Raw genomic sequence first — 57,671 nt, 5'->3', positions numbered from 1 at the left:
CGGCGTGGCCGAGAAACTCTCAGGCTGGACTAACGCCGAAGCCCAAGGTCTGCCGGTAATGCAGGTGCTCAATATCGTTTATCAAGAATCAGGATTGCCGATTGAAGACCCGATTGCGAAATGTGTTTCGCGCAATGAAAGCGTTAAACATCGCTATCCGCATGTGCTGGTATCGCGTAACGGCAGCCGCCACGGGATTGAAGATTCGGCCGCACCGATTCGTAACGACATCGGCAAAGTTCTCGGTGTGTTGATCGTGTTACGTGATGTCACCGAGATTCGATTAAGCGCGCAGAAACTGAAGTTTAGCGAAGAGCGATTTAACCTGGCCGTGCTGGGCGCTAACGATGGTTTGTGGGATAGAGATGTGCTCAATGGCACGGTGTACTACTCGCCGCGTTGGAAATCCATGCTGGGCTACGAAGAATACGAGTTAGAAAATTCCGTCACCGTGTGGGACGAGCATGTGCATCCGCAGGATCGAATTTGGGTGGTGCGTAATGTCGATCACTGCATTGCCACCAATGGCGATCGGTTTAGTAATGAATACCGTATGCGACACAAAGACGGGCATTACGTTTGGATCTTAGATCGCGGCTTAATCCTGCGCGATAACCAAGGCGTGCCGGTGCGCTTTATTGGATTTCACACCGACATTAGCCAACAAAAACAAGTCGAAAAATTAAAGAGTGAATTCATCTCAACCGTCAGCCATGAACTTCGCACTCCGCTGACATCGATTTCCGCCTCGCTCGGATTATTAGAGGCGGGCGTGTTCGGCGAACTGGTTCCGAAAGCCCTCGGCCTAATCAGCATCGCGAGCAAAAACGCCAAGCGCTTAACCACCTTGGTCAACGATATTTTGGATATGGAGAAGCTGCTCTCGGGCACTGTGGTATTCCACACCGATGAAATCGATATGGTCGAATTAATCCAGCAGGCCGTTGGCATGAACGAAGAATACGCCGCTTCGTATGGCGCGCATTACCACTTTGCGTCAACCTTAGAGCATCTCGCTGTGATCGGCGACAAGGATCGCTTGATGCAAGTGATGGCGAATTTAATGTCGAACGCGGCCAAATTTACGCCATCGGGCGAACGCGTAGAAATTCGTTTGCTGGTACTCGATAAAATGGCCAAGATCGAAATTCAAGATTTTGGCGCGGGCGTGCCGATTGAGTTTCGGTCGCGCATTTTTAGTGAATTCGCACAAGCCGATGGCAGCGATACGCGCCAACAAGGTGGAACCGGCTTGGGGCTCAATATCAGTAAAAAATTAGTCGCGCGCATGGGCGGCGAGATTGGTTTCGAATCCGAAGTTGGGGCTGGTTCAACCTTTTGGTTTACGGTGCCTTTATCCGTTCCTGCGGGTAGTTTTTTGAGCTAAAAATGGTGCTGTTTCACACCATGTCGCGGTGCTCAAGCTTAGACCTTGATGCTCAGTTTGTAACAAATTTGTTACGATGGGGCGGGCAAATTTTGTTTCAATCGCACCCCTTTTAAAGTTGTATCCGCTGTGGCTTTCTCGCTCAAAGTGTCTCTTTTTATCCAATAAAATCAACCACTTAACATTGTTGTGCGAACCGGCACTAATAATGATTGTTAGATTTTCTGTTGCTGGCACTTCGATAATTTGCATGAGGTTTCGCGGATAGTGAATTGATTTAACTTGGTTTTTACGTTTTGACTTATTTGCTCCTCAGCATGTGTTTTGACCGCCCCAATTAGCCGCTTGCCGTTATTTGTAACAGCAAACGTAAATTTTTCTTTCAAGTCTTACTTGCCGACATAGTTATTTCCCTTCAGCGCCGCACTATAATTGCCGTAAAGTAATAAAGCGCCAAGCAGAGGTCGTGCTCGGCTATGGCTGTTGGATAGTCAAGGAACAGAATAAAAGGGTGGTCAATTATGGCGATGTATTCATTGAATAAAGCGGCGGCGCAAATCATCGGCGAATTAGGCTTAAAGTCTTATTCGGTGACGCCTGCTGTATTGTGCGAATGGAGCCGCAAATCCGACGGCCAAATGCTGGAAATTCATGTGCCTTTCAAAGGCACGTTGACGGCGAGTTCGGGGCAAGAACTCACGCTAAGCCAACCACGTTATTTTCAACTGACTGCTGAAGCGCTATTTGAATTCGAGACCCGCACGGAAGTCCGCATCAGCAATTTGGTCAGCGGCAAAGACAGCTTTGTGCTCGATCCACCGGTGTTGGTGAAGATCGAGACTTTGCGTATCGATCGACAACAAGTCGCTGACCTAATTACCTCGATTCAATCGATTGAGAAACGCCACGAATTTTCGCTCTCCGAGGAAATGGAAGAGAGGGAAATCGATCATTTCAACAGTACCCAACATCAAGTCGAATCGTTCGTGCGCGAACACACGCTGCAATTCCCAGTGCTGACACAAATCATCGAACAAGGCCAGCAAGTCGAGGTGGGCAACGACCATTCGCACGCCTTAGTCGAAGCCATGCAAGAAGACGATGCCCCGTTTTGGCAACTGGTCGCACCCAAGGATGACGATGTGTTGAACAAATTGATTTATTCGATTCTGCAAGAAAAGCACGATCAACAAGAACCGATTCCACAAGTGCGTGAAGTGATGAATCTGTGCAAAGTCAAAAATAAATACGGTGTTTTGATTATCGCTAACGAGATTAAATATTTAGACCAGTCCGGCAAAATGCAGCGCGCTAACGCGGCTAATATTTTGAAAAGGATAGAGCAGATGACTGCCAGGCAACTAGTGCTCGGTAATACTCCAATCGCTGCTTAAGTTGCTGATAAGCCGCTCAGCGGCGCTACGCCATTAGACCGCAAGCCTTCAGCGCCTATTCTTTGTGACCCTTAACACCCAATTTCCAATAACCAGCGGATTGAATCGCCGATTTGGGAACCAAGCGCTCATTACACAAATGAGCCACAACATTTTTCACCATCGTCGATTCTCCCGCGACCCAAAACTGGCAATCAGCAATATCGATTGATGCTTGTTGGAGTTGGGTTTCCAGTTGTCCTGTGGTGCCGGGCGTTTTTTGTCCGGCGTGTGTCCAACGCAGATTCAACTGCGCCGCAGTGACTAATTCTTGCTCATCGCGCTCGTCGGGCACTTCGGCAAACATATCGATCTGGACCCGTTCAGGTAAGGCAGCCACGATGGCTGACATGGCGGGCAGTGCGGTGTGATCGCCAACTAGCACAAAGCGTTTAGTCGCCGCGTTAATGTCAGCACCCGCACGTGGCATGGAAAGTTGCAACGTGCTGCCAACTTGAGCACGCGCTGCCCAATATCCTGCCGGACCAGTGTCGCCATGCAAGACCAAATCAATCTCCATCCGTGCGTCGCTAGGACAAAACTGTCGGATGGTGTAGGCGCGGGTTGACGGTGGACGATTATCCGGCGAAGGGAAAAACACCTTCATCCATTGCGCTGGCTTTTGCACCGGAAACTCGCGCAAGCCCTCTCCCGTTACCGTAATGCGGCGCATCGTTGGCGTGATATCGTAAATCTCGCTCACGCGCACTGGCGTTAAGGTGCGTGAGTGTAAGTTAGGTTTCATCGCAATTTTCCTTATCAATTATTTTGTTTGCACAGCTTGCGCCGCATCGCGCAGTAACTGAGCTAGGTGTTGTTGCTGCTCGGGCGACGATGCTGCCGAGCGCCGCACAGCCGACTTCAGTTCGCGCATCGCGTCGATTAATTCTGGTGCTGAATTAAATTCAACTCGGCTCAGAGCGCGACCATATCCAGCCCGACTGAACGCAGCCCGACTGAACGCAGCCCGACTGAACGCAGTCCGACCAAGCGCGGCGCGGCAATCGCCCAGCTTATAAACACGCTGCTTCGACGCAAAGCGGCTCGTTTCAATTTCACGCCAACCGCCGCGGTCTGCCACGCTGAGATAACCGCAACCGAACGATGCAGTCCGCACATAGCTGGCGGCGCGCTCCAGCATTTGTTGCAGAACACCAGACCTGCGAGAGGCGCGACGAGGCAAGTTGGTGGAGTAGTGATTACGCATAAATTTCTCCTTCTGTGATTCATCAATATCTTAAAATATATCGTAAGATATGTTTTAAGATATATTAAGTTATTTTTTAAGTCAAGAGAATTTTTATGGGTGGGGGTTTTGGCGCGGGAGAAATGGAAACGGCTTGGAACGTTTGCATGGCTGCGCTGGTGTCCGAGCTGTGCTCAGAGCAACTGTACTCTAGCGTGTGAGGACAGCATCCCACAACCTTGCCGATTTTTACGTTTTAAATTGCTGTTTCCAGCTATTGCTTGCGTTCAAGCGCTGGGCGACTGGTTGCAAGCTTGTAGGGGATTGCCGTTTTGCGGCACAAACCGGACGAATTGCACCAAAGCCTAAATGGGGAATCGATAGCCCGTAAATAGTGATGTCGCGTCGCTTAAATTGACGTATCACTTACCACCAACGAAGTTGTTCATTGGTGGTCGGAAGCTGGGTGCTGATTTTTCGTACTTTAACGATATTGAGACGCGACGAAGTCAGCGCCGTAAGGAATGAATCAATCGTTGGGGTGGTTGGTTACGGCAAGAAATTGCGACGAATTGCTAGCACTCATTACGTTTATCGCGCGTTGAGGAAGTTTGCTCGTGACATTCTCGGCGTTGCCGACTTTAAAGACCGCCACAGCACCGACGAGCTCTTGTGCTTGAGATTTCATGCTTCCGGCAGCGGCGGCCATTTCCTCCACCAACGCGGCATTTTGCTGAATTGCTTGATCCATTTGCGTGACGGCTTCTTCCACTTGGGATACACCTTGTGCTTGCTCATGACTGGCGGAGGTAATTTCACCCATTAAATCGGTAACTCGATTAATCGAAGCAACCACTTCGGACATCGTTGTTCCTGCTTCGTCCACCAAGGCCGTGCCTTGTCCTACCCGTTCTACGCTGGCATTAATTAAAATTTTGATTTCTTTCGCCGCTTCGGCGCTTCTTCCCGCGAGTGACCGCACCTCAGAAGCCACCACCGCAAAGCCACGACCTTGTTCGCCAGCGCGGGCTGCTTCGACCGCCGCATTCAATGCCAAAATATTGGTTTGGAACGCGATCCCGTCGATCACGCTGATGATGTCGGAAATCTTTTTAGAAGCGTCGTTAATCTCTTTCATCGTCTCGACCACGCGGCCAACCACATCGCCACCCTGACTGGCGACGCGCGACGCGCTGGTAGCCATTTGATTTGCTTGCCGCGCATTCTCAGCGTTATGTTTTACCTGTGAGCTCAGTTCTTCCATCGAGGCAGCCGTTTCCTCCAGCGAGCTAGCTTGGTGCTCGGTTCTTCCACTCAGGTCCATATTGCCCTGAGCAATTTGCGCGCTGGCAGTGGCCACGCTATCCGAGCTTTGCCGCACACTGTTTACCACTTGAATTAAGCCTGCGCGCATCCCATCGAGGGCTTGCAGCAATTGCGCTGTTTCATCCTTACCCGTCACCTTGATCGTCACTGTTAAGTCTCCCAAAGCAATCGCATCGGCGATTTGAATCGCGTCAATGATGGGGCGTGAGATGGCGCGCGAAATAAGTAACGCGAGAGCGATTGCTAAACCCGCTGCAATGACGATGGTTGTCATAACAAGCATGCGTGCATGCGATATCGTTTTTTGTCCAGCATTCCACGCCAAGCTGGCTTCTTTTTTGTTGTAATCATTCAAGTCTTGCATGTCTTTGAGCGCAAGTATGAACTTATCTTGCGAGGCCGAATTAAACTCTTTGGCCGCGAGTTCTTGTGCTTCTGGCCCTTCGCCGGTCTTACGGGAAAGAATCCGCAACTTATCCCACTCCGCATACCATTCGTCGCGGTGCGCCTTGAAGCTGGTCCAGGCTTTGGTTTCGTATTCCGAGTTGAATAACGGGGTAGCTTCTGGTTCTAAATTCAACAGTTCTTTGCGCGCGGCAGCAATATCTGCCTCACGGGCATCCATTTCGGCATCGGTGCTCGCAAGAACATGGCGGGCCTCAAGTCGACGAATCGTGTTCACAATACTTTGAATCTTGGCGCCGATTTCAATGCTAGGCAGATTGTTGGTTGCAATTTGCTCTTCACCAACCGAAACTTCGTTCAATTGAACCAAGGCCACAGCACCTAAAGCGACAATCATTGCCAAAATGATGAGGAAGCCAGTACCAATTTTGGTCGCAATTTTAAAATTTGATAAATTCACGGCGCAATCCTATCAGTGTTATTTGTACATCATGGGACGGTGCGAACATGTTCATAGCAGGTAGACGGGCGGAAGGCTGATCAAAGCAAAAACAAGGGGATGCCTGCCATGCCAATGCAGGTTAGCAAAGATAAAAAAATATTCAACGGGTGATTTTCGAAGCGCGATGTGTGGCAAGCTTTACCCTATTTTTTACAGTGAATGAAAGTCAACCATGGCTAGACGCCACATTGTGCCAATTTTGTGTACTTCGCTATTTTTCTCGCTAGCGCACGCCGAGGCGGACGACGGCATTGTGCCTTACCGGCCAACCGTATCCAATCCGGCGCAGTTGTCGCCTGCGGGGCAGTTGGAGTTCGAATTTGGTGGACTCAGCGCTAAGACTGGTGACGTGAGTCGCGGCAGCTTACCTTATTTGCTCAAACTCGCTTTTAATGAAAATTGGGGTGTACTTTTAGGCGGCGAAGCCTGGGTTCGCAATGCCAACAACGGTGCCGTGGATCGCGGATTTGGTGATACAACCGCCACACTAAAGCGGGCATTTTTGCTTAGCGAATCCACCGCGTTGGGCCTTGAATTCAACGTAAAGGCGCCCACCGCGAACACGGCCATAGGTAGCGGAAAGGTGGATTACGGCATCAACGGCATTGTTAGTCATGATTTTGGCCAAATTGAAATTGATCTCAACCTAAATGCGACGCACCTAGGCGGAACCGATGCTGTAGAGGGCGCAGTCCAAACCGGTTGGGCCGGATCGCTTGCCTATACCGTTAGCGACAAATGGGAGGTGGACTTGGAGCTCTCAGGCACCAAACGACGCCTTGTGCCAAATACGGCACAATTTCTGGCTGCGATAAGTTACAGCCCCTCCAACCGCATGACCGTGGATATTGGTATCGTGAAAGGCTTAAATTCGTCATCCCCAGATTGGGCGATTTTCACTGGAATCGTGGTACCCGTTACAAAATTTTGGTAGCCGCTCCGCAGTAGATTCTTACTCACCAGCTCATTGATTAAATCATTCAAACGCCAAATTCTTCCGCGGGATTTAATGCTGATAAGGATTGATCGGTGATATGCCATTCCTTACTCCCGCCCGATTTTAGAAACCGATATTCCCAAACCTCACCGTTGAACCCGCACGCCATAGGAATGCCTTAAATAGGGTATTTACAATCACCTAATAAACCTCTAGCCTAGGTAAACATGCTAATTTGTAACATTTATGCGATTTTAAACTAAGGAATAATTGTGACTATCCCGATCGAGAGAAGGGTTAGGTTTGTTTGGGATTGCTTCGGAATTGAGGCGTTGGTTGGCAGATGACGGCACAAAGTTGACAGTCGCCGAACCGACTCGGCGTCCCCAACTCGACGCCCCCGTCATTCCCGCGCAGGCGGGAATCCAGTGGCGCGCCAGCGCCTTCAACGTTTGCAAGAAAAATCCTTACCTAGCGATCCTCTTGAAATGAAACAACCAGCTGTATATCTGCTCGCAAGTAAACGAAATGGAACGCTGTATGTCGGCGTAACGTCAAATCTCATTCAACGTATTTGGCAACATCGGGAAGGTAGTGTTGGAGGATTTTCCAGTGACTACTCAGTGAAAGCGCTGGTCTGGTATGAAATGCACTCCACCATGGAATCAGCGATCAGGCGTGAAAAAGCATTGAAGAAATGGAATAGAGCCTGGAAGTTGAAATTGATTGAAGAAAGAAATCCGGAATGGATTGATTTGTGGCCCGAAATTAATGGAGTGGTAACGTACCTGAAACCATTATTCAGTCCACCGCCTCGTGAAAATTAGCGTTGAAGGCGCTCACGCGCCACTGGATTCCCGCCTGCGCGGGAATGACGGGGACGCCGAGTCGATTTACCCGACCTAGATTGAATGACAGCTATGTAGAACCCCGATCGTCTCCAAAGGGCACCAACCCGCCACCCGCAGAACTGATCAACCAATCACAATCCGCCCATCCCCAGCAACCCATCACCGCACTCAAGAAAAACATGCTTACAGTTTGCTGCCGCCAATCCAGCCAATGCCCTGAATTCAAATCTCCAACCCGCGACGCCGATATTGCGCTATCTGCGTCGGCAATCGTTCAGCGTATTCACTCATAAAGCACCGACTAAGTTGAGACGAATTAGCTGGGCTAATGCGCTTGTGGCTCTATTCCTGACCCTTAGCCGGCTTTGGATAGTCCTTGTTCATGTCAATGCTTTGCGCATAGTCGGAATCCCAGGTTTGCTGGTGCAGCTGTGCGATGCGTTGGGCCATGGTGGTGTTGCGTAGTACGACTTCTAAATTGCGCGAGTTATCTAGGTAGCCGCCGCTCCAGTTGCTGGTGCCTATCCACGCTATTTGCCCGTCGATGGACATGGTTTTGCTGTGGATGACTCGGGCGAAGGGGATGAAGCCGGTGGATGCTTTGGGGAGCGTCACAATTTTGATTTCTATGCCGGGTAGCATTGCCAAACTTTTTAAATAATTGATTGCAGGTTTCTCGGTATTCCAATTCGATACCATTAATTTTACTTTGACACCGCGCGCTAGCGCGCTGCGAATCGCGTTATCGATCACCGCGTAATACGGGCGGGTGCGGTTGGGGCCGTAACTGAGTGGCGCGTAGTCGAGCAATTGGATGCGTATTTCGGTTTTGGCTTGCGCTAACAAGGCAGGTAGTTCGGTTTCAGAATTGCCTACACCGGCAGGGTTGTAGGCGTTGGGGCTGGCGACTAAATAGTGCTCGCTTTGGTGGTTGGCATCGACATTGTGCTGATTTAAGGGCGGCACTTTTTTGCCCTGCGCGATTAATTCTTGCGCCTGCCAATCTTGCTCAAAAATCGCTTGCACCTGCGCCACTACGATGGCGTCCGTAATACGTAAGCCGGTTTCGTGAATATGCTCAAACGAACGCCAGTCAAAATTTTGGCTACCGACGTAGGCGGTCTTTGCGTCCACCACTAGGTACTTGGCGTGAATGATGCCGTTGCCTGTTATTTTGGAATAGTCGAGCGTGCGAAATTCTAAATTCGGGATTTGTTTTAATCGTTCGATCGTGCTTGGTTCAGAAGCTGTTTTGCCTTTTTCTTCCATTAAAAATCGAATTTTGACGCCGCGTTGTCCCGCAGCGGCCAAGCGTTCAATGACTTTATCGAAGGCGCTGCCGGGTTTGCTCGCGGCATAAAACTGACCAATCACAATTTGCTCTGTCGCGCTATCAAACATCTGGCTCCAGACCGTAATCGGATCGCTTAAATCGGGCGTGGCTAAGTTGGTTTCCACAGGAACGGTGTGCACTAGCTCATAGCCGGGGATGCTCACCTCTGCATGAGATGAATTGAGCAAGGCTGCTTGCGCTAAAACGCAGAGGGCGACGCTGATGATTTTTCGCATGAATGACTACCTGATGAGATGTTGGTCAACGATGATGAAATTTGCTTGGGCGATACAGATCGATGCATCGCCACCGAGTGTGTAGGTCGTGCTTGGTGGACGACTTAGTTCAATTTATCGGAAGTCGTTTTGGCAAACAGGGCAAGCGCTGGGCTTGCCCCTACGGATAATTTTGCCGACTTAGTACTTATCAAGCTACGTGCAATTTATTTGCTTCGATTGTGTTATTTTTTGTTGCTACACCAGTTGCTGTTTGACGTCCAACGCAGGCGCGCAGCATCAATACTTTTAAATGATCGTTGATGCGTTCGATACGTTCTTGGAACATATTAAAAAAGAACATCCCGACTACCGCGATACCAATACCTAAGGCGGTTGCATACAACGCGGTACCGATGCCTTGCGAAACTTGGCTAGGATCAGATACGCCGGAAACGGCTAGCGCTTTAAAGGTATCGATAATCCCCAAGATCGTTCCTAGTAAGCCCAATAGCGGGGCAGCGGTGACGATGGTGTCTAAAATCCAGATGCGATGTTGGGTTTCGCCGCGATTGGCGATGTAGACCGATTCGCTGAAATCTTCTAAATCTTTTTCGTTGGACAGATTATGTTTTTCCGCCAAGATGTCGCTCACGAGCGTTAATGGCAGGCTGGTTTTTTTAGTTAATTCTGCTGGCAATTCGGTGATGTTTTGCACGGCATGAGTCATGGCTTTTTCCAACTTAATGGCTTGGCTCAGGGTGTAATTAAAATACAGTCCACGTTCGACAATGACGAATAACGCCAAGGCGGCACAGGCGTACATCAGATAAAAAGCGAGTTCGTGGAATAGTTGCATGTTCATGTTAAGTTCTCCGCACTAGAGGCAGTTTTTGATGGCGACGAGCCAAACACTCGTCGCCACGATTTACTAAGGATGACTACGTTAAAACGGTTACGACTGGATTAAAAATCAGCAACTAAGGTCAAGCTAAAGGTACGCGGTGGGCTGATGTAAAACGACGGTGCATTCGCTGCAATGCCATTGACAGCAACAGCGTTAGTCGTGAACTGGCTACCACTACCTGAGCTTAAGCTTAAATATTTGCGGTCAAACATATTGTTGACGTTAAATTTCAATGTTGGGTTTTTAATCCAAGTAGATGATTCAAACTTGTAGCCGCCACCAGCGTTGGCTGACACATAGCCGCCGATGCTGTCGTCATTCACCAAGGTGGTGTAACGCTTGCCAGTGTATTTACCTTGACCGAATACGAACCAATTGCCTTCGGTGTATTGCAGGCTTAAGCCGCTTAACCAATTTGGCGTATCAGGCATTTCTTTTCCGGCGGTTGGCAAAATTGCTGTGGCGCTGAAAGGCAGATCTTTATCCATATGCGTTTTGATGTAGGACAAGGACGCATAAGCACTTAGATTTTTGGTAATTGAATAACCGGATTCCAATTCAAAACCTTTGGAATTGACGCTGCCAACGTTGTAATCGGTGTTGGTTTGTGTATCTTGGTTATAGGCTGAAGCGATACGGTTTTTGTAATCCACATAAAACACGGTGCTTGAGAATGTCAGCGCATCGGAGGTGTAACGATAGCCGAGGTCATAGTTTACGGACGTTTCTTTATTGACTGGTACATCGCGCATGGTGCCGCCGGTGTACACGCCGTTGACAAATTTACCGCCAGAGACCAAGTTAAAATACGAGAAGTTGCCCGGTGCTTTGAAGTTTTTTGCGACGTTGAAAAACATTGAATCAGCCTGATCCAATTGGTAACGCAAACCTAAACTTGGCAGCAAATCCGAGTAACTTTTATCGAGCGTGTAAGTCGCTGGTGAGCTTTGGCTTGGAAGATTGGTGATGTTGCGGTCAATTCCTGAGTAACGCGCGCCGACTTGCACATTCAATTTATCTTGCAGCAGATTCAGGTTGTCTTGTGCGAACAACGATTTGCCAGTGCTAATTGTCATGGCATTGCGGTATTGCAAAGCCGTGCCATCTTGATTGAGCAAATAGTCAGCTGGATTGCTTAACCATGTATCGACTGGCACGCCGTTGGTAATCGCTGAATACGGGCCGGTTTGTTGGTGACGCGCACGCTCAGTCCACGCGCCGAATACCACGCGTTGATCATCGAGTTGCTGTGTGTATTTAACCGTAATACCCGGACGATAAGTCTTGGTCAAACTGCCTTCGTAGGCGTACACCACGTCTTTGGTATCGCCATCTTTGTTCACATCTTGTGCGCCACCGCCGAGTAATGTGCCGGCATTTCCTTCTGTGACGGTTTGCAATTCATTGCCGCCTGTACCGTAGCCAAACCACATGTAAGGGCTCACGTCGATCGCGGATTTTGGTGTCAACTGGAAATGACCAGTCATTGTCGCCAAGGTGTTTTTAAACGGATTCAGGTTGTAGTTGTAGTAGTAATTTTTTGGGCCAGTGGTAATGCCAGCGTTTGGCGCAAAGGTGCTGTCATTTTGTGCTGTGCCGTTGACGCCCGGTTGATGCACTGGGATGACGGTGCCGAAATCATAGCTCGTGCCGTATTGCGCGATTTGTGCTTTGGTCAGTGTGCGGTAGTTATTGTTAAGCGCTTTGTTGTACATCACAGCAGTGTCGAGATAGCTGCCGCTGTTATCTAAGGTGACACGGCTGTTAAAATCGACGTGTTCTTTATCGGCGTGACCTTCGCCTTTAAATTTATCCACTTGCGCTTTGGAGTACGACAAGAAGAATTTAAATTTGTCGTCGAAAATCTTACCGGAGTCAACGCGCGCATAGTATTTACGCAAGGAGTTTGAGCCGCCGATGGTTTCCAAACGGAAGCGACGAACATCTTCAGGCAGACAAATCGTCAAACCAATATTGCCACCCGTTGCGCCCACGTGCGGTGCTTCGGTGTCGGTTGAACCTTGGGTTACGTTGACTTCGCACAGATTTTCCGCATCAATGTATTCCTGCGGATAGACTGCAAAGTTACCGGAATCATTGACCGGCGCGCCGTTGATCGTGAAGCCTAATTGATCGCTGTTAAAGCCGCGCACACGGATATTGCCGCCGAATAAACCAGTACCATCTTGGTCATAAGAATTCACGCCTGGCAGCAGATTAATCATTTGATAGGCGTTGCTGGTGGCGCTTTGCTTTTCGATGTAGTCACGGTTGACCGAGCTACGTGCTTTTGGTGATTCTTCGGCTTGGATTAAGCCGGTATTTTGTCCACCGTCTTGACCTTGTACTGTGACCTTACCGACTTCGGTAGTTTGTTGGTCAGCCGCATGTGCGAATGGGCTAGCGACGATGAATAATCCAGATATCAGGATAGATAGTCTGGTGAATTTATGTTTGTGTGTCATTTCAATATTTCCTGTTAGTTTTCGTGGTGAAAAAATGTCGTGGCAAACTACGGCTTACTGATTTCCTACAGATCAAACTTCAACAAATGGCAATGATTGTGTACAGCGGTGTGAACGTCGTGCGTGCAGCTTTTGATGGTCATAATTGGGTGGCTTAGCCAGCGGGAATAAATTCCAATTCAGCACTAAATTTATGGCTTGCTTCGCCGGCCCAACCGGATTCAGGTAATTCGCTAAAGCTGGCGCGATTAATCGTTTTACGCGCGGCATCGTCGAGCAATATATTGTTGGATGATTCTTCGATTCCTTGCTCTAACACGACGCCTTTGCGATTCAAAACAAACCACACCTTGACCTTGCCGCGTGGCTTTTGCTGACTGGCTTCCCGACCGGTTGGATAACGTTTGATCGCGTTTAAATGTGCGCGTAATTGCGCGACATAATTGGCTTCCACGCTTAGGTTGTTGGGTTTAGGCGGCTCGGCGGGTGCGGGCGTTGCGATCGGTGGCGCCGTCGTTGTGACGGGCGCAGCATGCACCACCGGCGTTGGCACAGCGGCTGCCACTTCGGCGGAAGGGGTTGCGGTTACGGCTTTTTGCTCAACGGTTGGCGTGCTGATCGGTTTGCTCACCGGCTGCGGCGCAGGTGTTGGCGGCGTCGGTGTAATCGGATTCGGAATGGGCGCAGGCGGCGTTGGTTCTGGCTCGGCCAAACTGATTTGAACTACCGGGTCTTCAGCGGCCTGTTTAATTTGTTGGGCTTTTTGTATACCGGCCACAATCAAGATTGCCAGAATCAGCAACGAGGGAAGCGTGGCGATTTGGTCGCGGAATCGGTATAGAAATGGGGTGTTAGTCATGGCGGGTTTACTGCTTGCGGGTCGCGATGGAAATAGATTCAAAGCCGTTTTGCTTTAAGTTATCCATTACATCAACCAAGCGCTGAACTTCCACGCCGCTATCGCTGTTGATGACCACGGTGAGCTTATCGCTGCCTTTTTTTGCCGCATTTAATCGAGTCGGCAATTCTTCTAGCGACGTATTGACGCCATCAACTTGCAGCGCGTTGTTTAAACCTATCGTGATGACGGCTTTGTTTTGCGGTTTGAGTTCTTGCGCGCTGGATGCGGTTGGCAGATGAGTTTTAAGTCCAAGGGCGGGAATGACGTTGAGGCTGATTAGTACAAAAAATACTAACAAGAACATCATCACGTCGATCATCGGAATAATCTCAACCCGAGCTTTCCGTTTTTTTGGTTCATCCCAACTGCGCATTGCCGCACTCCTGTTAAATACATGCTTAAAGAATCGAACTTAATCGCTATAAATTACATAGCGATCGCATGATAATTAGGAAATGTTACGCGCTGGTTACAGTGGGAAACATTGTGCGAAATGTTGTTTTATTTTGAGCAAAGACGCTCAGCGCGCGGGAAGCTTGACGAACGAGAGGAGGAATTTGATGGCGTACACCACGATGAGCGAGCCAGTTAAATCGCCGATCGACATGACGATCATGCTAGGCAAAAAATCGGTCGATACGCGCCGAACCACAAACCACAGCAGTTGCAGCACTGGGTTGCATAGACCGTAGAGCAAAATGCAGATTAATAAATTGGTGGTCGTGAGATTGGTGAGGTTGCGTTCTAAGCGCAATTCTTGCAGGGTGAAGCGATACGCAAAGTAGGGCGCGAGCGCAGAAATTAAACTGTAGCCGACGGTGGTGATTAAATCGTTGGGAAATAATTTAAATAAAGTCGAGGTAATGAGCGAGCCTAACAAGATGCCGATCACACCAATTTCACCTAACAGCAGCGTGCAAATTAAACGGATCCCAGCGGGCAGATAAACCCAAGCCACACCCTGAGTGAATTCGACCTCTTTAAACAACCAATCATTGAGTGCGTAGGTAGCTGTGTAGGCAGCGGCAACAATACCAATGAAGATGAAGTTACGGCTTATTGGTGGCATCCTGCGTTGCCTGCATCAGACATTTGGATAGTTTATCGAAGTGCAGCCACGCAGCTTGGCTCAGTTCGACTTGTTTGCGGCGCGTATCGTCGGTGTCGCTTAAGATGATCCAGCCTTTTTCGCGCATGGATTTTAGCCGCGCGTGCAGCATGGCGGGGGAGCCGAGTTCGCTTTGCGCCATCATGTCGCGCACCGATAAACGTTCTTTATTTTTGCTCGCCAACGCGACAAAAGCCAAAATGCGATCTTCTAAAGGATCAAGCGTAGGCAATCCGCGCAAAGCATGCGCTAATTGCAAGAACCGCACGTAGATATCAGCCGAAGAAGTATTTTTTTGCATGATGGTTGGGTGAGTTTTGCCACTGAATTCAGCAATAAAACTGCGCCGATCATAACCGCCAGCGCAGAAAGTGTCAAACGGCAAGATTGCTGGCTGAAAATATAATTTCTATAACGATGCCGCAAGAAGCTATCGGTTTAACGGATTAATAGTAGTTAGACTTTAGTAAAATCCGGTCTAAATTTGTGTTAAGTTTGCGAACGCTCAAGAGAGTAAAAAGTATTTAATCATGACGTTGAGCAATAATGTAAGCTTCGCTTTGTTTGAAAAACCTCCTTATTTCAGCATATCCCTTTATTGAAAGGTATTACGATGGACAGCAAATCTACTCCAACACGTCGTCAGTTCATGAAAATCGGCGGAATGGCCGTAGCCATGATTCCACTCATGTTGATCGCCAATCAATCTGGCGCGGCAACCAATGCAGCGATGCGCGCCGCAATGAAATACCAAGATAAGCCAAACGGCGAAAAAGATTGCATCGCTTGCGTGCAGTTCGTACCGGGCAAAACTGCCAAAGATTTGGGCGGATGCAAATTGTTCGCTGGCGATACCGAAGTATCTCCAACCGGCTATTGCGCTGCTTGGGTTGCCAAGCCTAAATAAGCACGCTGCGCTGAAACGATGACTAAGGCCGCCTGTTTGGTGGCCTTATTTTTTGGGCGTTGAATGTTTACTTGCTTAAGTCAATTCGATATTTAGCAAAGCCATCGGAATCAAGCGCACCTTCGGCCAGCACACGCTGCAAACCTAGCGCTTGCGCCAGCGCGAATTTATCGGGAGCGGAGCGCAAAATAATCGGCCCTTTCGTTACTGTGGCGACGAAGCTCCAGCTTTGCCCGATTCCGTTCTTGGCGGCGGTCAGTTGGTCGTGGCGGCGTAAATAATTGCTCAGCACAGTTTGATTGGCGTCCGGCGCTTTGAATATGGTTTTACTGCCGTCAATGCCGGGAAAGTTACCGCCACCAGCAGCGCGATAATCGTTCGTCGCCACAATAAAAGTATCGCGCTCGCTAATTGGATGAGCGGCGTAACTAAGCTCGACGATGCGACTGCCAATCGGGCGCGTCACATCAATCTGGTAGCGCAGCGCATTGTCGCTGGCGTAACAGACATCCAAGTTATAAATCGTGGAGTAGCTCGGCACCAAGTCCTGGTCGGTCGAGAGCGCAGGATTAATTTGGGCAAATTGTTGGGCTGATTTTTCTAACCAGTTTTTTAAATCTGCGCCGCTAATCTTAACGGCGTGCAGATCGTTATTGCTGTACAAATAAAGGTCGCCCGGATTGCGTACTTGTAAGTGATACGGATGTGCTGGTGAAGCGCCTTTGGCGGTGTCGGTAAAGTCGGTCGGCCCATTACGACCAGCGCGAAACGGTGCGCTGCATGAAATAACGGGGATTGATTTATAACTCGCTATCACCGAATCCGATGAAGTTGCGATGACATTGTTGACGTAATCGATTTGCGCCTGATTGACGATTTGAATGGCGCTCACATCGCCAACCAGCGCGAAGTAGGTGGACATTTCAAAATCAGTGCTACTGCCCAAGGCCTGATTGGCATAGGCGCTGGCGGCGCGGTGTTCGGCTTCGATTAGCGCTGCCATAGTCGGATCGGCGGCAACAGTGGTAATGCCATCGTGGTATTTAAAACCGCGTGCTTCGACCTTGGTCAGCTCTTTTTGCACTACCCATTTCCCTCCTTGATACTTGAGCACCAGTTGGATAATGCCTAAACGGCGCCCCCAACTTTGCGGCATGACCGCCGGGACACCGTTGACCAAGCCATTAACGAAATCAACACCCGGTAAATTGGCTAGCGATGGATCGATCGTCGCTAGCTTGGTGGTATTGCTCGGCGTTTCTTTTGGGAGTGGAAAAATCAAATGTGAATGCCCCAGTAGCAGCGCGTCGATTCCTGTTTTACTGAGATACAGGCTGGCGTTTTCCATCGTTGGACTATACGGCGCGGCATCCAAACCACCGTGCGACAACGCGACGATTATATCTGCGCCGCCAGCGCGCATCTGCGGAAGGTAGCGCTGTGCGCTTTCAACGACGCCATTAACCGCCACCCGTCCGGCTAAATTTTTCTGATCCCATTCCATAATTTGTGGTGGAACAAAGCCGATGATGCCGATATTTAGTTGAACCTTGAAGCTAGTTCCATCTGGTTTGCTGGCAGTGAAGGATTTGGGAATAAAGGTGAAAGGCTTGAAGATCGGCTTTTGCGTTGTAGCATTGACGACATTGGATAACACCAGAGGAAAATTCGGTGCGCCGCAATGCTCAGGCGTGGCAATCCCTGCAATTTGGAAATCGGTATTGGTGATTTGACTCTGAAAGCCCAAGCCATAGTTGAACTCATGATTACCCAAACCTGCGCCGTCGTAGTGCAGCGCGTTCATGACTTTGTAGATGGCTAAGGTGTCTTGGCATTTGATCGGTGCTGCCAAGGCTTGGTAGTCGCCCAATAACGTGCCTTGAATCGCATCGCCATCGTCGAGCAACACGTTATTGGGATTCTCCGCGCGCGCGGCGTTGATCAATGTCGCCGTTCTTTCTAAACCCAAACTGGGGTCTGGTTTTTCCCCGTAATAGTCAAAACTCAGCACGTTTTGGTGCAAGTCGCTGGTCTCAAGCAGCGCCAGTTTTACGATGCTGCCTTCGGGAATAGTCGGGCTTTTTGGGTGGGTGGCGCAGGCGGCCAACATTGCAGCGCACAGGGCGGTTAGGACTAGGGTTTTTGGCATTGTTTTACTCTAAAGATTGCGGCGTGCGTGGGTGGCTAGTTGGTGTTTGAAAAATATTAAGCCGTCATTTTAGTTGCGCAATTATCGTTATGAAATGTGTCACGATAGTTACAGGTCTGCGTCGATGTAGTCTTGATTTTCGCCCTAACTTGCATGGAATTTGGCGCCCCTGCGACGCGCAGATATGCCGCCAAAAGCTGCTGAATAAATCGTTATATATTTTGCAGTTTGTGCTGTTTTTAGTGCAATGCTGCACCGCTGATGTGTTAAATGTGTTCAAAAATTGCTTAAATCTTCTGCTATATTGAAACCTTCGTTGTCACTAGTCGCGTTAGTAAATCCAATGAGTACTGTGCCCATTTATACAGAGGGAATGAGTTCAAGCGAGTCGGCTTGCGGAAAATGCAAGCAAGAGGTTGAGCTTGATTTTGAGTTCACTTTTGCTTATCAACCGATAGTCGATGTCAGCACCAAATCCATCTATGCGCACGAAGCGCTAGTGCGTGGCGTAAAGGGCGAATCGGCCTATTCAATCCTGTCGCAAGTAAATGACACCAATCGCTATTGGTTTGACCAAGCCTGCCGAGTGGAAGCAATACGGGGCGCTGCGGCTTTGGGCATGCAGGGATTTTTGTCGATTAATTTTTTGCCCAACGCGGTCTATAAACCGGAAGCCTGTATTCAAACCACTTTTAAAGCCGCCAAACAATATGGCTTTCCGATTCAGCGCATTATTTTTGAAGTGACGGAATCGGAACAAGTCATTGATCGCCCGCATTTGGTTAATATTTTCGACGAATATCAGCGCTTCGGATTTAAAACGGCGATTGATGATTTTGGTTCTGGTTTTGCGGGTTTGAATTTGCTGGCCGACTACCAGCCTGACATTATTAAAATCGATATGGGTTTGGTGCGCGATATTGATACTGCGCCAAGTAAGCAAGCCATCGTAAAAGGCATCGTCGCGATTTGCACCGAATTGGGAATTAAGGTCTTAGCCGAAGGTATCGAAACCAAGGCCGAGCGAGATTTTTTATACGCGCAAGGAATTCATTTGATGCAGGGCTATTTATTTTGTAAGCCTGCCTTCCAAGCGATTGGTCAGATTGATCCAGACTCTTGGCCGCCATAGAGAAGCGAACTTTTCGGCTGTATAAATAGGATGCACAAAAAATCCGACTCCTGTCATAGCAAGTCGGATTTTTTTATGCGGCAATCTTAGCGGCGCTTACCAATGGAAAATGATGTCACCCGAGAGTATCGTTTCAGATTTTTTGTTCGCCGCAATCCCATAATTCGAATTGCCATTAAATACCGCTTGACCTGCGTGGTAGTACGCGATTTCTGGACGCAGTTCAATCTGCGGCGAGAGCCAATGCTGCCAACCGACGGCGATGTTATGGTAAGTCGTTGGTGTGCCGGTGCGTTGGCCTTGATTGTCTTTATAAATTTCGGGACGCAGCGAGAAATTATTCAAAGGATCAGGAGAATAATTCAAATAACCGGTCAATCCGTTCGAGCTTGACGTACAGGTCAAATTAGGATTGTTTGTCGTCGTGGTATTTTTCGCACAATACGCCATGCTCGGAGCGTTAAACGGCATGATGTTCGGCGAAAACGGTGTGCCTGCGCCAGTGGCGATGAGGTTGGTTTGCACGTAGGCGTTATTCAAGTTTGGAACGTGCTTTTGGCTCTCAGCATAATACTCAGCCGAGACATGCCAATGGTCATCAAAGGCGTGGTAAAACGTGATGCCCTTCCATTGCAAATTGTTGTAACCCCATTCGCCATTGTTGATGCCGTTAGCACAGGCGTTGAAACTGGTTTTGCCATCATCCGAGTTAAAGCGGGTGCACACGGTACCCGATGGTCTAGCGCCCGGATCGACTTTAAACGTCTTGCCCGGGTATAGCAGGTTAGGATTCACATTAGTCGTGGTTTGCCAAGCATGATTAAAGGTTGCCTCGGTGCCGATGGTAACGCCCGCCTGCAAAATCCAATTCTTATTCGCTTGATAGGACGCGATGATGCCTTCGTTGGTGTAGTTGTCGAAGGTGTAGGTCATCGAGTGCGAATACATATAATTATTTGGCGCGAGCTGCGCTTCAATGTCTGGTACTGCGATATAGCGACCTACCCGAACATTGAGTCCATTGCCGACAAACGGCGTGTACCAATCCACATACAACATCGGCAAATCCCAACCGTAGGCGGCATTTTTATTCAACAGTTGATAGCTGCCTAAACCATACGAAGTGGTATAGCGGTAGTCGGAACCATAAATCGCTGAGAACCGAAAACCCCAATCGTTGTGGTCTTTCTGAACCATGTCAGGTACGCGTTCAATATATTCAACGAGTTGATTTAAATCGATCGCGTTGGGGTTGTAATCATAGGCTGCTGGCGCATTGCCGCCGTGTACTTTGCTAGTACTTAAATTCGCGCCCACGTTAATCCAACCGTAGGTTTGGAGATTATTTTCCGCCATCCATGTACCCACTTCTGTATTAGCGATGCCAACCATTAGCGGACTGTCGGTCGCGTTTGGCGTTGATGCGCCTAATGGTGACGTGCCACCGTAAGGCCATTCGGTAAATGGCATCGGCGGGGCAGTTTGGGCTGCGGGCGTTTGATCATCGCGCCGACTTGGTGGCGCTTTAGGATCAGCCGGTGCTGTATCGTGGCCGTACTCCAAAGAATAATAATTGCCTATCCGTTCAGCGACAGTGGTTCCTAAATAACTGTCTAGACAGGAGTAATCCTTGTAGGGATCGCATTTGCCGGTGACTTTGTTTGACGGTTGAATGTTGGCCACTTCGTCTGCGTAGGTTAAAGGTGAACCGAGCGCGCTGGCTAAAGCAACGGTGAAGGTAAATGCAGACCAGTTGGCTGATTGTTTAATTTGATTAGGCATAGCTAAACTTTTCTTTAAATGAATGTGGAAAGCGGCATTGAGTTATCGAGCCAAAGCACTCAGTTTCTGCTCGCTCTGATTGGTGGAGATATCGCTTTGATTTAATTAAATCGATGTTTTATTGTTTGCGACGCTGGCAGGCGTTGTACCCGAGTCGTGCTGCGCTAATTTGCTCATCCGCGCTTTCAGTTGTTTTGATGCGCGGACTTGATCTAGCAATAATTGGTCTTGTGCCGCTATGGCGTCGATATCCAAAGCCAGACTGCTGACAACAAGAATAAGACGAATAAAGATTTTCATGATTGCTCCGAATAAGGTGCCAAAATGGTATGCGCGCAGTTTAGCTAGGAGCGAATAAAGGAGTGGTCAAATTAAATAGTGCGAGGATAAAAATTGTATAAATTTTTAAATACGGTAGTTCACAACGATCAGGGAATTCGCCGCTGCTTATTTTCAAAAGATAGGAAATACAAACAAGTTGGAAGAGCCAAGTTGATTCACTAAAAAACTTAGGCTCTTCTGGCGGGGAAGTAAATAGGGCTAATGAGCCATTGAGAGTAAAACGTGTTTGCCGCCGATAAAGGTGTACAACATGATAGGTGCATTGACCATGTCGCCGTGTTTATCGAATTCGATCGGGCCGGTGATTCCTTGAAATTTGATTGCCGCTAAAGCCGGTAGATAGATTTTTGGTTCTACTGAGCCGGCCTTTTTCATCGCCTCAATCAGCACATAAACCGCGTCATAGCTGTATTTGGAATTGCCATATTGTGGGCCGAAACGTTTGGCGAATTTAGCCGCCCACGCTTCAACTGCTTTGGAATCGGGACCGCCTAGATCGGCACAAATCACTTGTCCATCTATCAAATTTTTACCCAATAAATCGGGCAAGCTCGATGGCCCGCAAATCCCGTCGCCACCCATTAGCTTGGCATGGATGCCGAGTGATTTCATTTGCAATAGCAAAGGTGCTGCAGTGGTGCCCATGCCGCCGAAAAAAATCACATCCGGATTATCACGTTTGATTTTGGTGAGGATGGCGTGAAAATCTGTCGCCTTATCATTGGTCTGTTCGCGCGCGGTGATGATTGTGCCAGCGCTTTTTACTTTTTTGCTAAATTGATTGGCTAAGCCTTGCCCATAGGCGGTCGCGTCGTCGATCACGGCAATCTTTTTTGCTGCAAGTTCATGGGTGGCGTATTGGCCTAATGCGTCGCTGAGTTGATCATCGTTGGGGCACATGCGGAACGCGGAACTGTAGCCTTGCTTGGTGTATTGTGGGTTGGTGGTGAAGGGGGTTAGTTGCGGGATGCCGGCTTGGAAATAAATTTTGGAGGCAGGAATGGATGTGCCCGAGGTGAGGTGGCCGACCACGCCATTAACGTTGGCGTCCACCAAAAGCTGCGCGGCAGAAGTCGCTTGTCTGGGATCGGCTGCATCGTCTTGTACCAGCAGTTCGATGTGGTATTTTTTACCGCCGATTAGAATTCCTGCTGCGTTCAAATCCTCGACCGCCATGCGTGCGCCGTTCTCAGCGTCTTTACCGCTTACGCCAGACGGGCCCGTTAATGGAGCGACTAAGCCAAGTTTGATTGGTAACTCTGCACCTTGCGCGGCTTGATGGGCTAATAGAGCAAAGGCGATTGCAGCGACTAGCTGAGCTGGCAAATTTTGGCGGCGTTTGGTGAAATTGAGTGTTAAGCGCATTCGGGCAATCCTAGGTGGAGACGGAATTTAATAGCGATGGCGCATTGTATAAGCAGTCAACTAGGCTGCCAACTGCAAGCCGAATCGCTTTAAGGTAACGCCACTGCGTAGCCCGCTTTAATCCAGCCGTCGATGCCGCCTTTGAGCACGCTAATCGGATGACCGCGTTTGATCAGAAGTTGCGCCGCTTTGAGTGCCGATGCGTCGTTAGGGCAGGCGCAGTAAGTGATGATTTTGGAAGCCGAAGTGATGGTTTCGATAGAAATTGTCTCGATTTCGGTCAGTTCAATACGGCGCGCACCGGGAATATGCTCAGATTCTGCGGTGGCAATGACTTTGGCGCGCACATCAAGGATTAATAAATCCGCACCCTGCGTAATCAGCTCAAACAGTTCATTGGGCGCTAAGCGCGGGATATGGGCCAGAGCGCGGCGCGTGGCCCAGCGACGCCACATGCGATAAGCGATATACAGTCCCACGCAGGATAGCAACACATACATAGCAGTGCTGCCAAGGTTACTGAGATAGTCGAGAATCTGATGCGCTTGCTCGTGAAACAGTAATCCAAACAAAATTCCCGAGCCAGCCCACAACAAAATGCCCGTTAGGTTGTAGAGCACAAATTTACCGTATTTCATTCCTAATGCACCGGCCAATGGCGACGCTAACATCGAAACTCCGGGAATAAACTTGGCCATCACCAAAGTGGCCGCGCCGCGCCGTGCAAAATTCAATTCGCTTTGACGCACGCAGGTGTCAGGTGAAATTGAAATTCTGCATAACAGACCAAGCACTTTGCGCCCAAAGTATTTTCCAGAATAAAACCAGATCGAATCGGAAATCGTCGAAGCAACGCAGGCCACTAAAAGCGCCTGCAGCGCAAAAATCGGATTGCTGGCAGACGCAACACCAGCGACCACAATCACCGGCAGTGCTGGGATAGGCATACCCATTTGCTCAACCAAAACACAAACGAATAGCGCTAACAGACCGTAGTGAGCAAATAGTGCAAAAATATCCATAGCTGCGTCCTGAGTGATCGGAATTGGACGCCGGAGTTGATTGGCGTTCCGATTCATTATGATGAAGTGCTTATGTTTTTTCTAATTCTTCCAGCGAAATGCAAAGGCTACGTTACCGAGCTAAGCGCGCCAGAATCAAGAATTGCAGTAGTTTATATCAGCTAGGAATTTACAATTTGGAGAATCGCGCAAAATCCAGACCGATTGCGCGATTAACGACGTTTTTAAAGTTGGCGGAAAACTGTTCGACGGTGTTCGGGCAGCAGTCGATTATTTTTTGTTATCAATAATGGTGCAAGTCATGCCAGCACTAAGCAGCACATTGTCGGGCACGTTATCAATATGAATTCTGACCGGAATCCGTTGCGCCAATCTGACCCATGAAAAGGTTGGATTGACGTTGGCGAGCATCCCAGCGGAAGTGGGATTATCTCGATCAGCAATGGCGCGCGAGATGCTTTCAATATGCCCTTGCAAGGCCTGACCGCCGCTCATCAAGGTGATACTCACTGGATCATTGTTGCGCAGCAGCGGAATTTTGGTTTCTTCAAAATAGCCAAAAATATAAAACGAATCTTTATCGACCAAAGCCAATTGCGGATGACCGGTTTGAGCGTAATCACCTTGATGTACCAATAAATTGGTGATGTAGCCATCGACTGGCGCGCGCACTTCGGTGCGTTCAAGATTAAGTTTGGCGATAGCGACTTGTTGTTGTGCTTCTTGTACCAAGGCGGCAGCGACCTGCGATTGGGTATCGGCTAATTCTCTGACTTCACCCGAGACCACTAAATCATCGACTTTAGAGCGACGCTCCGCGCTGCGTTTTTTTTGCGCCATATCAGTGCGGCGCGATTGCAAAACGGCTTCTGCTTGGGCCAATGCAATCCGATAACGCTGATCGTCAATCTTAATGAGCACGTCCCCTTTATGTACTAACTGGTTATCCTTGACCAGTACTTCAACCACATGCCCTGCCACGTCGGCGGAGACATTGATGATGTTGGCTTGCACCCGACCATCGCGCGTCCACGGCGCATGCATGTAATGTTTCCAGAGTCGGTCACCCAGATAAAAGGCTGCGGCTAGAACCAACAAAGTGATTAGCACGCGTAATAGGTTTTGTATGATTTTCATGATTTTCTGCTGCAAAAACGTTGTTCACTGCTTGCGCAATGAAAGGTAAAAATTAATAGAAAAAGAGCGCTAGCGAGGTAAATATGCAGGCGAATAGCGCAATGTGAAATAGCGCCTCATGCCACATAAATCGGCTGAGCCGAAATTTGGCCGCGGCCCAACTCACGCCCCAATTGAGGGCTAGTGCGACTAAAAAAATAATCAGTAATGACGGTAAATAAATATCGCCTAAAGCAAATTCACGCTGCATGAATAACTCCTGTTGCGGCCTTAAAAGTAATCGGTGCGTTGCCCAGCAGTTTCAGACTTTCCTCATCGCGCAAAATCGAGCGCAATTGATAGCTGCCGGTCTGACATTGATCGCGGTGCTGATTGTCGGAAGGGTTAGAGAGGAGCAAATTATCGAGCGCCTCATCAAGTTGATCGAGTGCTGCGATGACGTTGTGGTGCTGCGAATGGCTCGGCTTATTAGCTAGTGTTGCTAACTCACGTAGCACTGTCTCCATCGGCTTGTTAAGATTACCGGAGCGTTTGATCGCTCGCACAGATACGCGCATTTCAATAATGATTTGACCGACTTCGAGAATCGACAACGCCTGCTCCAGCGCCTGCTCGGCTGCACCTTGGATATTGGCGGGTGGCGTGCTTAATTGATACAGTAGATCGCGGGTTTTACTCTCAAAATGGTGGCGCAACTTGCCATTGCGTAGTGGCGCTAAACACGCTTGATTAACTTGTTGGCCTAGGCGCAGCAGCAAACGTTTGCGTAAGTGCAAGGCCGAAGTCGGTAATATGGAGAACGCAACTAAGGCCGCGCCTAAGCCTGCAAAGGTACTAATGGCATCGTTGATAAAACTGACGATGTCGTAGTTCATTTGGTTGTGCAGTCCCAGCGCGGGAAGGAAAGCCAAAAAAACGCCGCTGCCTTCCACGCTATATTGTTTATGTTCGATCATCCAGGCCGCGAAGATGAGAAATGGAACTAGCGCCAAGGCCATCGAATTAAAGCCATCCGCGCTTGGCAGCACCATAAACAAGCAAACAAAGGAAAGAATTTGCCCCAGTACAAAGCCCTTGGCAGAACGTTTAATAATCACCAATGGGGCGGAAGCCGAGCCAAATAAAATGCATAAAATCGCGCCTAAAATCGCCGCGTTAATCCCCCCCGGCCAAGCGCTTGCAATCCAAAATCCCGATAACACCAACAGCACTGCGACAGCGCGTAAGCCCGATAAAACTGCATTCCAACTATCGCCATGTACAGCAAATTTCGGACTACTAGGCGGGCTATCGGTGCCGGCGCTTGTCAGCGCTGCTACGGCACTGACATAGACGGTTAATTCACTGACGACACGACGATACAGAGCGCGGATGGCAGCCAAGTCGCGTGCCATCTGATGGCGTTGGGTCGGGTTGATGATTGTGGCTAGTAACGCTTGAACTTGGCTCTCTTGCTGAGCCAATTGGGTTGAATAGTCGTTGAGCCGTCGCGCAATATGTTGGGTCTGTTCGCCAACTGGTTTATCGTCAATGGATAAGCAATTCAGTAATTCTTGATAGTGCCGCGTCACAAGCGTAATTGCCTCTTCGGGCGCTTGTTGGCGGAAGCGGCGCATGGCTTGGATAAAACCATGAAAGCTGCTTGAGACATTCATAAAGCTGGCATTCATCCAACGCAGGCGCGCATCTTGTAAGCGCGAATTGGGGCTTTCTAAAAAACTTGAACTGCGCTTGGTCTCGCTGGTGACAATATCGGTGAGAAATTGCAGTTGGATTTGTTCCATGTGCGCGCTATCGATTTCTAACGCAAACGCCTGTGAAATAAACTCGATAAATTGCTCAAAGCGCGTTTGGGCATCCGGAATAAAACGCAGGCTAGCGTGTACCGGAAAAATCGATTCTGCGACCACACCCGCGCATAAAATTCCAATGACCACTTCCGAGACGCGTGACACAGCTAAATCAAACGCCCGATCTGGCGCAGCGGCGGCGCTGAACCCAATAATGGCGGCGGTGTAGCCAGCGAGCATAAAACCGTACGATTGAAAATTGCGATAACGCGAAGCCAGTGCGACCGACAAGCCTATCCAGAGCGCCAAACCGAGCAAGAATAATTCTGCACTTTGTGCAAATAGCGCAACCAATACTAAGGCCACAGCCGAACCTACAATGGTGCCAAGAATTCGGTAAAAGCCCTTGGTCAGCACCAAACCACTTTCCTTACGCGCCACAATAAACACCGTCATCAGTGCCCACATCGGTTGGCTAAAATCTAATCGGAATGAAATCCATAAGGCTAACAATCCGGCGATACCTGTTTTTAGCGCGAACATCCAATTCGGCGCATCCTCCGTCAGCCACGTTTTGCCCGCGTTGAGTAATGTGCTCCAAACCACAGCGGCGCTGGCGCTAAGCGTGTTTGCTCTAGTTATCATCGTGCGCTTCGCTTTGTTCAGTGCGAATTTGCGCGCCACCGCCCAATGAACACATTAAACCTGCATAGGCATTGAGCTGGCCGAACTGCACGCGCACGTCGTTTTGGTGTTGTGTTAACACATTGAGTTGCGCGCTCAAAACGTGGGTGTAGTCGGTCAAGCCGCTGCGATAGCCGCGCAAGGCTAGGTCATAACTGCGATTAGCTAAGTCAATGGCGTTTTGCGTGTCGTGCTGTTGCTCCGTTAATGAGCGCAACGCTGAAATTTGATCTGCCACATCATGCAGCGCATCGATCACGGATTTGTTATAACGCTCCACCGCCTGATCGTAACGCGCAGTTTGTACGCCCAGATTGCTACGCAATTTACCGCCGGTAAAAATCGGCAACGAGATCGCGGGCGTTACGCCATCCATGAGCGATTTATTATTCAAGAATCCATTAAAGCCCAAGCTTTGAAACCCTAACATCGCGCTCAAATTGACGTTGGGATAAAACTCGGTTTTGGCTACGTCGATGCCGTGCGCGTGCGCTTCAACTCGCCAACGATTCGCCACGATGTCAGGACGGTGCCCGAGTAATTCAGCCGGCAAATTGCTTGGCAGCGCAATCCCAGCAATGGGCTTGAGTACCGGGCGCGTGATGGTGTCAGCCGTGCGTTGGTCGCCGCTAGCTAATGCGGCGAGTTGATGCTGCAGGCTTTCAATCCTCTCATTGATTTGTTTAAGGTGGCCTTGCGTGACCGGGATAGGCGCTTGGGCTTGACTAACTTCTAGTTGAGTTCCAAGACCAATTGCGCGCCGGCGTTGCGCGATCTCGACTAACTTTTGCTCTTGGATGAGCGCGCTTTGTTCGGCATCGCGCAGGGCATATTGCAAGGACAAATCGATGTAGGCATGCACCACCAAACTTTGCAGAGCCAAACGCGCTTGTTGTGCTTCGGCTTGGCTGGCGTGCACATTATCGAGCGCAGCGGCGTCGCTATGACTTTGTTTGCCAAATAAATCTAACTCGTAACTAGCTGATAAAAACGCGCTATTGCTCCAAGCGTAGTTACCCGCATAAGGCGGCGGAATAAAGTCTTGCTCGCTGTAGCGCAGGCGACCGGCGGAGATCCGCGCGCCGACTTGCGGCTTGGATTCGGATTGCACGATGCCGGCAACGGCCAAGGCTTCGTCAATGCGAGCAGCCGCGTTTTTTATGCTTGGGTTGTCTTTGATCGCTTGTTCTACCAAAGTATTGAGTTGCTGGTCTTGATAGATTTCCCACCACTTTTCGGTTGGCCAATTGGCGGGTGAAGTCGGGATGGCGTCGATTTCTTTGCCAAGACCCAGTGCCTGCGGATCTGCCAGATGCGCGCGCGGTGCAATGCCGCCCATGTCGGCGCAGCCGCTGACAATGGCCGCGAAAGCTAGAACGAGAACAAGCAATTGGGGGCGACGCTGAGTTGGCATTTTTCTGCTTGAACAGTTCATGACGAACTCTTCCCTTTGATGAATTAAATGAGTTTGGAGTATTTTTTTGGCATCGCGCCATCGCTGCGATCGTGTTTATTGCGCCATTTTTTGCAATAAAAGGAATGAATTTTGATGGTTATATTAACAACGTTATCGGCAACTATTTCCCTGATTAGTTAGCGCAGACAGGCATGATATATAGGCTCAAGCGGGATGACTAATCACACTTTCTTGGGTCTGCCATAAATTATGTTATGCTTCTTTTCATGTCACTCCAACGCTTACGCACCTTTATTGAGGTCTATCGCCAGCGCTCTATTTCGAATGCGGCGCGCAGCCTCAACTTAACCCAACCCGCTGTTTCGCAACACATTTCGGGGCTGGAAGTCGCCATTGGGCGCAAGTTGTTTGAACGCGAGCCGCGCGGTGTTCTACCGACCTTGGCCGCCGATGAATTGGCGGCCGATCTGGGCGATAAACTCGATTCCGCCGAAGCCGCGCTCTCGTCGGCTAAAGCGCGGTCGGTGGAATTAACTGGCGCGTTACGCATCATCGGGCACGGAGATTTTTTAGCCGAAGTGCTCACCGCGCGTTTGCAACCTTTGTTAGAAGCTGGCGTAAGAGTTCGACTGCACAAAGGTGACCGTGAGCTCATCACCAATATGCTGCTCGAAGGACATTGCGACTTGGGCATTTGCGCCTATCCAACGAGTGACAAACGCTTGCGTTGTGAGTTGATTCGCAATGAACGCGTGATGGCGGTGGCATCGCCGGCGGTGGCCAAAAAGATTGCCGATGCACCCGATTTCCGAAAAGCGTTAGCGGCTGAACCGCTGCTCGCCTACGATTTGGAGCTGTCGCTGATCGATAACTGGTTGAGCAAAAATAAAGTCGATCTCAGCCCCATGAACCCCGCATTAATCGGTCAAGACTTGCGCTCGTTGAGAATCCTGTTATGCAATAACTTTGGCTGGACAGCGTTGCCAGAATATCTGTGCGCCGAGCACATCGCCAACGGTCAGTTGGCCGAAATCCCCGCCCACGAAGGCTCGACTAATCTTGGCTATTATTTAGTCTGGACGCCATCCGCATTACGCCAACCCCGAGTAGCGCATGCGCGTAAGGAGCTGCTGGAGCAATTGCGCGATTCTGCCGCTTAATTAGTCGGCATTCACTGCGCGGTTTGCTTTGCTGACCACTCAGCTTATCCCTCAACTTAGCGCTCACCTCATTCCCGCTATCGCAAGCACTCGATGCGTGCTTTCCCGATTTTTGCCCCGATTTTTGGCCCGTTTTTTGGTCCAATAATTGGCCCATTTTTGTTAATTCATTTCGCCTAAGCGTGAACTGAATTTTTAGACTAAATTGTGCTATTAAAATAGCTCGGCATTGAAGCAAGTCTTTGCTACTTGCTTCTCATTCCAATGTTCGCACGCTATTGTTTCATTATCAGATTCGCCGTTAGATGCCACTAAACAAGTGCATAAGTACCGGCACACTTTGTTTGGGGGACTTATGGCACATCGATCTAACTTAACGCCCACAATTTTAATTGTGGACGATTCGCCCAATAACTTGAGCTTGATTTCAGATGCGTTAAGAAATCAGTACCACATCAAAATCGCAAACGGCGGCGCGACCGCGATTGAACTGGCGGTGTCGAATCAACCCGACATTATTCTGCTCGACATCGCCATGAGTGGCATGGACGGTTTTGAAATTTGTCGCAGGCTTAAGTCCGAAGAAAAAACTAGGCGCATCCCCATCATTTTGTTGGCGGAAAAATACAGTGTGCAAGATGAGGAGTTGGGTTTGTCTTTGGGTGCGGTTGATTTTATGCGCAAACCAATCAACATCATTTTGCTGATTGCTCGCATCAAAAATCATGTCGCGTTTAAGATTTGGGCAGATTACTTGCAACAAAAAATTCACGCTTTAGAGCGTCAACTGCTATTCGACCAGCGCAAATCGTGAACAACGTGAACCGAGCATCGCGAGCGACTTTGCATAAATGAAGATAGTCCCAGCAACGGACATTGACTGATCATCGCTAATGATGGTGATGATGTTCCTGTCATTATTCATGCATAGTTAATCAAGCCGTAAGCAATACCGCTGCCCTGAAACGGGAACCGATTGCTAGCGCAATATGACGCAACGCAGTAGCTTTAATTGGTCAACACAACTTGATGAACTTAGCGCGCAATATGAATATTCACCTCCTCGCAAGCACAGCCGATCATCTGAAGAACAGTTTGTTGCCCGCCCATCCATTAGTGTCCACCAGCATCGCCAGCCGCATTGCCAATAAGTTTGGTGGCGCCTTCCCTGATGGCGTTGCCGATCCGATCAATACTCAGCAAGTGCGCTCGCTATTTCAATATGCCCAGCAGCATCAAGCCAAAATTGTGGTTTGTCGTAACAGTTCTTGGTACACCCCGTTTGTCGCGGGTGGGCGACCGATTTTGCTGATTAACATCGCCAACTTAATGTTTTTTGATTTGGACGAACACAATGGGATGGTGAGTTTTGGTGTAGGTATTTCGGCGGTTGATTTAGAAATTAAACTCCGCGCCAAGGGATTTTCTTTAGGCCATTTTTCCCAGTTGGTGGACTATCCCACGCTGTGTGATTTGGCATCGGAGGTGCGCGATAAAGATGTGTTGGCAGCAGGTTTTGGAGTGTCTTCATTTTTGATCGGAGCGGTATTCGCTTCGCCCAACGATATTTGGGTTGTAAGTGCTGCGTCGATGATTCCAGAAAGTGAAGATTTATATCAAGCGTTGTATTTCGGCGGCGATCTGCCGGCGATTTTGACCCAAGTGACGGTGCGGGTTACGCCGATTAATATGCTCACTACTCAGCGCTTGGCACCCAGCGTCACAGCGAATAAGGGCGATGAGGGCGAGGCAGAATTTATGCTGTGGGAAAAGCAATTTGCTCCGCTGAATAAATCTGCCCAGCGTTTTTTAAGTGACTTGGAAAAAAGTGAATATCAGTCTTTGATGATTCAATTACACGACGCAATTGGGCAATCTAGAGATCATTTTAATTGGGGTGAATATTGCATCGATATTGTTCCCAGTGAAGATGAAGCGGCGATTTATTCAGTAAAAATCGCTGCTCAAAAAGTCGGCAGCAGTGCGTGGCTGCAAACCAAGTTTGGCTTAACCGCGCGTGAAAGTAAGGTGTGCTATTTGCTCTTGCGTGGCAGGACAGACAAAGACACAGCGCGGCTATTGAATCTGAGTTATTGGACGGTTAGGACGCACGTTTCGAATATCTTGCGAAAATTCGGTGTGTCGTCGCGTAATGAAATTGGCGTCATTATCTTGGATGCCATTACCCAACAATAAGCGCATCGTTTGAATAATTTGCCTTGTTGTTTTTAGGTTTGCGCTGTGAGCCGTTTTGCACCAGCGTTCAATTATTTTTTTCTGGTTTTAACCTTTCCATCTGCAATCCAAGTAGTTAAGCGCCTGTATCTAAGGCGATCAAGTGCTGCTCTTTCCCCTAATTATCCTTCCTGAAAAATTTATTTGTTTTGCTTGCCACTATCGTAGCGGCGCGCGATTTCTCGACTTCTTTGGTAGAAGTTTGGACTGCTATTCGACGCTGGTTTTAACGTTGTTGCGCTCAAAAAATATTTAACCGATCTTCACTATTGTTAGTGATTATCTTTGTTGAGTTGTTAGTACATAGTTGTCTCAGGGACGCTGTTGTCGTCGCGTTTTATATAGAAATTCGAGCCCTGTTAACCGGATATTTTTACCTATTTGGAACTGCTATGTTGCCGCTATTTAGTTATCGTCGAATTAGGTTTTATCGTTTGTATCTGATTGCTGTTCTGATCTTCAATGTAGGCTGGAGCAGTGCTTTTGCGCAAACGGCCTTGCCGGTGCAGCAGGTTAGTTTGGTTGACGGAACAGGCGCCAATCTCTCAGATACGGCGATCACCGACTTATTGAGACCAATCGGCACTAGCCTCATTGGTACTAGCTTGACCAACGAGCAGATCGACGCCGCAGCGATGAAGATGAGCAAGCTCACACGCGAAGCAGGTTGGGTAATTTCTCGGGTAGTTGTTACCGATGCGGATGTAACGGAATTGGCTAATACCGGGACATTACGCTTTACCGTGTTTAAAGGAGCAGTCGGAAAAATTAGCGTCCAGAATACGTCCAAAGTGCACGATCAACGCATCGTCAATACGATTGCGGCAGCACTCTGTGATGGAATCGATGTTGCTGGAAAATGCACCGGTAACAAGGCATTGAATGCGTTTGATCTAGAGCGAGCGCAGCTCTTGGTGGGCGATATTCCCGGCGTGCTCGTTAGTCCACCGACGCTGTCGCCCGATGGCGTGGAGGTTGGACAGACCCATTTAACTGAAGTCGCTACAATCTTGGGTGATCCCGTTATTTATGGACTGACAGTCGATAACTACGGGCCGAAATCGATCGGTGAGGGCCGCATTACCGGAACGGTTTTGGCGTCCAACGTGTTCGGTGAGGGCGATATTTTAAAGGTCTTAGGAACAGTCACCAACAAAAATTACGATAGCGGTAACGTCGATATCAGCTTCCCCGTTGGTTATTATGGTTGGCGTGCGTATGTAGATTATCTGCGCAACCACTTTGTGATTAACAATAGCGAGTTGGCTGGTGATTCGAGCGCGTTGTCGGGCGGTGTGTCGTACCCGATTTATCGCGCTTACGGTTATAACGTGAAGGTCAATCTTGGCTTATCCGATGGCAATGGACGCAGCACCTTTGGTGGTTCTGTGCTGGGGGACTTAACCACTAAATTTACTCAGCTAGGCATTACCTTAGACGATGGTGATCGACGCCGAATTGCTGGCGAGAGTTTCACTACCGCTATTCTCACGATCAACGACGGTCGACTCAATATCAACGACGCTGCCAGCTTGGAAGTGGATGCCAAAACCGCGCATACCCAAGGGCGCTTTGTGAAAACCGATTATTCCCTGCAGCGCAAACAAAATCTCTATGACAGCGTTGATGGATTGTATTTGCTAGTCAACTTGCACGGTCAGTTCGCCAGTAAAAATTTATCCGCTGGCGAAAATCTCTCCAGCGGCGGTATTTCCGCGGTACGGGCTTATCCCGTGGAAGAAACTACCGCCAATGCTGGTCATGTTTTGCAACTCGATTTAAAACGGCCTTTTTCCTCGGGCGACGTTGCGCTGACTAGCGGCATTTTCCTCGATGCCGCGCACATCAAAATTGATCAAAATCCCTGGCCGCAATCCGGAAAAGCAGTGACCACTCCTGAGAATTCCCGCCATTTATATGGTGCTGGTTTGGCGCTGGAAGGCACCTTCGGCACGAACGTTTCGTTTGGCTTGATGTGGGCTTTTCAGCTGGGCAGCGAACCGAGTGTCGCCGAACCTAATGGTTCTCGTTCGCGACTGTGGGCCAACTTAAGTTTTCAGTTTTGATTTGGTTGGACCTGTCATGCATTAGATGATTTGACATGGCTAACTGATTTTCCGTCCACGCTGATTTTTGCAAGGGCTTAGACCATTTTCACGAACTAGCTCAGCAGTATCGGCCGATATAAAGATCTTCTATTTTGAAGTAGAACATTATGAACTCGAATTTACCTCGCCTTATTTTTAGTAAACGACTTGGAATGTTAGTAGCTGTTGCTGAGACCGTGATGTCTCAAGGCAAAGGCAGCGGCGCTAGTGGGGCAGGAGGTGCCAGCGGTGCGTCGGATGCACTTGGTCAAGGAAGTGCGGGCTTGTCGGCGGCGTCCGAAGCGTTAGCCAGTGTCGGCAATAACGACCCCGGTAAGCAAAGCGCAGCCGTTGCGCTACGAAGTTTTTGCGTTGCGCTGACCTTGGCCTTTGCGACCCAAGATATTGCCAACGCGGGGCAACCGGTTTCAGTATTGCCCAGCGGTGCAACCGTCGCTGCAGGCAGCGCCACCATTAGCACACCGACGACCAATAGCATGATCATCAATCAAAGTTCGCAAAACGCGATTTTGAATTGGCAATCGTTTGGAATCGGCGCAGGTGCGAGCGTGCAGTTTGTGCAACCGAACGCTAATGCAGCAACGTTGAATCGGGTTCTCGGTTCCAGCGCTACGGTGATCGACGGTAGTTTGAGTGCCAATGGGCGCGTGTTGATTGTGAATCCCAACGGCGTGGTATTTGGACGCGGCTCGTATGTGGATGTGGGCGGCTTATTAGCCACCACAAAATCGATTAGCGATACCAATTTCTTGGCCGGAAATTACCAATTTATCGGTAGCGGCACGACAGGCCGCGTACTCAATTACGGCAATATCAAAGCCGATAATGGCTATGTGGTTCTGTTGTCTGACAGCGTCGCTAATGCGGGAACAATTCAAGCCAACGGCGGGCGGGTGATTCTGGGTGCGGGCGACTCCGCTACCTTGGCGTTATCCAATGGGCAGGTCGTTAATATCGTCATTGATAAGCCTAGTGCTAAAGCGTTGGTGGACAATTCTGGCACGATTAAAGCGGACGGCGGCGTGGCATTGCTGAGCGCGCGCGGCAACAGCGATGTGCTCGATTCGGTGCTCAATGTTTCTGGCCTTGTTTCGGCTAAAGGTGGCGTAGTTAATATCGACGGCGGCATTAATGGCGCGGTGATGTTAGCCAATGCCAGCGTCGATGTTTCGGGTACGACTGGGATTGGCGGTAATGCGATTGTGCAGGGTCAATACATCGGCATCGTCAACGGCACCAATATCAACGCCAGCGGGGCAAGTGGCGGCGGGCATGTGGTGGTCGGCGGCGACACCTTGGGAGTTCTGCCTAAACAAAATATTAGCTATGCCCAAGCAGTTGTCGTTGATTCCAGCAGTAGCTTTAACGCGGCTGCCTTGGTCAGCGGCAATGGCGGGACAGTCGAAACGTCTGGGCATACGTTGACCATGCAAGGCGCGGTGAATGCGCCAAGCGCCAATGGTGGCAAGGCTGGTTTGTGGATGATTGATCCAACCAATATGACCATTGATAGCACGACTATTTTGGTCAATGCCACGCAGACCGGCGGTCTGTTTAACAGCCAAGGTAGTAGCGGACGGGTTCCTAATACGTCAATCCAAACGACGCTCAATAGCGGCACAGACGTCACCGTAACGACGGCTAGTCCCGGTACGGATACCGGTAATTTGAATGTCAACGCGTCGATTTATAAGACCACAGGAACTAGCGCAACATTGATGTTGTTTGCGGATGCGGCGATAACTATTCAACCTAACGTCAATATCAGTTCTAAGTCGGGGGCATTAAATTTGACGGCAACGGCCTACAACGGAACCATTACCGTTGGTGGTGGTAACAATATTAGTTTGAATGGCGGTAATGTTAATTTAATCGGCAGCGGCGTCGGTGGGGCGAGCGGAATTGTTTTTGCAGGATCGAATACCACCATTAACGCTGGCTTTATCAATTTGACGGGCAGCTCCGACACCGGCAGTGGTGTGAGCTTTGCCAGCGCGTCTGGCCAAAATCTGAATATCTCTTCCCTCAACGATATTAACGTGATCGGTAACGCCAGCAGTGGTGGTATCGGGATAAGCGCACCGAGCGGTTCGACCAACTTATCGGCCGCCGGTAACGTGACTTGGACAGCAATTGCTAATTACAGCACTGGGGTATCGGTCAACAGTAACGCGCTCAATATTACGGCGACCGGCGGTAACGTCACTATCTCCGGCAACGGCACGGTTGCGGGGTTGTATATTAATCCGCTGCTGACCAATCTTAGCGCGGGACAGAATATCAACATCGCTGGAAATGGCAATGGTTCCAATACCAATGGCGTCTACATTGGTTATAACTTCAATTCGACCGCTGGTGGGGTAACCAATCTGCAAGGTACTGGAACAGGCAGTGGCTATGGCGTTCAATTGGCGGGACAAACTAGCACTAATATTTTGGGCGCCGGCAATATCACCATTGTTGGTGTTAGTCCTGCCAACAGCAATGCGCTGTGTATTACTGGCAGTGGCGTCAACATCGCTTCCAGCTCAGGCAATGTGACCCTCACCGGTAATGCCACGGCAGCGAGTGGAATTTATACCAATGCGCTCGCCTTGAACGTGAGCGCCGGCAAAAATATTAATGTATCGGGCAATTCAAGCAGCAACGCTAATCAAGGTATTTCGTTCGATGGCGGGGCTACTGCGTTTTTGGCTAATAATAATGTGGTGATTTACGGGACCGGATTGGATGGAATTAAAGATACCGGTAGCTTCCTCAACATCACGGGCGGTTCAGTCAATGTCCTTGGAAATGGCACCTTAGGACGTGGGATTTATTTGAGCGGACCAAGTTTGGTTATGAATGGAACCACTGGCGATGTCGTGGTCACTGGTTACTCCACGGCGTCACCCGGCATCGACTTAAACGGCGCCAGTAATGCGATCGCAGCGGCTAACAACATCGTTGTGACCGGTTCTGGTACCAGCGGGATTAATGTTGTCAATAGCTTGGCGAGTTCGGCTGCCAACAACATTACCATCACCGGCGTGGCAACGACGGGTAATGCTATTTATGTTGGTGGATCGAGTAACTTCACGACAATCGGCAATGTGACCTTAAGCGCGACCACCGCAAGTGGTGCTTATGGGGTTGAATTGCTGGGCGCCAAATCTGTATTGAACGCCACCCGCGGAAATGTCAGTGTGGTAGGTAACGGCACGACCAACGGCGTTTTGATTAATCCAAGCAATGCCTATATCAATGCTGGCAACAATATTTCAGTCCTCGGAACTGGCATAGGTAGCGCAGCCAACGGGGTTTTGATCGGCAATCTGCAATCAAATTCTGGCGTCATGACTACTTTGCAGGGCTCGGCCAATGGTTATGGATTGGAACTTGTCGGGCCAACTTATACCGGCATTGCCAGCGCAGGAAATATTGCAATCAGCGGCGGCAGTTTTGGCAATAGCAACGGTTTGTGCATCACCGGTGGCGTGTTTAATCTTAGCTCGACAACTGGCAATGTAAGCCTGCAAGGAACCGCCGCCATCGCTACTGGATTATGCGTAACCGGTAATGCGCTCAATATTACCGCTACCGCCGGCAACATTAGTATTTCAGGTGTCGGCGCCGGCAGCGGCGGATTTATTAATCCGTACTACATTAGTTTCAACACCGGGCAAAACGTCAACGTACTCGGCGTGGCAACCGGTACAAATGGTAATGGCTTATACATGGGCTATAACCTTTCATCCAATGCCGCTGGTAGTACGACATTTCAAGGCAATGGAACAGGCAACGGCTATGGGCTGCAAATGCCTGGTCAAACCAGCAGCGTCATTTCGGGTATCGGCGATATTACGATTGCGGGCGTGGCACCCGGTTCGAGCAATGCTGTGTGCATCACGGGTAATTCGGTGGTGATTAATTCAACCAAAGGTAATGTCACCATCACTGGAAATTCAAGCTCTGGTAATGGGATTAGTACCAATGCTGTGCTACTTAATATCAGTGCCGCACAAAACATCAATTTAAGCGCTAACTCCAGTACCAATACCGTGCAAGGTTTGGTTTTCGCCGGTGGCGTCAGTGCGCTCGCGGCGACCAACAATGTGACCTTATATGGAACAGGTATTGATGGTATCAAAGCGACTGGAAGCAACCTAAATATCTCGGGTAATAACATTACAGTCATTGGTAATGGGACCTCTGGGCGCGGTATTTTTGCGAGTACTTCCAATTTAAATTTAAGCAGCTCTGGCGGTGATATCGTCCTGCTAGGTAATGCCACAGAGGCAGGCGGTATCGATTTATACGGTGCTAATAACACCATCAGTGCCGCAGGCAATACAACGATTAATGCTTCTGGTGTGAGTGGATTTACGGTCACGAATAATCTAACTGCATCGGATGGCAATAACCTATTTATTGGTGGCTTGGCGTCGACTGGATTTGGCATAAATGCCGATGGACAAACTAGTGTCGTCGCTGGCGGAAATGTATCTTGGGTTGCTAACTCAGGAACAGATTCCATCGGCGTAAATCTTCAAGGTAAATTTGCCAACATCACGGCCACCAATGGCGATGTGAGCATTACTGGTACTGGATTATCGACTGCTATCTATATCAATCCGGGCAATACCAGTCTGAATGCCGGTAACAATATTACTGTGGCGGGATTAGCAAGCGGTGGCAATGGAAATGGACTGTATCTCGGTAATCTGGGATCCAATGCGGGCAATGCGACCAGGCTTCAAGGAATTGGTATTGGTAGTGGCTACGGTGTGCAAATGGCGGGACAGCAAAATAGCACGATTACTGGCACCAATGATGTCCGTGTGGTTGGTCTTAGCAGTGGTGGCGGTAGCGGCAATGGACTAAACGTTACCGGCAGTGCGATCTTCACTTACCCGAACGGTACTTCGATTACCGTGCAGGCGGGCGGGGTCAATGTTAGTTCGACAAAAGGCAATGTGACCATTACCGGTAGTTCTAATTCGGCTAACGGTATTTATACCAATGTAGCCTTGTTCAATATCTCGGCTGGACAAAATAGTTGCGTCTCCGGTACGTCGCTCAACAATGGTGTGCAAGGAGTGCTATTTGATACCAACGCGACTCTGATCGCAGCGGGCAATAATGCACAGTTCAATGGTTCTGGACAGAACGGTATCAAGACCACAGGCACCTATCTCAATATTTCTGGCAACAATATTACGGTGGTGGGCAATGGCACGAGTGAACGAGGGATTTTTTTAACCCCGACCAATCTGAGTTTGACCAGCTTGGGCGGTGATGTGACCGTGATCGGCAATGCTACTGGCGCATCAGGGATTGATCTGTTCGGACGGTATAACACTATCTCGGGCGCTAACAACGTAACGCTCAACGCCTCCGGTTTGAATGGTTTGGTTGTGACCAATAATCTGAGCATCTCGGCTAATAACAACGTAGCTCTTACTACCCAAGGCAGTTTCGGAAACGGGACTTTTGTGGGCTACACATTCAATGTATCGACTGCTGGAAATATATCGTTGAACGCCAGCGCGGTTAGTGGTGGATACGGTTTAAATTTGATTGGGAACGATGTTAATTTTATTGCCAACAAAGGCGATATCAATGTCGCAGGAAGTGGGACGATTACAGGCGCATACTTCAATCCATTAGCGACCTTATTTAGCGCCGGTAATAACGTTAGCGTGATGGGTCGAGGGGCGGGGGCCAGCAGTAACGGCTTGTACATCGGTTATAACATTAGTTCGTTTGCGATTGGAACCACGACGTTGCAAGGTATCGGCACCGGTAATGGTTATGGTTTTACATTAGCGCAAAATGGAAATGCCAATATTCTTAGCGTTGGCGATGTTGCGTTGATTGGAACGGGGTACGGTAATAGCAATGGGCTGTGCATTACTGGGCCGACGATCAGTATTTCATCGACCCAGGGCAACGTCGTATTGACCGGGAATTCTTCCACGGCCAACGGAATTTATACCAATGCTGCTGTACTCGATGTGAGCGCGGGTCAAAATTTGAGTTTGGCCGGTAATACCAGCTCCAATTCATCGCAAGGCGTTCTATTTGATAACCCTGCTACGGTGATCCTTGCAATTAATAACGTATCGCTATTTGGCAGTGGTATCGATGGAATTAAAGCCACTGGGTCTTATTTAAATATCTCAGGCAATAATGTCACCGTAGTTGGTAATGGTACCAATGGCCGCGGTATTTTCTTAAATGGACCTAGCCTAAACATCAGCAGCGATGGTGGCGATGTTGTCGTCATCGGCAATGCCACCGGCTCGTCTGGCATCGATCTATACGGGGCCTATAACAACATTACCGGAGCCATCAATGTCACGCTAAATGGCTCAGGTATCAATGGTGTGTATGCGACCAATAATGTGGTCGTTTCCAACAGCAACAATATGGCCGTTAATGGCGCGGGTTCGACTAGCTATGGTATCTACATTGGTGGAACAATCAATGTTTCGTCAGCAGGCAACGCGACGTTAAATGGCAGTACGGTCAGCGGCGGTGACGGTATTGATTTTATTGGTAGCACCGTCAATATCTCGGCGACCGCTGGAAATGTGAGTTTGTTTGGTAACGGTACCTCGACTGCTGTGTCGATGAATTCGGTCGTGACCATTTTGGATGCTGGCACCAATATTAGTGCGGTGGGTATCGGTATCGGTAATAAAACCAATGCCAATGGTCTCTATATTGGCTATAACTTAAGTTCGGCTGCTGGCGGCACCACCGTGTTAGCAGGCAATGGAACCGGCAATGGATTTGGCTTTGATTTGGCAGAGCATGCCAGTACCAATATTCTCGGCATAGGCGATATTGTTATTGGCGGTGTTGGCCTTGGTGGCGCTAATGGCTTATGTATTACCGGTGGAACCGTCAATATTGAATCCACAGTCGGTAATATCACGTTGTCCGGTAACTCGTCGTCAGGTGTGGGATTTTATTCGAATGTCGCCTTACTCAATATCTCGGCTGGGCAGAATTTAAATGTCTCGGGCAACAGCACCATTAACGGTGCGCAAGGCGTCTTGTTTGATGGCGCCACCACGTTACTAACTGCAAGCAATAATGCGTCGCTGTTTGGCACTGGTTTAGATGGTATTAAAGCGACCGGCGACTATCTCAATATTTCGGCCAACAATGTGAGCGTGGTGGGTAACGGAACGAGTGGACGTGGTGTGTATTTAACGACCCCGCTGATTTGCGTCACCATTCCTGGTCAACCTTCCGCTGCACCAAGTTTGAATATTACCAGCACTGGTGGCGACGTACTCGTGGTGGGTAATACTACTGGCTCGACTGGTGTAGATCTGTACGGTACCTTTAACAATATAACGGGTGCAACCAATATTACGATCAATGCCAGTGGCACCAGTGGCGTCAGTGCGCAAGATAATTTGATTCTGGCTGGCGGGAACAATGTCGCCATTAGTGGGGCTGGCACGAGCGGTAATGGGACCTTCGTTGGTGGCAAATTCAATGTGGCCACCGCGGGTAATGTGACGGTGGCTGGAACTACCGTTAGTGCTGGTTTCGGCGTGAATTTAAGTGGTGGTTCGGTCAATATTTCTGCCGCCAACGGTGCGATTAGTGTTACGGGTAACGGAACCAACACCGGCGTCTATCTTAATCCGCTTGCCACCATGTTGAATGCGGGAGCCGATATTACGGTGATCGGTAATGGCACTGGTGCGAACGGTAATGGTCTCTATATTGGTTACCAATTGAGCTCCAATGGCGCTGGCAATACCAGTCTATCTGGGCGCGGGGTTGGTAATGGCTACGGCTTTGTCTTGGCAGAACAGTCGAGTGCCAACATTCTTGGTGGCGGGAATATTTCCATGGTTGGTGTGGGTGTTGGTAGCGCCAACGGATTATGCATTACCGGGGCTGCGATCAATATTACGTCTGCTCAGGGTAGCGTAAGACTGCGCGGTAATTCGTCTGGCGGTGATGGAATTTATACCAATGTTCCATTGCTCAATATTAGTGCTGGACAAGACATCCGAGTTTTAGGTAATTCCAGTACCAGTGCGGCACAAGGGGTATATTTTGATGCGGGCTCGACAGTGTTGTCCGCGTTCAATAATGCCACCGTCAACGGTAGCGGGATAGATGGGATTAAGGCCAATAACGGGGCTTATCTTAATATTTCTGGTAACAACGTGACCTTGATCGGTAATGGAACTAGCGGACGCGGTATTTATTTAAGTGCGCCTCAACCGTGCATCACGTTACCATTACAAACCTTGATCGCGCCGAGCTTAAATATCACCAGCACGGGCGGAAATGTCACGATACAGGGCACTACAACGGGCTCAACCGGTATCGATTTGTACGGAACGTATAACAACATCGCTGGCGCGGGAAATGTCAACATCAGTGCGTCGGGTTATACCGGCTTTAACGCGGTCAATAACCTCAACATTGCTGCGGCCAATGGTATTGGGATTAATGCCACTGGATCCAATTATTACGGCACTTTTGTGGGCGGTAATCTTAATTTGACCAGTGGTGGCAACGTAACAATCTCTGGAATTAATAGCGCAAATAATATTAAAGGCGTTTGCTTAACCGGTAACACGGAAATAATTAATGCGCCCAACAATATTAGCTTGTTCGGCACCGGTCAGGCTGGCGTTGAATTCAGCAATGTAACGATGGCTGGCGGTAACGTTTCGATTAACGGAACTGGGACTAGTGATATCGGTATTTGGAGTTCTGGCCCGATTACGATTTCAGCCAGTAATATTTCTTTATTGGGCAACAGCAGCAGCTATTACGGTATTTGGATTTATGGCTTGGCCCAGTTAAATTCGGCCAACAATATTGCGATTGCTGGTGGCGGCGCAACTGGGGTCAATATTACTAACGCATTTACCGCGCTATCGACTGGCAATTTCTCGCTAACCGGAAACGGAAGTGCTTCTGGGGTCAATATTTCCAACGTGGTCAACATTACTACCCTGGGCGGTAATGTCTCGATTATTGGTAATTCCGGCAATCAAAACGGCATCACCTTGCTCAATCCGTTGACCATTAAAACCAGCGGCGGTAATGCCTATTTGAGCGGTAATGCGGTCAATGCCAGCACCAATGCCAATGGTTTGAATCCAGTCGGTAATATCAGTATTAATACAGCCAGTACCAAGGGCGTCGGTGGCAACGTGACCATTGCAGGTAGTTCCAATGGTTCTGGCTTTGGGGTGTACTACAACACCTACTTACCTAATATCACCACCGGTGGCGGTGCCTATGTCATCAACGGAACATCGATTACGAATTTTGGTACCTATTTGAACGTGGTGCCGAATTTCTCGCAAGGTAATAACATTTCCTTGATCGGTAGTTCTGACATCGGTGTTGGCCTGCATTTAAATCGCGATATGAATAATATTTCAGTCAATGGCAGCCTGGCCTTGATTGGATCGTCGCGCGTGCAAGTCGGCTACACCATGTCGGGGGGCATGAATCTAACGGCTTCGAACGGCACCTTATTAATTGAAGGTATTTCGCAAAATAGTTCGGGCGTGTTGATTACTTCTGGCTCGAACGTCAACGTATCCGGCAACGTGACGATTCTCGGTATTTCGGGTAATGGAACTGGCGTGCTCACGGCCTATACCAACTTGACCAATGCGCGCAACGGCGTGATGAATGTCATCGGCAATTCAACCACCAGCGTTGGCCTGCAATTGAGTAATACCAATGCGACCAATGCGCAAAATGGGACGTTAAATTTATTAGGCAATACGATCAACGGCACTGCTGGTTCATCGCTAATCAACGGCACCTTAATTCGTAACAACCAATCCGGCGGTAATTTTTCGATTGGTGGCGGCGCGAGCACCGGTAATAGCAACGGCACGGTTATCGCTAATTCAACCTTTAACAATAATGGCACCTTAGCACTCAATGGAAGCGCCGTTGGCGGAGATGGGTTACAGCTCGCGGGCGGAAATACCATCGCCGCCAATTCGGTGAACGCACAAGCGACGTCCGGTAATGCGATTGATTTTGCCGCTGGAAATAATACCCTGTCTGCACCAAGCATCAACGGCACTAGCAATGGCAGCGGCAGCGGCGTGTTGTTTTCTGGCGGGAACAATACGGTCACCAGCCAGATTGTCGGTGTGTCCGATTCCGGTAGTGGCGTGGTGTTTAATTCCAATGGCGCCAGTAGCCAAAATATCGTCGGCAATGTCAGCGGCTCCAGCAATAACGTCTCGGGTGCGGGAAGTGGCGTGCAATTTTCAGCCAGTAACTCGCCTTCGATCAGCGGAACGATTACCGGTAATAGTTCAGGCGCAGGCAGCGGCGTGAGCTTTGCCAGCGGAAACACCACCATCAATGCGTTTAATAATCTCACCGGTAACTCCAACGCGGGTAGCGGCGTGGGCTTCGTCGGGGGCGCGGTTAATCTGACTAATGGCGTCACGGTGACGGGTAATTCTCAATCTGGCGTCGGTATCAATGTGTCCAACGCGGGCAGCAATTTGACCTACACTGGCGGCTTAAACTTAAACGGCTCAGTGCAAACTGCCAGCTTGAATGGCGCAGCGATTAGTGTCTTGAGTAATCTCAGTTCTAGTGACAATTCCAACCTCAACATTAACGGCGGTAACACCACTCCTAGCGGCGCCAACGTCATTAATATTCAAGGCAATATCAGCGTCGGCACCGCGAACGCCACCATTTGGAGTGCGGGTGCACAAGTGAATCAAAGCGGCGGCACGATTCTGGCTAACACCGCCAATTTCGCAGGCTCAGGCGACGTCGTGCTGGGTAATATTGTGGCCAAGAATTTACCCGTGGCGAGCACCGGCAACATAACAATCGCCAATACGATCACCGTGCCAAACAACTTAGCACTATCTGGCGCTAACATCACACAAGCGCCAAACGCGACCATTAACGCAGCCAACGTCTCGCTAGCAGCAACCAATGCCATCAACCTCTATGGCAACACCACTGCCAGCAGCAACCTGTCACTCAACGCACCAACCCTGTACAACGCGGGCAATGTCTCAGCAGGCACAGTAAATCTTAACGGCGCAACCTTGGCCAGCAGCGGCAATGTCACCGGCAATGTGCAGGGCACCGTCACACCCGTCGCACCAATTCCATTCCCGAATGCGACAGCGAATGGCACCAATGGCGGAAACACGTCTGGAAATGGCACAAACGGTAGCAATGCCTCCGGCAATGGCACTAGCGGTGGAAATACTTCGGGTAACGGAACGAGCGGCGGGAATACAACGGGCGGTAATACCACCGGGAATGGAACGGATAACGGCAATACATCCGGCAATGGCACCAGCGGCGGAACTAACTCGGGTAACGGAACGAGCGGTGGAAACACATCCGGCAATGGAACAAGTGGCGGAAATACATCTGCTAACGGCACGAGCGGCGGGAATACAACGGGCAGTAATACCACCGGGAATGGAACGGATAACGGCAATACATCCGGCAATGGCACTAACGGTAGCAACTCATCCGGCAACGGCACCAGCGGCGGAAACACCTCCGGTAACGTAACTGGAAATGGGACGAACGGCAGTAATTCAACTGGCAACGGTACCAACGGCAGTAACGCTTCTGGCAACGGAACCAGCGGCGGAAACACATCCGGTAACGGAACCAGCGGCGGAAACACATCCGGCAATGGAACGAGCGGCGGCAACGGTACCAACGGCAGCAACGCTTCTGGCAACGGAACTAGCAGCGGAAATACCTCGGGTAATGGAACAAGCGGTGGAAGCACTTCTGGGAATGGCACAAACGGCAGCAACGCATCCGCCAACGGAACCAGCAGTGGAAACACATCCAGCAATGGCACCAGTGGCGGAAACACTTCCGGTAACGGTACGAACGGCAGTAACTCATCCGGCAACGGCACCAGCGGCGGAAATACCTCGAGCAACGGAACGAACGATGGCAACACGTCCAGTAACGGTACGAACGGCAGTAACTCATCCGGCAACGGCACCAGCGGCGGAAATACTTCGAGCAACGGAACGAACGGTGGCAACACGTCCAGTAATGGCACGAACGGTAGCAACTCGTCCAGCAACGGGACCAGTGGAGGTAATACCTCGGGCAATGGAACGAACGGAGGCAACACAAGCGCTAATGGTACAAATGGAGGAAATACTTCGGGCAACGGAACGAACGGTAGCAATACCTCCGGCAATGGTACAAGTGGTGGAAACACTTCCGGGAATGGAACAAGTGGCGGAAATACATCTGCTAATGGCACCAGCGGTGGGAATACAACGGGCGGTAATACCACTGGGAATGGAACGGATAACGGTAATACATCCGGCAACAGCACCAGCGGCGGAACTAACTCGAGCAACGGAACGAGCGGTGGAACCCCGTCCAACAACGGGACCAGTGGCGGAAACACTTCTGGAAATGGCACGAACGGTAGTAACGCCTCCGGCAACGGAACGAACGGTGGAAATACATCGAGCAACGGAACCAATGGCGGCAACACGTCCAGTAATGGTTCGAACGGTAGTAACTCGTCCAGCAACGGGACCAGTGGCGGAAATACCTCGGGTAATGGAACAAGCGGAGGAAATACTTCTGGTAACGGAACAAGCGGTGGCGGCAACTCAACTGGCAACAGCACCAATGGCGGAAACACTTCCAGTAATGGTACGAACGGTAGTAACTCATCCGCTAACGGCACCAGCAGCGGAAACACTTCCGGTAATGGCACAGGCAGTGGAAACACCTCGAGCAACGGAACGAGCGGTGGAAACTCCTCCAGCAACGGGACCAGTGGAGGGAATATCTCGGGTAATGGAACAAGTAGTGGCAACTCATCCGGCGGTGGAAATAGCTCGGGCAACGGAACCAGCGGCGGAAACACTTCTGGAAATGGCACGAACGGTAGTAACGCCTCCGGCAATGGAACGAGCGGTGGAAATACCTCGAGTAATGGAACAAGCGGAGGAAACACGTCCGGCAATGGCACAAGTGGGGGAAATATTTCTGGTAACGGAACCAGTGGTAGCAACACATCCAGTAATGGCACAAACGGTAGTAACGCGTCTGGCGGCGGCAATACCTCAAGTAATGGCACGAACGGTAGCAACGCAACCGGCAACGGAACAAGTGGTGGTAACACGTCCGGAAACGGAACTAGCGGCGGAAACACATCGAGTAACGGAACTAGCGGCGGAAACACTTCCGGTAATGGCACTAATGGTAGCAACGCTTCAGGCAACGGCACCAGCGGTGGAAATACCTCGAGTAATGGAACAAGCGGAGGAAATACGTCCGGTAATGGCACAAGTGGGGGAAATACTTCTGGTAGCGGAGCAAGCGGTGGCGGCAACTCAACTGGCAACAGCACCAGTGGCGGAAACACTTCCGGTAATGGTACGAACGGTAGTAACTCATCCGGTAACGGCACCAGCAGCGGAAACACGTCCGGCAATGGCACAAGTGGAGGAAATACTTCTGGTAACGGAACCAGTGGTGGCAACACGTCCAGTAATGGCACGAACGGTAGCAACGCAACCGGCAACGGAACGAACGGTGGAAACACTTCTGGAAATGGAACTGGTGGCGGAAATACCTCGGGAAATGGAACGAGCGGTGGAAATACATCCAGCAACGGGACCAGTGGAGGGAATATCTCGGGTAATGGAACAAGTGGTGGCAACTCATCCGGTAACGCAACCGGCGGTGGAAATAGCTCGGGCAACGGAACCAGCGGCGGAAACACTTCCGGTAATGGCACGACTGGTAGCAACGCCTCCGGCAACGGAACGAGCGGTGGAAATACATCCAGCAACGGAACCAGTGGCGTAAATACCTCGGGTAATGGAACAAGTGGCGGTAACACGTCCGGAAACGGCACAAGCGGCGGAAATACTTCTGGAAACGGAGCTAACGGTAGTAACGCAACTGGCAACGGAACTAGCGGTGGAAACACTTCTGGAAATGGCACAAACAGTAGTAACGCATCCGGCAACGGAACCAGCAGCGGAAACACTTCCGGTAATGGCGCGAATGGTAGCAACGCTTCAGGCAACGGCACCAGCGGCGGAAACACCTCAAGCAACGGAACGAGCGGTGGAAATACATCCAGCAACGGATTCAGTGGCGGCAATACTTCCAGTAATGGCACGAACGGTAGCAACTCATCCAGCAACGGGACCAGTGGCGGGAATACCTCGGGTAATGGAGCAAGTGGTGGCAACGTAACCGGCGGTGGAAATACATCCAGCAACGGAACCAGTGGCGTAAATACCTCGGGTAATGGAACAAGTGGCGGTAACACGTCCGGAAACGGCACAAGCGGCGGAAATACTTCTGGAAACGGAGCTAACGGTAGTAACGCAACCGGCAACGGAACGAGCGGTGGAAATACCTCGAGTAATGGAACAAGCGCTGGCGGCAACTCAACTGGTAACGGGACCAGCGGCGGAAACACTTCCGGTAATGGCACGAATGGTAGCAATGCTTCAGGCAACGCATCCGGCGGTGGAAACACATCCAGCAATGGCAGCGGCGGAGCAAACACGTCCGGCAATGGCACAAGTGGGGGAAATACTTCTGGTAACGGAACAAGCGGTGGCGGCAACGCAACCGGCAACGGAACTAGCGGTACGAACACTTCTGGTAATGGCACAAACGGTAGTAACGCCTCCGGCAACGGAACGAACGGTGGAAATACATCCAGCAACGGAACCAGCGGCGGCAACACGTCCAGTAATGGCACGAACGGTAGCAACTCGTCCAGCAACGGGACCAGCGGCGGCAATACAAGCGCTAACGGCACAAATGGGGGGAATACTTCCGGTAACGGAACAAGCGGTGGCGGCAACGCAACTGGCAACGGCACCGGTGGCGGTAACACCACCGGCGGCAACACCACCAACAGCACTATCGCCCAAGCCGAAGCTCATGGTTATGCGCCGGATGTTGCTCAGGAGGTGACTGAATTGATGACTGCTAATCCATCAGTCGCAGCAGTTGTTGTCTCCGAATCGGAGGCCACTCAGCTTCCGGTTGATACGACCAAACCGGTTCCGTTAGCGCAGCAATTGTTAATGGATAACCCGACCAATAAGTTAGAACCGTTTATTTGCAGCGGTGGCAGTCTGATCAAATTGCCGCAAGGTGAGATCAGGGTCGACGATGCTTGCAAAGCTAAGTGATGGGTCTCACTACGCTACGCAGATTGCGCCGCATTAGAACGGCGCAATCTGCGCAAGCGACGCTCAATCGGCGCGCGGCGGGGTAGCGCTTATTTATCGCAAGTTACCGACATAGAACAGGAACCGGAATATGGAATTTAATCTAGAGCGTTTTGAGCACCTAGCTTATTCGCGCCAAAGTGAGTTGGCCGCGCGTGAGCTGTTCAATTTGTTACAAATATTGGACGGTAATTACGCCGTGCTCAATACGGAGTTCAAAGCTAGCGCGCTGATCGCTATGCAACTCACGCCCGACACGGTCGATTTACATGTCTTAACGCGCATTGCCGCTGCGGCTTCCACCTTATTTTCTGATCCTGAATTTGGCTTCTCCGATAATGGCTTTAGGATGATCATGCATTGGCATCGATGGCTATCGACAGTGTTTGCCGTTAGTCCATTTATTAATGCCGATCACGTTCTGCGCTCATTTAATCAAACAGGGCATGAGCTAACGACCTTGCAGTTATCGAATAAAAATTTCCCCAAATTCTGCGCGCTCTATTCACCCGAATCGGAGATCGATATCGACGTCGATGCGATTTGGAATGGCAACAAAAAGTTAGCCGCTAATTTATTTTTATCCCTCATGTCACCGCGCTTTGTCGGCAGCCCAGCCGCCTTTGGTAAGCGTGAAGCCTTACTACGTTGGTTGCCTGGGCGCCTAGAGGAAATCAGCGATGTCGATGATTTACCCGCCGGTATTTTGCACGATGTGTACATGCATTGCAGTTATTCGGGCTATCACGGTAAGCACAATATCAAGCGTTCCATCAACACCTTATTGCGTCGAAAAATTCAACACGACTGGAAAATACGCGACGTCAATACGCCATTGCGCGCCTCAGCAGCGGGCGAAAAGCCGGTGATGCTCGTCGTGGTGGAATGGTTTAGCGCCAACCACTCGGTGTATCGCGTTTTGTCCAAGGCAATACGCAAGATGCGCGACCAGTTCTACCTCATTGGCATGGGTGCGATGAACACAACCGACGATGCGGGGCGCGAGGTGTTTAATGAATTTATCGAATTGGATTTTAGTGGCGGCATTCAAAGCTTTCTAAAACAAGTCCACAACACAGCGCGCACCCGCGCAGCGCAAATCCTCTATATGCCCAGCGTTGGTATGTTCCAAACAACCATGTATCTGGCTAATTTGCGGGTTGCGCCAATCCAGATTACTACTCTAGGACATTCGGCCAGCACGTTTGCAGCGCAGATGGATTATTTTGCGATTGATGAAGATTTCGTCGGGGATGAAGCGTGTTTTTCCGAAAAGGTGTTGGCGCTACCCAATGATGCCTTTCCCTTCATTCCATCGGTAGGTGCACCTGAAGAATTAAACCAAGCGCCGCTGCGAGCAAATCCTGATATCGTGCAAATTGCGATGGCGGCGACGATCATGAAACTCAATCCGGAGTTTCTACAAACCTGCCGCATCATCGCTGATAACTCACCAACACCGATTCATTTTCAATTCTTTATTGGTCAAGCGCAGGGTTTGATGTGGCCGCAAGTTGAGCATGTTGTCAGACGCTATTTGGGCGACTTTGCCACTGTTAATCAACATCAAAATTACGCCACGTATCTGGAGCGTTTAGCGCAATGCGATTTGTATATTAATCCTTTCCCATTCGGGAATATGAACGGGATTGTTGACATGGTTTCGGTCGGTCTCATCGGCATCTGCAAATCGGGACGCGAGCCGCATGAGCATATCGATGAAGGTTTATTTACCCGCCTCAATATGCCTAGCTGGTTGGTCACACGCAGCAATGAAGAATACATTGCCGCCGCGCTGCGACTCATCAATAACCACCAAGAACGACTAGCAATTCGCACCGAATTTAATGCTCATCAAGCCTTGCAGCGTTTATTTACCGGTCGAGAAGAGCTGTTTGGTCTTGCGGTAGAACAGCTCTACCACGACCAATTAGCCAAAGCCGCATTGCACGTGGCAATCGCCTAACTAGCGGAGGGTAACGATTATGTTGTGTTGCGTTATCGGAGGCGCGGGTTTTATCGGACACCATCTATGTGAGAGCTTGAGCGCATCTGGTCGTGACGTGATCGCCGTTGGGCGCAAACCGATTTCTACTATGCCTTATCCACGCTTGAACTACCGCGCCATTGATGCCGCCGATATTGCTTCGCTTAGAAAAGTGTTGAGCGAATGCGATGAAGTGATCGATTTAGCCTATGCCACAGTGCCCAAGACCAGCTTCATTGATCCCATGTTTGACTTGCAATCCAACTTGCCGCGAGTAGTCGCGCTCATGGAAGAGCTTAGAAATTATGCTCAGTTGCGCCGCTTGGTCGTGGTCTCATCGGGTGGCACGGTTTATGGACATATGACGCATCTCCCGATCTCAGAAAACAGCGATACCGAACCGGTTTCGCCCTACGGCATTACCAAGCTCACGATAGAACGCTACGCGCTGATGTACTGCCGCTTGCACAGCTTGCCGGTGGTGATTGTGCGACCTGCTAACGCTTATGGCAAAGGGCAGCAACCGTTTGTTGGACAAGGCTTTATCGCTACCGCGATGGGCAATATTTTGCGACGAAAATCCGTCACGATTTATGGTGAGCAGGGAACGGTGCGTGATTATGTCCATGTGCGCGATGTCGCCAGCGGCATTTTAGCGGCCTTGCAATCGGGGCAAAATGGCGAGGTCTATAACATCGGCAGCGGCGTAGGTCGGTCAAATTTAGACATCATCGATTTGATTCGACCGCTGGCCAGCGATGCAGGATTTTCTATCCAAATCCAGCATGAGGCAGAACGCAAATTTGACGTGGCCGCCAATGTGCTCAACTTTGGTCGCTTGCTCAGTTGCTCAGGTTGGCTACCCAAAGTCAGCATGCAAGAGGGCTTGCAAGAAATGTGGCACGAGTCGTTAGCGTATGCGGAGCAGCGATGAGCGATTTCACCAAAATTACCGTGGTCAGCGTCACTGGCTTGCAATCATTAGCCGACGGGGCTTTATTGGCGATTGAACAAAGCATGCGCAGCTTGCCAGGTAGCCGGGGTTTGTTAATGAGCCCAGCGCGACCAACACATTTGCCCAGCGACATAATGCATATTGCGGTCAAGCCATTTGGTTATTTGGAATATTCACTATTTATGTTGTACGCGCTGGGTGAATTTATCCGCACCGAATTCGTCTTGGTCGTGCAAAACGACGGCTGGGTGCTCAACGGTAGTAATTGGCGAGACGAGTTTTTTGATTACGATTACCTCGGCGCACCAGTGCATTTAGCGCGCGTGACGCACGCCGGACAAAGTTCGTATCGCTATGGCTTCGAGTGGTTGCCTTATTTAAATAATCCCGAATGTCGGGTTGAAAACATCTACAACGGCGGCTTTAGTTTGCGCAGCAAACGCTTGCTCGAAGCGCCACGTAAGCTCGGCCTGGAATTTAAAATCCCGGTTCCCGGCGTGTGCCCAGGCCCACCGTTTGCTTTGCATTGGCAGGGCGAGATGGTGTTGGAAGATGTCTGGTTGTGCCTCACCGTAAGGCGCGATTTAGAAGATTGCGGCTTACGTTTGCCCAATCTTGGTGTCGCGCGCGAGTTCTCGATTGAACATGCTATCCCCGCGTTTCATACGCCAGACATCATTTCCAACATATTCGGGCATCACAGCCGCCTGCGCAAAATACGCGACCTAACCTTAAAGCAAATTGATTATGGATTGCGACCTGAGCAAGTCGGGCTGGTGTATGGCGAACAGTGGATAGTCGATGAATTTAACAAAAACAATTACCAGATCAGTTGGGCCAATCCATAAAGTTTATTCAGGAGCCAAACATGGTAATCGACCTAATCAGTGCCACCCGTTATGCCGAGGTGGATTTCTGGCGCAAATCGGCGCTCGGGCAATCGCTGGCTCGCTTTGCCGATGATAGCCGCTTGGTCACCCACATCGCCTATGAAAACAGCCTAGGCTTGCCAACCATTTATAACCAACACATCGAACAGCGTGCTCAACAAGCGCAATCGGATATTTCGCTCTTCATCCATGACGATATTTGGTTGGACGATATTTTTTGGGTAGATCGTTTAATCGATGGACTTAAAAAATACGATGTCGTCGGTTTGGCGGGCAATAAAAGGCGGGTCAAAAATCAGCCCGCGTGGTGCTTTGTGCAGGATGCCAAAACCGGCCAAATTCGACGCGATCAAATCGAATTTTTATCCGGCTCTATCGCACACGGCATGGCGCCAAACGGCATTATCACGCGCTTGGGTGCGTCGGACGCGGAATGCGAATTGATCGATGGCTTATTCATCGCAGCGTCCAATCGGCGCTTGGCGGAAACAGAGCTGTACTTCGACCCGCGCTTTGCCTTTCATTTTTACGATCTGGATTTTTGCCGCGCTGCACGGAGGAAGAAGCTACGCATCGGCACCTGGCCGATTTCGGTTACGCATCAAAGCGAAGGCGGCTTTGGTTCTGATTCGTGGTATCAGAGTTATAAAACGTATTTGCAGAAGTGGGGCGATTAACTCCGGCAAAGACTAGCCCGGAAGCGCGCAGAACACCAGGTACCAATTGAGATTTTTTAAACTGAATTAGTGGGAACGTGTAATGGATTTAGATAGTGATTGGTTAAGTAATCTTGCAATGCTAGGCATGGTGATTCTGCTATTCATCACCTATTACCCTATTGCGAATTGGCTGCGGGTGCGACAAATTAAAGAAGATGCCAAAGAATGGAGCGAATGGCTGCAACGCAAAGAATCACGTGAACAGTATATAAAAAAGCATCCCAGCCCAGACCGCAATCGTCCGTCCTGCTACTTTTGCGCATCCAATAAACTCCGCCCAGAGATGCAAAAGCAAACAGCGTTGGAGGCGAGTTTCGGTGTATTGAATAATCGCGTGCACGACGAGGTTTGTTTTTATAGCTATTACTGCGCTGTCTGCGGTAACGAATTATTCCGCGAATGTCGCGGAGCGAATCAAGCAAGGCAATAGGCGCGCTGCTGCGTTAGGACGGCCACTAAAAATGCATCGAGCGCTTCATTAAGGATTGCAAAAATCACAGCGGTTGGCGGGCGCAAAGCTATTTAGAAGGCGCTCTTCTTTATGCCCGCAGGCCGAGCAAGATAACAATTCAGCGCGCGGGTAGCGGGTTTCAGCGCCACAGGATTCACAAATAGCGCCGGGGATTTGGGCGCTGGCGACAAAGCCACGTTGGGTACACATCGGGCATAAACATTTTAAATTGTGGGCTAATTTCAACGCGCATTTTCCTATCATGCGCATGCGGGTCGGATTGCGGTGCGCGCGCATATCGGTTTCCAACCAAACCGGTGCCACCGCCAGCAAGGGTTGCAGAATCTCCAAAGCCATCTCAAGGGTTTGGACATCTTTGTTGAAATAACTGTCGTTGTTGGTGCCGATAATGATGCCGTGTTCGGGGAATTTTACTTGCGCCAGAAACTGTTTAGCCTCGTCGATGCTGCTTACTGACTTTTGGCTGTAGTTGGTTTCTGGTCCCTGAATCATGGCATACACCGCATGTTCGGTTTGCGCATCCCACCAAGCTAAGACTTCAATATTCCAAGGCGTCATGCCGATAAATGGATCGGGGCCAAAACTGCCTTCGCTGCCCAATCCATAGCGCGTATTGCCCAATTGCGCGCCGAGTTGGGCTTTTTGTAGTGCGGTATTTAATTGGCTTTTAGTGCGTTGCTGCTCGCCGGTAAAGGTGCCGAGTTGGTCGGTATCGAACGCGTCGATGGTTGTTAGCGTAAATCCGCTTTCGGCCAATGCTGTCTCAAGCACAGCCGCTTTATGGTGTTTAGTTAGAAGTGTAATGTTGTCCATTGCGGATTAGTTGGGTAAGGCATGTTCTGCAAAGAGTGTCCAGCGTTGTTGATTATAGAAATAAATCGTGTTGGACGCTGCATTAATTTGGAATAAATGTAGCCAGCCGTTTTCAACTAGATTTTTTACGCTCGCATGTTTTTGGATGATGGCGTCAATGGCAGTTTGTGGCGCTTCGATCATCACCGACAGGCGTAACGGCGTGTGCATCAAATGGTCGCCATTATGTACCGATTGCCAAGGCAGTCCAATCCGTAAGTCACCGCCGTTGCCTTCAAATACGCCTATCCGTTCTCCCACCACGTTGTGCAGGATTTTGCTGCCGCTGCCGTACCGATCTGGATCGACGCTGGAGGCGTAATATTGCATATTGATCCAGTTGGTGACGATCATCGGCGCGGTCATGATTAATTCTAGAATGGCGAATTCGGTATCATTTTCCCATGCGTAGTTATGCAGAAATGCGCGCCCCTGTAAATCTAGTCCAGCACTGCGTTGGCGCGGTGCGACGATAAAGGCAGCATTATTGGCCAAGCCCCATTCTGGTCGAATTTGCGCCCAATCCATGGTGCGTAGGTTAAAGGCTTGTTCGGTATTGGTTGGAGCGATACCCAAGGCGCTGGCGCGTTCGATGCGGCTTTGTTCGGACGCTTTGGTCAGCGCGGCTTGAAGTTGCTCTAACGCTAATGCATGGGACGCGGGAACTTGTTCGACGTTATACAGTTGCACCTGATCGTTGGTCGTGTTGTGCAGCGCAGCGACAAACCATGTTTCAGCGGGAATTTCAATCCCCTCATCATGCAGCACCTTGCGCAGTTCAGCGTTATTCAATAATCCCGCCAACAGGCGCACATTGATCGCACCGTTTTGACCACCACACGCGCCGCAATCTAGGCTGGCGGCGTGCGGATTATTGCTGCAGGCTGCGCCATGTCCGGCCAATAACATTAACTTGGAAAAGCGCTTGGAAATTCCCATTGCGATCAGAATCTGTTTGGCTAGCTGGGCTTGTTCGTGCAGGCCGACCGGTTCGCGCAACGATGAGTCGGTGTACAGGGCTAAGGCGGGTTCCGGTTGACTTTGATCGCGTTGCGCTTTGTTGTGCGGCTGTTTGATCAAGGCGCTGCGAATTAACTTTGCGCCGTAGCTCAAGCCCAGTGTCTCAACAAAAGTGAAGGCGGAACTGGCATGTTGACGCACGTTTTGCCAGCGCTTTTTATCGTGCAAAGTTTGCTCGGTAATGGTCTCCGATGCGCTCGATAATTCGCTGACCCAATATTTTGGCGCTAGTAATCCGGGTAGCTGCGGTTGGACTAAGGCGCTGCCGCGTTCGCGATAGGAAATTGGTAAGCCGAAGAATCCCGCAAAGCCCAGTGTTTCCAAACTAGGATGATGAGCTTCTAATGCACGACGATACACTTCTGAGCGCACGTCGATACAAAACACGGCCTGCACATCGGGAGTGGCAGTTGCGAGCGACTTCGGTTGCAATAAATCGTGGGCTAATTTTTGTTGATAAGCATGTTCTAGCGCGTGCAATAGTAATTGCTGGATTTGGCATTGGGCGTTAATCGATGCATCGTTGGCGTCGAAGTTTTCCCAAGTTGCGCTGAGTTGATCGCGCAGCGTTGGATATTGCTCTAACAACACCCATTCCCAGGCCAAGCGAATCGCCAGTAACTGCACGATTTGGTCGCTGTCTTGTTGCTCCAAATTAGCTTGCCATTTCACGTACGAGCACCACGCCGCCCAACCGTTAACATCGATCAGTAAAGCGGTTAAATAGTGTGACCAATGTTCTGGTTTGAGGCCGAGTTGCGGTAACACTAGTTGGATTAATTCGACTGCGTCGCTGGGCAATTGTTGGATGTTGCGCTCAAAACGTTTGATTCCCATTTGCAGCAAGGGGCCCCAGTCAAAGGATGTGTTTTGACGCCATGATTCGTATAAGGTGATTGTTTGATCTGGATGCCATTTGGCTTGATTTTTATCGAAATAAGCCGCGCAATGTTGGCTGATTTGATGCTTCACAAACTGTTGCCACGGCATTGCGTGCGATAGATTGCGTTGCCCGTCAGCGAGCTTGGTGATTAGGATGGCTGCGACGGGCAGATCGCGGTTATGGTGCAACGCTTTTTCTAGCGTGCTGACTGGAATTTGTTCGCCAGAGAAATCAATCGCAGCCTTTAAATCACGTTGGCTAAATTGACCGCTATTCCATTGCTCTCGAAAGTATTCTGATTGCAGGGTGAGCGGCGCGTTAGCGAGTTTCCAAAGCTGCTTTGCCACCTCAGAAAAACTGCTGTCTGACCAACCCCAATAAGGATTCACCGCGATAAATTGGTCCAGTGGCCAAGTCGGCGCAATCCTGCTTTGCGCTTGCTCTATGCTGGCCGCAATTGCGGCGGGCAAC

The 57,671-nt window shown here is 49.9% G+C and carries 38 protein-coding genes (2 of these 38 cut by a window edge); 16 read left to right on the top strand and 22 right to left on the bottom strand.

What is annotated here, in order from left to right:
• Positions 1-1,387, top strand: partial view of a PAS domain-containing protein gene (locus E2I14_RS14475; protein WP_133329772.1) — the end only. The gene continues 1,787 nt to the left of window position 1, outside the view; only the last 1,387 of its 3,174 coding nucleotides appear in the window; its start codon lies off the left edge, out of view; the stop codon is at positions 1,385-1,387.
• Here E2I14_RS14475 and E2I14_RS14470 read toward each other — a convergent pair.
• Positions 1,355-1,639 (bottom strand): hypothetical protein, encoded by a 285-nt coding sequence (locus E2I14_RS14470; protein WP_133329770.1) that lies wholly within the window; start codon positions 1,637-1,639, stop codon positions 1,355-1,357. The two genes, E2I14_RS14475 and E2I14_RS14470, sit on opposite strands and share 33 nt — an antisense overlap.
• Positions 1,640-1,908: 269 nt before the next feature.
• Between E2I14_RS14470 and E2I14_RS14465 the strand changes: the two genes are divergently transcribed.
• Positions 1,909-2,781: a hypothetical protein gene (locus tag E2I14_RS14465; protein WP_133329768.1), complete on the top strand. Its 873-nt coding sequence runs from the start codon at positions 1,909-1,911 to the stop codon at positions 2,779-2,781.
• A 55-nt stretch (positions 2,782-2,836) separates the two neighbouring features.
• Here E2I14_RS14465 and E2I14_RS14460 read toward each other — a convergent pair whose 3' ends face one another.
• The 3 genes from E2I14_RS14460 to E2I14_RS14450 form a co-directional block, all read right to left on the bottom strand.
• Complete coding sequence (locus E2I14_RS14460; RefSeq protein ID WP_133329761.1) at positions 2,837-3,565, bottom strand: siderophore-interacting protein; 729 nt, start codon at positions 3,563-3,565, stop codon at positions 2,837-2,839.
• An 18-nt stretch (positions 3,566-3,583) separates the two neighbouring features.
• Positions 3,584-4,027 (bottom strand): hypothetical protein, encoded by a 444-nt coding sequence (locus E2I14_RS14455; RefSeq protein ID WP_133329759.1) that lies wholly within the window; start codon positions 4,025-4,027, stop codon positions 3,584-3,586.
• A gap of 508 nt (positions 4,028-4,535) precedes the next feature.
• The gene (locus tag E2I14_RS14450) at positions 4,536-6,197 is read right to left on the bottom strand and encodes a methyl-accepting chemotaxis protein (RefSeq protein ID WP_133329757.1); all 1,662 of its coding nucleotides are present in this window, start codon (positions 6,195-6,197) and stop codon (positions 4,536-4,538) included.
• Positions 6,198-6,411: 214 nt separating this feature from the next.
• Here E2I14_RS14450 and E2I14_RS14445 point away from each other — a divergent pair, with 214 nt between their 5' ends.
• Positions 6,412-7,173 carry a transporter gene (locus E2I14_RS14445; protein ID WP_227544748.1) on the top strand — a complete coding sequence of 254 codons (762 nt, stop codon included), beginning with the start codon at positions 6,412-6,414 and terminating at the stop codon, positions 7,171-7,173.
• A 431-nt stretch (positions 7,174-7,604) separates the two neighbouring features.
• On the top strand, positions 7,605-8,003 hold the full coding sequence (locus E2I14_RS14440) for a GIY-YIG nuclease family protein (protein ID WP_227544747.1): 399 nt from the start codon (positions 7,605-7,607) through the stop codon (positions 8,001-8,003).
• Between the two features lie 366 nt (positions 8,004-8,369).
• Here E2I14_RS14440 and E2I14_RS14435 read toward each other — a convergent pair whose 3' ends face one another.
• From E2I14_RS14435 to E2I14_RS14405, 7 genes are all read right to left on the bottom strand, one after another.
• On the bottom strand, positions 8,370-9,596 hold the full coding sequence (locus E2I14_RS14435; RefSeq protein ID WP_133329755.1) for a phospholipase D-like domain-containing protein: 1,227 nt from the start codon (positions 9,594-9,596) through the stop codon (positions 8,370-8,372).
• A gap of 190 nt (positions 9,597-9,786) precedes the next feature.
• Entirely contained in the window at positions 9,787-10,440 is a 654-nt protein-coding gene (locus E2I14_RS14430; protein ID WP_133329753.1) for a MotA/TolQ/ExbB proton channel family protein, read from the bottom strand.
• 101 nt (positions 10,441-10,541) lie between these two features.
• On the bottom strand, positions 10,542-12,947 hold the full coding sequence (locus E2I14_RS14425; RefSeq protein ID WP_133329751.1) for a TonB-dependent receptor: 2,406 nt from the start codon (positions 12,945-12,947) through the stop codon (positions 10,542-10,544).
• Between the two features lie 154 nt (positions 12,948-13,101).
• Positions 13,102-13,806, bottom strand: a complete 705-nt coding sequence (locus tag E2I14_RS14420) for an energy transducer TonB family protein (protein ID WP_133329749.1) — start codon at positions 13,804-13,806, stop codon at positions 13,102-13,104.
• A 7-nt stretch (positions 13,807-13,813) separates the two neighbouring features.
• On the bottom strand, positions 13,814-14,221 hold the full coding sequence (locus E2I14_RS14415; protein ID WP_133329747.1) for an ExbD/TolR family protein: 408 nt from the start codon (positions 14,219-14,221) through the stop codon (positions 13,814-13,816).
• Positions 14,222-14,368: 147 nt separating this feature from the next.
• Positions 14,369-14,917 carry a hypothetical protein gene (locus tag E2I14_RS14410; RefSeq protein WP_133329745.1) on the bottom strand — a complete coding sequence of 183 codons (549 nt, stop codon included), beginning with the start codon at positions 14,915-14,917 and terminating at the stop codon, positions 14,369-14,371.
• A complete protein-coding gene (locus tag E2I14_RS14405) occupies positions 14,898-15,257 on the bottom strand; it encodes a winged helix-turn-helix domain-containing protein (protein ID WP_133329844.1) in 360 nt (119 codons plus the stop codon). Before E2I14_RS14405 ends, E2I14_RS14410 begins: the two co-directional genes overlap by 20 nt.
• Before the next feature lie 312 nt (positions 15,258-15,569).
• Here E2I14_RS14405 and E2I14_RS14400 point away from each other — a divergent pair, with 312 nt between their 5' ends.
• Complete coding sequence (locus tag E2I14_RS14400; RefSeq protein ID WP_133329743.1) at positions 15,570-15,863, top strand: high-potential iron-sulfur protein; 294 nt, start codon at positions 15,570-15,572, stop codon at positions 15,861-15,863.
• A gap of 67 nt (positions 15,864-15,930) precedes the next feature.
• Here E2I14_RS14400 and E2I14_RS14395 read toward each other — a convergent pair whose 3' ends face one another.
• Positions 15,931-18,012, bottom strand: coding sequence for a bifunctional 2',3'-cyclic-nucleotide 2'-phosphodiesterase/3'-nucleotidase (locus E2I14_RS14395; protein WP_133329741.1), 2,082 nt, complete (start codon positions 18,010-18,012; stop codon positions 15,931-15,933).
• 343 nt (positions 18,013-18,355) lie between these two features.
• On the opposite strand from E2I14_RS14395, the gene E2I14_RS14390 reads away from it, so the two are divergent.
• Positions 18,356-19,144, top strand: a complete 789-nt coding sequence (locus E2I14_RS14390; RefSeq protein WP_206105650.1) for an EAL domain-containing protein — start codon at positions 18,356-18,358, stop codon at positions 19,142-19,144.
• Positions 19,145-19,240: 96 nt separating this feature from the next.
• Here E2I14_RS14390 and E2I14_RS14385 read toward each other — a convergent pair whose 3' ends face one another.
• From E2I14_RS14385 to E2I14_RS14350, 8 genes are all read right to left on the bottom strand, one after another.
• Positions 19,241-20,926: an outer membrane beta-barrel protein gene (locus E2I14_RS14385; RefSeq protein ID WP_133329739.1), complete on the bottom strand. Its 1,686-nt coding sequence runs from the start codon at positions 20,924-20,926 to the stop codon at positions 19,241-19,243.
• Positions 20,927-21,031: 105 nt separating this feature from the next.
• Positions 21,032-21,226, bottom strand: a complete 195-nt coding sequence (locus E2I14_RS14380; RefSeq protein WP_133329737.1) for a hypothetical protein — start codon at positions 21,224-21,226, stop codon at positions 21,032-21,034.
• Between the two features lie 240 nt (positions 21,227-21,466).
• Complete coding sequence (locus E2I14_RS14375; RefSeq protein ID WP_133329735.1) at positions 21,467-22,633, bottom strand: branched-chain amino acid ABC transporter substrate-binding protein; 1,167 nt, start codon at positions 22,631-22,633, stop codon at positions 21,467-21,469.
• An 89-nt stretch (positions 22,634-22,722) separates the two neighbouring features.
• Positions 22,723-23,655: a VTT domain-containing protein gene (locus E2I14_RS14370; RefSeq protein WP_165967846.1), complete on the bottom strand. Its 933-nt coding sequence runs from the start codon at positions 23,653-23,655 to the stop codon at positions 22,723-22,725.
• Positions 23,656-23,925: 270 nt separating this feature from the next.
• Positions 23,926-24,792, bottom strand: a complete 867-nt coding sequence (locus E2I14_RS14365; RefSeq protein ID WP_133329731.1) for an efflux RND transporter periplasmic adaptor subunit — start codon at positions 24,790-24,792, stop codon at positions 23,926-23,928.
• Positions 24,793-24,844: 52 nt separating this feature from the next.
• Positions 24,845-25,042 (bottom strand): DUF1656 domain-containing protein, encoded by a 198-nt coding sequence (locus E2I14_RS14360; protein ID WP_133329729.1) that lies wholly within the window; start codon positions 25,040-25,042, stop codon positions 24,845-24,847.
• Positions 25,032-27,227, bottom strand: a complete 2,196-nt coding sequence (locus tag E2I14_RS14355) for an FUSC family protein (RefSeq protein ID WP_133329727.1) — start codon at positions 27,225-27,227, stop codon at positions 25,032-25,034. Before E2I14_RS14355 ends, E2I14_RS14360 begins: the two co-directional genes overlap by 11 nt.
• Positions 27,217-28,701: an efflux transporter outer membrane subunit gene (locus E2I14_RS14350; protein WP_133329725.1), complete on the bottom strand. Its 1,485-nt coding sequence runs from the start codon at positions 28,699-28,701 to the stop codon at positions 27,217-27,219. Before E2I14_RS14350 ends, E2I14_RS14355 begins: the two co-directional genes overlap by 11 nt.
• A 248-nt stretch (positions 28,702-28,949) precedes the next feature.
• On the opposite strand from E2I14_RS14350, the gene E2I14_RS14345 reads away from it, so the two are divergent.
• From E2I14_RS14345 to E2I14_RS14300, 10 genes are all read left to right on the top strand, one after another.
• Complete coding sequence (locus tag E2I14_RS14345; protein WP_133329723.1) at positions 28,950-29,843, top strand: LysR family transcriptional regulator; 894 nt, start codon at positions 28,950-28,952, stop codon at positions 29,841-29,843.
• A gap of 355 nt (positions 29,844-30,198) precedes the next feature.
• Positions 30,199-30,657 (top strand): response regulator, encoded by a 459-nt coding sequence (locus E2I14_RS14340; RefSeq protein ID WP_133329721.1) that lies wholly within the window; start codon positions 30,199-30,201, stop codon positions 30,655-30,657.
• 233 nt (positions 30,658-30,890) lie between these two features.
• The gene (locus E2I14_RS14335; RefSeq protein WP_165967845.1) at positions 30,891-32,039 is read left to right on the top strand and encodes a LuxR C-terminal-related transcriptional regulator; all 1,149 of its coding nucleotides are present in this window, start codon (positions 30,891-30,893) and stop codon (positions 32,037-32,039) included.
• A 431-nt stretch (positions 32,040-32,470) separates the two neighbouring features.
• Positions 32,471-34,144, top strand: coding sequence for a ShlB/FhaC/HecB family hemolysin secretion/activation protein (locus E2I14_RS14330; RefSeq protein WP_133329717.1), 1,674 nt, complete (start codon positions 32,471-32,473; stop codon positions 34,142-34,144).
• A 149-nt stretch (positions 34,145-34,293) separates the two neighbouring features.
• Entirely contained in the window at positions 34,294-49,383 is a 15,090-nt protein-coding gene (locus tag E2I14_RS14325) for an ESPR-type extended signal peptide-containing protein (protein ID WP_227544746.1), read from the top strand.
• A gap of 130 nt (positions 49,384-49,513) precedes the next feature.
• Entirely contained in the window at positions 49,514-51,388 is a 1,875-nt protein-coding gene (locus E2I14_RS14320) for a peptide transporter (RefSeq protein ID WP_165967844.1), read from the top strand.
• Between the two features lie 19 nt (positions 51,389-51,407).
• Entirely contained in the window at positions 51,408-52,343 is a 936-nt protein-coding gene (locus E2I14_RS14315; protein WP_133329713.1) for an NAD-dependent epimerase/dehydratase family protein, read from the top strand.
• Positions 52,340-53,212: a DUF5672 family protein gene (locus E2I14_RS14310; protein WP_133329711.1), complete on the top strand. Its 873-nt coding sequence runs from the start codon at positions 52,340-52,342 to the stop codon at positions 53,210-53,212. The genes E2I14_RS14315 and E2I14_RS14310 overlap by 4 nt, the downstream gene beginning before the upstream one ends.
• Before the next feature lie 20 nt (positions 53,213-53,232).
• A complete protein-coding gene (locus E2I14_RS14305) occupies positions 53,233-53,931 on the top strand; it encodes a glycosyltransferase (RefSeq protein ID WP_133329709.1) in 699 nt (232 codons plus the stop codon).
• A gap of 82 nt (positions 53,932-54,013) precedes the next feature.
• Positions 54,014-54,403 (top strand): hypothetical protein, encoded by a 390-nt coding sequence (locus tag E2I14_RS14300; protein ID WP_133329707.1) that lies wholly within the window; start codon positions 54,014-54,016, stop codon positions 54,401-54,403.
• A 48-nt stretch (positions 54,404-54,451) separates the two neighbouring features.
• Here the strand turns inward: E2I14_RS14300 and E2I14_RS14295 are convergent, their stop codons facing one another.
• Positions 54,452-55,258: a DUF6671 family protein gene (locus tag E2I14_RS14295; RefSeq protein ID WP_133329706.1), complete on the bottom strand. Its 807-nt coding sequence runs from the start codon at positions 55,256-55,258 to the stop codon at positions 54,452-54,454.
• A gap of 6 nt (positions 55,259-55,264) precedes the next feature.
• On the bottom strand, positions 55,265-57,671 hold the 3' portion of the coding sequence (locus E2I14_RS14290; RefSeq protein WP_165967843.1) for a YbcC family protein. The gene runs 32 nt beyond the window's last position; only the last 2,407 of its 2,439 coding nucleotides appear in the window; its start codon lies off the right edge, out of view — the gene reads right to left on this strand; the stop codon is at positions 55,265-55,267.

Source organism: Sapientia aquatica (genome assembly GCF_004358105.1).
Taxonomy (GTDB): Bacteria; Pseudomonadota; Gammaproteobacteria; order Burkholderiales; family Burkholderiaceae_D; genus Solimicrobium; species Solimicrobium aquaticum.
Note: the sequence above shows the minus strand (reverse complement) of the source record. Positions and strands in the feature narration are given on the sequence as shown.

What these genes read in the sequence shown, in the direction of transcription:
- E2I14_RS14365 (WP_133329731.1), bottom strand. Translation starts at nt 24,792, where the DNA reads ATGAAAATCATACAAAACCTATTACGCGTGCTAATCACTTTGTTGGTT.
- E2I14_RS14415 (WP_133329747.1), bottom strand. Translation starts at nt 14,221, where the DNA reads ATGCGCAGTTGGGATGAACCAAAAAAACGGAAAGCTCGGGTTGAGATT.
- E2I14_RS14465 (WP_133329768.1), top strand. Translation starts at nt 1,909, where the DNA reads ATGGCGATGTATTCATTGAATAAAGCGGCGGCGCAAATCATCGGCGAA.
- E2I14_RS14390 (WP_206105650.1), top strand. Translation starts at nt 18,356, where the DNA reads ATGAGTACTGTGCCCATTTATACAGAGGGAATGAGTTCAAGCGAGTCG.
- E2I14_RS14430 (WP_133329753.1), bottom strand. Translation starts at nt 10,440, where the DNA reads ATGAACATGCAACTATTCCACGAACTCGCTTTTTATCTGATGTACGCC.
- E2I14_RS14460 (WP_133329761.1), bottom strand. Translation starts at nt 3,565, where the DNA reads ATGAAACCTAACTTACACTCACGCACCTTAACGCCAGTGCGCGTGAGC.
- E2I14_RS14455 (WP_133329759.1), bottom strand. Translation starts at nt 4,027, where the DNA reads ATGCGTAATCACTACTCCACCAACTTGCCTCGTCGCGCCTCTCGCAGG.
- E2I14_RS14370 (WP_165967846.1), bottom strand. Translation starts at nt 23,655, where the DNA reads ATGGATATTTTTGCACTATTTGCTCACTACGGTCTGTTAGCGCTATTC.
- E2I14_RS14350 (WP_133329725.1), bottom strand. Translation starts at nt 28,701, where the DNA reads ATGAACTGTTCAAGCAGAAAAATGCCAACTCAGCGTCGCCCCCAATTG.
- E2I14_RS14400 (WP_133329743.1), top strand. Translation starts at nt 15,570, where the DNA reads ATGGACAGCAAATCTACTCCAACACGTCGTCAGTTCATGAAAATCGGC.
- E2I14_RS14380 (WP_133329737.1), bottom strand. Translation starts at nt 21,226, where the DNA reads ATGAAAATCTTTATTCGTCTTATTCTTGTTGTCAGCAGTCTGGCTTTG.
- E2I14_RS14435 (WP_133329755.1), bottom strand. Translation starts at nt 9,596, where the DNA reads ATGCGAAAAATCATCAGCGTCGCCCTCTGCGTTTTAGCGCAAGCAGCC.
- E2I14_RS14445 (WP_227544748.1), top strand. Translation starts at nt 6,412, where the DNA reads ATGGCTAGACGCCACATTGTGCCAATTTTGTGTACTTCGCTATTTTTC.
- E2I14_RS14325 (WP_227544746.1), top strand. Translation starts at nt 34,294, where the DNA reads ATGAACTCGAATTTACCTCGCCTTATTTTTAGTAAACGACTTGGAATG.
- E2I14_RS14295 (WP_133329706.1), bottom strand. Translation starts at nt 55,258, where the DNA reads ATGGACAACATTACACTTCTAACTAAACACCATAAAGCGGCTGTGCTT.
- E2I14_RS14470 (WP_133329770.1), bottom strand. Translation starts at nt 1,639, where the DNA reads ATGCAAATTATCGAAGTGCCAGCAACAGAAAATCTAACAATCATTATT.
- E2I14_RS14410 (WP_133329745.1), bottom strand. Translation starts at nt 14,917, where the DNA reads ATGCCACCAATAAGCCGTAACTTCATCTTCATTGGTATTGTTGCCGCT.
- E2I14_RS14305 (WP_133329709.1), top strand. Translation starts at nt 53,233, where the DNA reads ATGGTAATCGACCTAATCAGTGCCACCCGTTATGCCGAGGTGGATTTC.
- E2I14_RS14360 (WP_133329729.1), bottom strand. Translation starts at nt 25,042, where the DNA reads ATGCAGCGTGAATTTGCTTTAGGCGATATTTATTTACCGTCATTACTG.
- E2I14_RS14330 (WP_133329717.1), top strand. Translation starts at nt 32,471, where the DNA reads ATGTTGCCGCTATTTAGTTATCGTCGAATTAGGTTTTATCGTTTGTAT.
- E2I14_RS14375 (WP_133329735.1), bottom strand. Translation starts at nt 22,633, where the DNA reads ATGCGCTTAACACTCAATTTCACCAAACGCCGCCAAAATTTGCCAGCT.
- E2I14_RS14300 (WP_133329707.1), top strand. Translation starts at nt 54,014, where the DNA reads ATGGATTTAGATAGTGATTGGTTAAGTAATCTTGCAATGCTAGGCATG.
- E2I14_RS14405 (WP_133329844.1), bottom strand. Translation starts at nt 15,257, where the DNA reads ATGCAAAAAAATACTTCTTCGGCTGATATCTACGTGCGGTTCTTGCAA.
- E2I14_RS14345 (WP_133329723.1), top strand. Translation starts at nt 28,950, where the DNA reads ATGTCACTCCAACGCTTACGCACCTTTATTGAGGTCTATCGCCAGCGC.
- E2I14_RS14315 (WP_133329713.1), top strand. Translation starts at nt 51,408, where the DNA reads ATGTTGTGTTGCGTTATCGGAGGCGCGGGTTTTATCGGACACCATCTA.
- E2I14_RS14320 (WP_165967844.1), top strand. Translation starts at nt 49,514, where the DNA reads ATGGAATTTAATCTAGAGCGTTTTGAGCACCTAGCTTATTCGCGCCAA.
- E2I14_RS14385 (WP_133329739.1), bottom strand. Translation starts at nt 20,926, where the DNA reads ATGCCTAATCAAATTAAACAATCAGCCAACTGGTCTGCATTTACCTTC.
- E2I14_RS14395 (WP_133329741.1), bottom strand. Translation starts at nt 18,012, where the DNA reads ATGCCAAAAACCCTAGTCCTAACCGCCCTGTGCGCTGCAATGTTGGCC.
- E2I14_RS14355 (WP_133329727.1), bottom strand. Translation starts at nt 27,227, where the DNA reads ATGATAACTAGAGCAAACACGCTTAGCGCCAGCGCCGCTGTGGTTTGG.
- E2I14_RS14310 (WP_133329711.1), top strand. Translation starts at nt 52,340, where the DNA reads ATGAGCGATTTCACCAAAATTACCGTGGTCAGCGTCACTGGCTTGCAA.
- E2I14_RS14335 (WP_165967845.1), top strand. Translation starts at nt 30,891, where the DNA reads ATGAATATTCACCTCCTCGCAAGCACAGCCGATCATCTGAAGAACAGT.
- E2I14_RS14425 (WP_133329751.1), bottom strand. Translation starts at nt 12,947, where the DNA reads ATGACACACAAACATAAATTCACCAGACTATCTATCCTGATATCTGGA.
- E2I14_RS14340 (WP_133329721.1), top strand. Translation starts at nt 30,199, where the DNA reads ATGGCACATCGATCTAACTTAACGCCCACAATTTTAATTGTGGACGAT.
- E2I14_RS14420 (WP_133329749.1), bottom strand. Translation starts at nt 13,806, where the DNA reads ATGACTAACACCCCATTTCTATACCGATTCCGCGACCAAATCGCCACG.